Raw genomic sequence first — 53,680 nt, 5'->3', positions numbered from 1 at the left:
AAAGACGCGCAGGCCGTTGACGTAGTCGGGCGGGAACAGCACGTTGACCCGACCAGAGTCGCCATCTCGCTCCACGATCAAGTACTTGGCGAACAGCTCGCTGTTCTCGACGATGCCGAGGCGCTCCATGATGCGGTATTCGCCGTTGAGCTCGCCCTTGATCACCGCCGGGGTGACGATGGCCTGACCCTCGCCGAAGCGGGTGCCGTCGTTGGCCAGCTTGTGGCGGCCATATTTACTGGTCACCAGGGTGCGCAGACGGCGGATCACGTAGGCGGAGGTGTGCAGGGTCTCGCTATCGAGATAGGAGTTGTCTGCCGCGCCGTACTTGTTGCGCTGGTACATGGTGATCGCCCGTTCGACCATCATCACGCCAGAGCTGGCCGTCTGGGTGGCGATGCCACTGGTCAGCAGCACCTGCCGCTCGGAAATGGTGAAGCGCTTGCCGGTCGGTGCCGGCAGCAAGCCGTTGAGCTCGCCGGTCTGAGTCGGTCGCGCCGGGTCGATGCGGATAAACACCGCATTGCGGGCACAGCTGGCAGCTGCCACTTCGTAAGGCGAGGCAGCCGTCAGCGGCTCGACGCCGATCGTGGTGACGTGCTGGCCGTTGCGGGTTCTGCCGAAGGCAGAAAGCTCTGCCATGGTGCCGCGCTTGGCGCTGTAGAGATGGCCGTAGATTTGACGCAGCCAAGACCAGCGGCCGGTGGCGTCGTTCATCTCTGCCTCCAGCACATCCAGCGAGCCGCTGTCGTGCCACGGGGTGGCTATAAAGTCGAACGGCTCATCACCCATGGCGGCGATGGCCGCAGTCAGGTCTGGAGATCCTGCACCACCGCTCAGGCATGACTGGGCAGGCAGTGCCACGTTGATGCCGTTCGGCAGGGATTCGCCACCCATCACGCCGCGATAGTTGAGTGCGAGGTTGATGTCGTTGCCGGTCAACCCCTTCCATTTCGCGGTGAGGGTCACCACGCCCGCCGAGACGGAAGCGGTCACCGGCAGGCTGGCGTCCTTATCAATAGCGGCCTTGATACTGGCTGCCACTGCAGTAGGCGTATCAGCTGCAGAGACACCGGCCTGAACGCGCTTACCCGCGATGTAGAGCGAGACGACACCGGAGGAGATGGCGGTACCGGTTACCGTGATGGTGGCGGTCGCGGCGGCGCCTGCGCTGGGTTCTGGTACGTCGATCAGCCACAGTTCGCCGAACGAATCGACATTGCGATAGGCGGCGACCATGGCGGCCAGCTGGCTGCCGGCACCGACCAGACCTGCCGCCTGGGCTGGGTTGGTGATCTGCTGCAGCTGGTTCTTGCCGGTGGTGATGGTTGCCAGGCCATGACCCAGCACCAGCGCCCGCAGGGTTTCGCTGGCGCTATTGGCCGCCGAGTTGTCCATCTCCGCATAGAACAGCGGCACCCGCAGATCGGCGCGAACATCATTGAAGCTGACTGGCATTATTTTGCTCCCTTCTTGCTGACCGTGACCTGAGGCACAGCCTCGGCGGTGGTCTCTTGCTCAGACTCCGGCGCTGGTTCCTCCGGAGTTTCGATGACGACATCGCCATCAAGCTGGCGGCGATACCAATACTGGTTGGCGCTCACCTCCCGCCCTTCTGCAGGCAGCAGGTCGCCGCGGTCAGGATCGGGGACCGATCGACCGTCGTTGGGTTTGACGAACATTTATTGCTCCGGATTTATCTGGAATTGGAACTCGATAACACCGTCAGGCCCGCTGCCCGGGGCTATCAAATCGATGCCAAACCCTTTGGATGGGTTATTGGCATCAACGCCATCGAACGATGGCAACTCTTCAAGGTCAGTCCATTGGCGGGTATCTTCCGGGCCGATCTCGAACTCGGCCGAGAATTCAAACTGGTAGTAGAGGTGTGCTCTATTCATATCGAGCAGGTTGCCGCCTTGGTAGACAATGCCGTCGTACTTCTTCTCGTCCGGCGACCAGCCGAGCAGAGCCTTCCAGAGCGCCTCTCGCGCCTCCTCTATGACATCAACCGAGGCTTGCCCGCGAGCGTCCTGGGTGTTGTTGACCACCACTACCACGGCGAAGGCGTCGGTGATCTGCTGCCAGTAGTCGTTCTGGCTGCGGTTCTCTTCTGCGTTGTCATCGAGGGGGATGACGTAGGCGGCTGGCAGGGCCAGCTTGTTGTTCTCGGCCAGCGGCTTGAACTCGGACGCACCGGCGACCCTGCCGCCAAACATAGGGCAGTGCTGGCGAATGGCCGCAATCAGCGGGCTTATCTTCATGTCGGTTTCTCCGGCCTGACCGAGGAGCGCAGCGCAGTAAACAGGGTTCGCTGGATTTCGTAGCTGCGGTATTTGAGGGTTTTGGCAAAGTAGTTCTGGCGGGGGGCGATGCGCCACGGCGAGCCGCCGCTGGCCCCATTGCGGTGGCTCTTGACCCGCTTGGCGCCACGCCTGACCCCGTAAAAGAGGTATGCCGGGTAAAAGCCGTCGCTCGGGATATCTTTCGATGCCCCTTCGCCCTTGTTGTGGCTGACCTTGACCATAAAGCCCGGGCGGTTGGCGGTCGCTCGCGGCACGAAGTAGCCGATCGACTTGGCCAGATCGCCTGACTGGTAGCCTGGGGCCTGCCCGGCTCCTGATATGGCTCGCCGCGCCACTGCTCGCCGGTTGTCGCGCAGCAGGGTGCGGCCGATATCGACAAATGCCCGCCTGACACGGGCCTTGTTGAAGCGGATCTCCTGCGCGTCAGGGAAATCAACGTGGAGGTAGATGCCGGAGTTTGAGTTCTCAAACGACATGGCAGCCTCTCTTGTTATGTCGGAAGGTCAAGCTGCTCCAGTTCGACCAGCGCCCAGACGGTTTCGCCGTTGAGCGGCTCGCAGCGCTTCACCCGATAGACGGTCCCCCTGTGCACCATTTGGTGGTCACAGGTGAGCTGGCGCCAGCGGATCAGGCATTTGTGCGTCACCTTCTCGTCAATCTGTACCCCGGCCATGTAGATGCCGCCGGTGACAGGCATAAGCTTGCCCCAGACGTTGAGATGGTCGTGGTACTCCTGCCGGGTGGAAAAGTCCTCGTCGGGTACCTCGGTAACGCGCTGGATCTGCAGGCGGTGCTTGAGCTCGCCTGCACTTGGCGGGCGCATCGAGTTAACGACCGATGACTGTCTGATCTTCATATTGGCATCCTGGTGTAGGGGCCAATCAGGTAGCGAAAGGCAAAGGGCACCTCGACTTTCTCGAAGTCTGAGACTGCCTCGCGGTTGTTGAACCAGTGCGCCACCATCAGCAGACCAGCGGCCTTGAGGTCATCGCCGATAACCAGCTGGCGATCCGTCATCTCGGCCTGCGGCGCATCGAGCAGCTCCCGATCGGTGTGCTGCTCGATAGCCCGGCGGGCGGCCCCGATGTAGAGGTTAAGCAGCAGATCCTGGCTGGCGTCATCCTCTTCGAGGCGGCACTGGTGCTTCACCTCTTCCAGCGTGATCCACGACATAACTACTCCTCGGCTTGTTCCGGCTCGGCTTGTGCCAGTGCTTTCTTGAACACCAGTTCGGCTTCAGCCGGTGACAGGCGGGTGATATCGTCGCGGCTGTAGCTCTTCCACGGGCCGGTGAAGCGCACCAGCACCCGCTCATCAGGGATGGGCGCGGGCTCATCGCCGCTCTGCTGATCGTTATCGGCGTCAGTGGCACCAGCGGACTGATCACCGGTCAGCGGCGCGGTGCCAGCTCCGGCTGCATCGCTTGGCGCTTGACCTGCTGCTGGGTGGTCAGAATCTGATTCATCGCCTTCACCAGTTCCGGCGAGGGGATCTTGCCCAGCGCCTGCGTCGGCATCGGGTTTGGGGGTGTTAGTTGCATTGCTGGTCGGCTCCTGCGGCAGTTCGCCGCTCTGCTGATCGTTATCGGCGTCAGTGGCAGATGCCTGCCCTGCGCGGGGGCCTTTCGGTGGCTTGGCCATGTCGGCTCCTTGTTACAAGGGGATGAGAGAGGGCGCCAGTGCGGCGCCCTGCTGCGGCCTTACCAGGTAACCTTGGTACCCAGCGCCAGGCCCTCCGGATGACGGAAGCCCACATCGTGGTTGCCGACCAGGCGGATCAGAGACTGGTTGCGGGAGAAGGCACTGACCAGATCGCCGTTGGTGTCCTTGTAGGTGGCTTCGGTGGAGAAGTCGATGGTCATGTTGTCCTGCTCGCCGATCACCACGTCGTTCCAGTCGGCGAAGTAGATCTCCGACTCGTTGGTACCGGTGCCGAGGTTGGCCGGGATGGTGTTGGTATGCGCAATGGGGTAACCCTTGAGCAGACCTTGCGCCATCTCCGGATAGACCTTGTTGCCGTTGCCATCGCGCAGGCCGAACAGCTTCATCCAGGTGCGCGGGCTCATGCCCCAGCCCGGGTTGACCATCAGGCTGTTGGAGTTCATCAGCATCAGGATGAGCTTGTCGAGGTAAGTGTCGATGGTCGGCAGGTCGGCGGTACCGGCCCACTCGACGGTGCGGCCAGCATCAGTCGCGACCTTCTTGAAGCCGGTCGGGGTATTGCCAGTGCCATCATCGCGCAGGAAGGCTTTATCCTCGCGCACCGCCATGGCGGCGATCATGTCGCTCAGCACCAGCTGCTCGACGTTGTAGCCAGCGCGGCCGATCAGCTGGTTGCTGATGGGAACCAGGGTGATCATGGTTTTTGCAGACAGCTTCACATCATTGAACTGGCTGGCGCTGCTGTTGGCATCAGTGCCCTCGCCAACGTAGCTGGACTGGGCGCCGCCACTCATACGCGGAAGAGAGAGGTTGCCGTTTGGAAGCGGCAGTACGCGGGCGCCCAGCTTGCGCACAATGGTCTTCGGGCGCAGCAGCTCGATCACTTCGGAGTGCAGGTTCTCGGGGATCAGGGCGCCACCGGAACCGGCTGCGGTGCTGATGGCCATGGCCACCTGCTGATCGCCGATCTCTTTGGCGGCGAACTGCTCGGCCAACTGCAGGTCACCCTTGCCGGCGGCAACTGCCATCGCCATACGGGCAAAGCCTGCTCCGGCATACTGTTGGGCTTCCGCCTTCACATGGACAGCAGGGGACTGGCTGGCGGTGACTGGGGCCGCCTGCTGGGCCATCAAGCGCTCGGCGCTCTCCATGCGAGTGATCTTGGCGCTGATGTCGCCGATCTTGGTTTCCAGCTCGGTAAATTGCTGGAGCTGCTCGGCGCTGAGTTCAGTACCGCTGGCTTCAATATCTGCCAGCTTCTTCACTTCGGCGGTCAGTTCGCCACGCTCGCGGCGGAGGGCTTCGATAGTTTTCATCGATTGGTTTCCTTTGAACATAAAAAAGCCCCTTTCGGGGCTTGTTGGATGGGTTCCGCCGCTGGGCTAGAACTGGTTCTGCAATTCGATGGCACGGGCCCGCAGGCCGATGCTTTGCGCCGGTTTGGTCGGCTTGGCCACGCTGGCGGCCAGGCCGTTGAGATAATCCTGCGGGTTGGCCAGTTCGTCGGCCAGACCGTTGTTGACCGCCTCTGCACCGCTGTAGAGGGTGGCCTCGGTGGCTTTCACCTGCTCGACGGACAGGCCGCGATAGCGGGCCACTGAGCTGATAAACAGGTCGTAGGCCTGATCCATGCGGTGGTTGATGGCCGCCATGGCGCCATCGCTGAGGGGCTCGTGGGGGGTGCCGTCCTTTTTGCGGTCACCGCGGTAGAAGGTGGTGAACTTGAGCCCCACCTCCTCCTCCCACTTGCTCACCTCCATGTGCTCCATGATGACGCCAATGGAGCCGCAGCCGCCGGTTTCACTGACCACCACCTTGCTGCAGGCTGAGGCGATGAAGTAGGCCGCCGAGTAGGCAGAGAAGTTGACCAGCGCAGTGATCGGCTTGACGCTGCGCTTGGCATAGATGTAGTCGGCCAGCTCCTTGCAGCCGACCGCATGGCCGCCGCCGGAGTTGATGTCGAGCACGATCTCTTTGACCCGCTCGTCGGCGAGCGCCGTGGCGATCTGCGCCCGCGACCACTCGTAGCTGGTCAGCTCGGTGCAGGCGTTATCGATTTGACCGCGCCGCGCCACCAGAATGCCGTGCAGCGGGATCACCGCCAGCCCTTCCACGCGGTATTGCGATTCGCTGCGGGCCTCGAGCTGCTTGGGTTCCAGCCCATCCGGCAGGTCATCGGCGGCCATCACCTCGATCTGGTTGCCCAGCATGCGGGGCATCAGCAGGCTCTTGACCCCTGCCAGCACCTCCTGGGTGACGTAGAGCGGACACCCGAACACCTGGCTGGCCAGGTGCGGGTAGTTGATCATCAGCTTCGGCATAGGATGGCCTCGATTTCCGTGATTTGTTCCGAGGTCGCCTGGCTGATGCCTTGCGGCAGCTTGCCAGTAGAGACCATGTTGAGCGGGGTCAGGTAGATATCACCACCCTGGATCGGGGGCAGGTTTTCCAACCGGCGGATATCGTTGACGCTGAGCCAGCCCCACTGGCGACCGAGCGCATATGACTCGTAACGGGACTTCTGGTCTGCCCGCAGCAGGCCGGAGAGGTTGAACTCGATATAGAGGTCTTTGCGCTCACTCGGCAGCAGCAGGTCACGCATCATGGCGGCCTCGATGCGCTTGACCCAAGGCAGCAGGGTGTAGATGACAAACTGCAGCCCCTGATGCTCGATGTTGTTGTTGGTTGCCCGATCCAGCTCGCCGATCATGTGCGGCGGCACTTTGTAGAGGCGGCAGATTTCGATGGCGCCATATTTGCGCGACTCGAGCAGTTGGCTCTGCTCGTTGGTCATCGCCATCTGCTTGTAGCTCAAGCCGTCCTGCAGGATGGCCACGCCGAAAGAGTTGCGAGCCCCTGCGTAGCTATCAATAAATTTGCCCTTGAAGATTTCTAGTGACTCCTGCGTGGTGAACGGCTTTTGCGATGTTTCAATTACCCCAGACAGCGTGGTTCCGTTGGCAAATACCGAACCGGCATGTTCATCCACCGCCATGGCCAACCCGATTGCATCCGGGTTGCTCTGGATCGGCGAGACGCCGAGGTAACCATCAAGACTGAAGGCCTTGACGTGGTGCACCATCCGCATCGGCAGGATCTGGTTGCTGCCATCGAGCAACTGGTAGTAGGGCAGCCCGTCAGGCCCCTTGAGCACCATGATCTTGTCAGGGTTGACCGGGATCAGCTCGGTGATGTAGCCGTCACCACTGCGCTCGATCAGGCTGTAGCTGTTGCCGCGCAGGCCGAGGTGGCCCATGCGCTGCTCGTTGAATTCAAAGCTGGTGTCTTTCTGGTTGGGGCAGGCGTGGATAATGTCGTACAACGGGTGGTCGGTCGCCCGGGTGCGGCTGTCGTCGCTGCGCTGGTAGAGCTCACACGGCAGCTGCGCAATGGATTCGGCCAGCAGGGTGACGCAGGCGCGAACCGTGCCTTGCGCCAGCGCAGATTCCGGCGTGACCATGACGCCAGCCTTGCTGCGCCGCGCCCCTACGCTCGAGATCCACTGACTGAAGTTGCCGCCGCCACCCCTGCGCTCAAACAGGAATGGAAAGAACATCAGTCACCCCCTCGCTGTTTGTTGTACTGGTGCCAGGCGATGGCGCGGCTCAACCAGGCAGACCAGCCCAGCGCCAGCAGGCCACCGACCACCCAACCGAGCGGGGCAGACCAGAGCCAGGCGCCATAGGTCAGCGCGGCGGCACCCAGCAGGCCCACCAGAAAGGCGATGATGTTCATCAGCATAGGACGTCCGTGGTTTCGTAAATGGATTTGGTATTGCCGCGACCCGCGACCATGGCGCGGCCGATGGCCATCATGAGCGCGACAGCGCCGTCAATTTTCTGATCGGCAGACTCTTTGACCGGGCGCACCACATCATCGTTACCGGGCAAGTTCTTGCCGATCACGTTGCCGATACACCAGGTCATCAGGCTGTTGCCATCGTGATGGAAACGACCTGACTGAATGGCGGCCTCCAGCTCTCGCATCGGGTCGCTCATGTTGGTGTAGTTCTGGGTGATGGAGATGGGGGTCAATCCCTCATCTGCCAGATCGTGAGCCAGCGCGGTTGCGCCTGCCGGGTCAAGCGGGACCTCCAGCACGTTGCCACTGGCTGCGGCCTCTTTGGCTACGGCTAGGATTTCGCGATAGTCGATCTCGGCACCCTCTGTGGTGCTGAGCTCGCCAAGGTTCATCCACTTCTGGTAACGCTCTGCCAGCCTCCGGTTGTCGGTGTTGAATGCCGTATCTTCCGGCACCCAGAACTCGGGGGCGATCGAGTAGTAGTGGCGTTTGCCGTCAATATCTCGCCAGAACAGGCGAGCCATGGAGTTCATGTCGAGCTTGCGGGCAAGGTCGAACGAGAGAATTAGCTCTTGCCCTTCGAACTGCTCCAGCGTCAGGCTGCGATCTTCGCAGGCCTTCCACGCCTCCATGTTGTAGTAGGCGGTTTTTGCCGACACCCAGACGTTGAGGTGCTTTGTTTTGAAGATGTTGGCGAAGCGGGCCGACTTGATGGCCTTGGCCTGCTGCGCCAACAGGTATTCGGCGTAGACGGAGACGCCCATGTTCGGGTTGGCCTTGGCCAGCACCTTGGGGTCCGTCCAGTCATCCCCCTCGTCAATGGTGTAGATGATGCCGAACAGCTCATCATCCGGCACCGTGCTAGCCAGCATCTCGATCACCTCCCGCCGCTTGTCGTAGCAGGGACCGTCGATATTGTAGCCGGCGGTGGTGATGACCCACATCAGCGGTTGGCGGCGGGCGCCCATACCGGTGATCATGGTGGTGTAGAGGTCATCCGTGTCGTGTTCGTGGTATTCGTCCACGATGGCGCAGGATGGCGACTGACCATCACCCGGGTTGCCGATCAGCGGCTCGAAGCGGGCGCCGTCAGACGGGATATTCAAGTTGCTGGCGTTCACCTCGATACCGAAGTGGTCGATCAGTGCCTGGGTGCGCTTGGCCATCAGGCGGGCGGGGCGAAACACCTCCCACGCCTGTTTTTCTGTGGTGGCGCCGGAGTAAACCTCGGCGCCGAATTCGTTGTCTGCCGCGAAGCAGTAGAGGCCGACCGGGGCAGAGAGCGCCGACTTGCCGTTTTTACGCGGGATCTCGTTGTAGACCTCGCGAAAGCGGCGCAGGCCGCTGCCCTTGCGCACCCAGCCAAACACGCAGCAGATGATGAACATCTGCCACGGCTCTAGGTTCAGGGTCTGGCGCTTGAAGGCCCACTCCCCCTTGGTATGGGGCATGAGCTGAACAAAGGTGGCGGCTCGCTCGGCCTTGTCCTTGTCGAACCGAAACCGAAACTTGGCAGACTTCTCTTTGGCCAGATCATCGAGGTGGCGCTGGCAGGCCTGGATGACGTAGCGGCAGGCGGGGATCTTGCCGCGCACCACATCGCGGGCGTAGCCGTTAGCCACGTTGACATAGGGATAACTTTTGCGTGTTGCCATCGGTCATCCCTACAAAGCTGCGAACGGGTTCCCCCCTCCCTGTTTCTTGTTGCCTCCGATCAGGCGTGAGCGGCTGGATGGGTCCAGCCCCAGCAGCGAACCGTAGGTGGTCATCTGCTTGAGTGATTCGTTGGCCACCGTACAGGCGGGGTTTTTGACCGGCCCGCCGGTTGCCCCTTCGACAACCAGGCCGCGCTTGGTGATCTCGATCTCGGCTCTGCGCCAGCGCGAGTAGGCGGCGCAGAAGGCCTCGAGGTTGTGCAGGTCGGTGACGCAGAGCACCTCGGCACCGCAGAGCTCACGGATCACCATGTCCCACATGGTCGGGGCCCACTGGTCTTCTGCCAGCCATTCAGGGCACTCGACATAGAGCAGCGGGGTGAAGGTGGGCTCAGCGTTGTTCAGCGAGCGCTTGCCGGGGTTGCCAGCCAGCCGCTTCAGCGCCGTCGGTTTGGGCCTGCGACCTTGACCAGGCGCTCTTGGTGCCCCTGCCATCGCGCCCTCCATTTAAATTTTTAATTTCGCGGGTATAAAAATTTGACCGGGCTGGCAGTCACGGAGGCGAAAAGGCGGAAGGATTTGATCCCCCCCTCCCCCTCAGGATTGCCCGTGGCGGCCAGCGGAGGCCTCCTGCTGCGTCTTCTGCTTGTGACAGCACCGGCAGATAGCCTCGAGGTTGGTATCGTCATCAGTGCCGCCTGCGGCCTTTGGCACGATGTGGTCAACGGCATAGGCTTGGGTGATGATCCCCTTGCGAATGCAGGGCTGACACAGCCCTCGGTCGCGCTGCATGATGCGCTCGCGCCGCTTGCGCCAACTGGCACCATAGCCACGCTCGGCAGATGATTTGGCGGCAACACGCTGCCAGCCGACAGCCTGACACGCATGATCGGCACAATACCCGCCAGGGGCATCAGTCAGGGAATGGCACCCCTTGGCCCGGCAGATCTGCTTAATACGTGGTGGCATGGCTATCGCTTCAAATAGGGCGCCGCACCGGACGCATTTACACGGGACGACCCGTCAGTTTGGAGAGTGACTCGGTGCGGCAATTCGGTTAATCGGGATTGGTCAATGAGAGGTAGGCTCTTTGGCAGGCCACGCCTGATGCTCGAGCTCGGTCATACGCTCTTGCCAACTCTCCCGCTCGCGCATCAGCCCGGCTGAGCAGGTCGGCAAGCACCACGGCGGACTGTCCGGCTGCATCGCCAGACTGGGCAGAGCCGGAATGGCTAGCGCACTGACTGGCGCGCTTGGCCAATCGCCCGGCTTGCTCGCGCAGCCCGACAGCAACAGCATCAGCGGCAACAGCGTCGCGCTCAGCATTGGCAATCTGTTTTTCTGCATCTTGCCTCACCCTCTCGATATCTGCCTGACGGCGCTGCTCGGCCTCGCGGGCGGCCTGCTCGGCATCAGCCCTCACCGTCGCCAGTTCGGCCGCCTGCTCATCCCACTTCGCAGACCACTCCAACTCCTTATCGTGAGCACCGCTCGAGTAGCCTTGCTGATAAAGAAGCCACACCAGAAAAAACAACACCGCCTGGCGAAGCACAAACCACAGCACTGGGTGCGCATTGAGGAACAACCTGATCGGATTCATGCTGCGGCAACCCCAAATTTGATGGAGTCAATGCCACTCATGCCATTAAACAGCCCCATCTCCGCATGGCGGCGACGGGTCAGCCCACGCATCGGCTTACCATCGTTCTTGTCCCATCTCAGGAACTCAAGAGCGGCACCAACGTAGTCACCAGCATTCAGTTTGCGTAGAAGCGTTGAATCGCCAAGACCGTTGGCAATAGTGTCTCCGTCGATATCCAGGCCAACGTTATAGGCAAAACTGACTAAGGCATCGAACTGCCCCTGAGTCAGCGGCACTTTGACCAAAGAATCCACGCCGCGCTCAACATAGCGAAGGTCAGCAATAAAGGCATCGTCCGCTTGCTGCTGAGTCCACACCAACCCGGGTTTTACTTCAGGGCCGGTGTGTCCCCATCCGATGGTCCATGGCTCTCCGTTTTTACTACCAGGGTCAGGGTACGCTTTCAGCTTGCAGCTCTCGAAGTGATGCATCAGCATCACTCCATCATCTGAAGTGCGATTAATTCGCGCCATCTCCAAACCTCCGCTCAAGCATTCGACCAGCAAACTCCCGGATCTTCTCTACGCCGAGAAAGCCGATGGAGCCACCAACGAAGCCGGATGCTGTCGCCGGAATGCCGAGCATATCCATCCCGGACATCACCGAGAGGGAGATAGCACCGCACAGCAGCGACTCAAGCAGCCGTTGGCGCATGCCGCCACCGGAGTAGGTGACTCGCAACCAGCTAATCACCAGAGAGAGGATAAAGCCGTACAGGGTGGGCCAGTGGGCATCTACCCAGGCCAGCAGCCAGGCCCACAGGCCAAGGTCTTTTTCAGGCATCTTCATACCCACCACCCCGCAGGGCCCAGAAACGAAAAAACCCCGGCATCGACCGAGGTTTTGAAGCGGAAAATAAAAAAGACCGCAGCCGTTAGGTTGCAGTCTTCCATCATTGGCATTTACTGTACACAAAATTGCTTTTGACTGTCAATGGCCACTCGCTGGTAAGTTATTCCACCACACGTCGAATGACGCCACATTAGTCATACGTTCTGGCGCACTATCCATCACAGCCTTATGGATCATGCTTAGGTCATAACGGCTAATCTGGAAGCCACCGATAAGAACATCACCGCCAGCAGTCCGCTTCACAAATTTCTCTGGATTAGTAAACAGCATTGAACATTGTTCAGCCTCCCTGTCTGGTAAACTCCCTTCCCACCCTTGTGCACACAACCCAGCTTGGTTCTGCAAAATGTAGTAACTAGCTACTAGATATACGCCGTATCCAACGGCCAGAGTCACCATCAAAACGCCAACTACCCATAACTTTTCCAGATTCATTTCTCCTCCTCGGGCCAAATGCCCCTGTCAATATAAACACCTCGCCGAGCCCGCTCATGCCGGTGGCTTGTTGCAGCGCAGCCAGCTCTGCCCAGCACGCCCCCATATCGCGGCCGGCAAGCTCGTGAGCCAGGAGCATCATCCTGATCGCAGAGTTTCCAGCTCCAAGCAAATGAGAAACCTTGAACTCCATAAAATCATCCCCATTAACCTGGGATGTAAAAACCCCTCTCTCCTGCCAATATTGGAGAGGATAATCTGTCATCAACATAATAGCGAGCCTCCGGCATAATCTGCTCGGATGAAAATTGAGTGCATGTGTTATTTGGCATGAGCTGCCAGTGCAGATAATTTACAGACCTGTAATTCATCCTGTCAATGGGATTTGATAAAAAAACATCTGTTCAAGGTTACGCCTTGAATATTTGTTCGTTCGGTACAGATTTACTGACTGTCGCATCTTTCCATCTACGTGCTACAGACTGTAGATTGAAGTTTAGTTCCCACTCAACTGAGGTTTAATTTTATGGATAATAATTGGTAGTTTTTTGCACAATGCCCTGTCAGGCATTAACACCAATAAAAAATTAGCTAATTAAAATATATTGAACGTGCCGTATTATATTTTATCGCAACATGCCAGCATCACCAGTTTGGCTCGCATGAGGCCATCAGTCACCACCACAAGATAAAACCCACTTGCTCGGCGCCGAACCGCATCCTATGGGTATAGTCGCCTATGATGGCTGGATTAGAGTTCAAAATTGCAATGTTGATAAACCGACAACAAGAAACAAACTGCCTCCATTGAATCCATTCATCTAGCACCACACTCAACTAGCCCGTATGTAGCCTGATGTTGTCATGGTATCTGATTCTGTGATGCTCATTGAAAATATAATCACACACTTAAATAATGATGGGTGGAAATCCAGTATCAACATTTCAATAGTGATTGTTAGGATGTTCACGTTTGGAGATAAATAGGCTATTCCTGACGCCTTGAAATCATTTTAAGGATTACACAATGGTGCTTAAAATCATTTAAAGTGACAACCATCAAATCATGCCCACTAAAACTATCGATTTGCACATATAAGCAAACGAAAGTTATTGATAATTGCACCGCTAATACATAGTCCGGCGCCGTGAAATGAACAATGTCTTACCGCGACATTTTAGCCGCTAAAATGATTTTAATTGACAGAGCTGGCGCCAGAGTCAACTGAAGTACATCCCAACTGGCACCTGATGCAACGCACCAAAGCTGTCGTTATACTGTATGTACATACAGATAAAGGTCACCAACATGTTTGCCACACCACACCCATCACCAGACAGTCTCGAGCTTCCCCTGTTCCTCTCGCCTGCGACCTGTGGCTTCCCCAGCCCAGCACAGGACTACATAGAGCAGACCATCGACCTAAACCAGATCTGTATCGAGCATCCTGCCGCCACCTTCTATGTGCGGGCCAGCGGACACAGCATGGTGAATGCTGGTATCAATGACGGGGACCTGCTGATCGTGGATAGAGCAATCAAGGCCAGTCACGGCGCCATCGTGCTGGCCTGCCTCGATGGGGAGTTCACCGTCAAGCGGCTACAAGAGCGCCCATTCCCAGCCCTGCTCCCTGCCAACCCAGATTTCCCACCGATCACCCTGCTGGAAGGCCAGGAGCTGGAGATATTCGGCGACTGATTCTCTACTTCTACTTGTAAATCATGTTCATGCGAAGAACCTGTTACTAGTAACGCCGACCCATAGTTCTTTCAGCACTATCTCGATTTTCATACCTCACGCCGCCGTCACTCGCTTGTAGAAGGCTTCCACCTCACTCTCCTGCACATGGCACCAGGCCAGCACCGCCAGATAGAGCGGGTACCACTGCCGTTCCCACTCACCACGGCTCAGGGTGCCCAGCAGCGGCTCGATGGCACGGCGAATCTGAATGCCCGGGATTGGGCGCAGGCCGGTACCGTTGCAGCGAGGGCATGTCTTGTCTATCGCCTTGCCGTGCAGGCGGCTCAACTCCAGATCGCGGATCACTCCGCGCCCACGGCAGAACTGCGGATGACAGGCCGCACCGGGGGTATCTACGGTGCGGCAAAAGTGTTGCACGGCGAGGGCAGCCAGCGCCTTAAGCGCCATGCCGTGCCCCCGCGTCTTGTTGGCTCCCACATACTTTGGCGCTACATTGCTGCAGTGGGCCATCACGCCGATCACCGCTTGCTTGTGGCTTTCTCTGTCCTTGGTGTAGCGGGCCATAATCAGCGCCAGGCCAACGGCCTCATATTTCTGCACCAGCCCCAGCGCCCCCAGCACATCTGCCTTGGTCAAATGACTTGCTCCTGTCGAGCGGGATTGAATGGCCTGGATCATCACCGAACGTGGGGCACCGATCGAGATTGCATATTCGAGCCGCATCAGAATGCCTCCAGTGACCAGTTGGCGCCTTTGCGCATCACACCGACAAAGGTGAACATCCAGTGCTGCTTGGCGGCCACCTTGATCTTGACCCGGGCGTCATCCTCCCAGAACCCCTTCACCTCGTGCAGCTCGATCAAGCCATCCTTGCCCACCACCATGAAGTCAGGGGTGTAGAAGGTCTTGTCGGCCAGCTTCAGCTTGAGCGGCTCAAACTCATAAGAGAGGATCTCCCCTGCAAGCATCAACAGGCGCAGGTGATCGGCATAGGCCTGCTCTGTCTGGTTCATCTTGCCGGGCACCGGACGTGGCCGTGCCCTGCCCTTTACCTGCTTGTTCCCACTGTAAGGCGTCATCCAAACACTCCCAGGCCAGCGGCCTTGTTTAACGTCATCGCGACGTGATCCAGCTGACTGCCGTAGGTACGCTCCCACTGCTGCCAGCCTTTGTTGTGCAATTCCATGTGCGCATCGTGGCTGAGCGGAAAGGTCATCAGGTCGTTCGCCTTGCTGCCCATCACGCTTAGGCCGTGCCCGATCGCATGGTGCGCCTCGACCCCCTCGGTCTGGCCTGTCACCACGCAGGGCAGCTGGCGCACGAACGCCAGATAGTTGGCAGACTCCCAGCGCTTCATCTTTGGGCGGGGGATGTGCAGCATCGGGGGATCCGGGTCGATGGCCTTTACCGCCTGCTTGGCGCGGATCTTGGGCCGCAGTTCAGCCAGAGGGTCCTGCTCCAGCAGCGCCTCCTGGTTCACCCGATAGCGGGCATCGGTCTCACGATAACCGCGCCCGGGCACCAGCACCCGCTCAGGCTCCAGTGGCGGCAAACGGCATGCGTGGCGCACCACGGCGATAGGCAGATGCCCCTGAACCTTGTAAACGCTGGCCCACCAACAGAGATCCCGGGCCTGCAACTGTACAAGCTGCACCCCGCACCACCCGGCAACCCGAGTCAGCAGCGCCCGCGCAATGGCAGTGGCATGCTTGGCTGGGTTGAATGGTAACTGACCATCCCGATACTCGTTATCGTGGTGCCAGCACAGAGGAAGCGGCAGCCCACCCATCTCGGTGGTGACTGTCTCGCCAACACACCCCTCGCCGATCAGGCACTGGCCCACGCTGCGCAAGGCCAGTTCGCCACCGGCAGCTTTGACGATATCGGGGTGAAGCAGCGAGTTGGCCAGATCGGGGAACTGATCCAGCAAATCTCCCCCCTCTGTGGCGGGTACCAGCATTGCCGGACGATTGCCAAGGGATGAGCGCAGCTTGGCCAACCCATCCCCTACAGCCAGCAACACCATCCCCATCTCAGGTACAAAGACCGGATGGGTCGGGGTCATCCCAGCTTCTCCACCATCTCAAGCTTGTCGAGCAACGGGCCAAGGCGAGCGAGCAGCTGATAGCTGGCGCTACGGCGCAGGGCGGATGATTCGGAGGCGATAACGCGGCGGGCGGCCTCGGCGGCGGTCAGGCCAGGACTGGCAGTGTTGATAGAGCGGAACAGCTCGGCACTGGTATTGAGTTCGGCACCAATTGGATTGGCGGCTTGACGCTGTAAGTGCTGCGTTCTGGCAGCACTGCGGCTACTAAACTTGCTCATGTGACCCCTTTACCTCACGGTAGTGGTTCAGCCGATCGCGAAAATACTCCTGGTACTCCGCTGGCTGTTGAGTGATGGCCTTGGCTACATCTGCACGACTCGCCAGACCGAGGCGACACGGCCAAACAAGGTAGGCCGCCTGCTTATCCAATTGTACCCTCTGACGGTCCCCTTCAGGAAGCCTCGCCAGATTGAATGTCATGGCCGGATACCTCGCTTTTGATCCTGTGCGCGGCACTGGAGGCATGATCAGCAGCAAAGGCCAACGCCTCCGGCGTTATCCCACTGCTGGCCGCATGGCGCATCACCTCGGCGGTTCGCTCCAACTCATACAAAGCCTTGGCCAGCTGCACCTCCAGCACGGTGGCATTGCGCACCACCTCACCATTGCTATCCACCACGAAATGAAGCGAACCGGCAAACGGCCCGCTGTAGGGCCGCAGTGATAACCCGCAGGGCAGGCTCATCATGCCTCACCCCCAGCAAGCTGCTGCCTGAACGCCTTCAGAATGGCGATCAGATAGGCCGCCTCATGGCGAGCGTCGTGCAGGGCGTGGTGACGAACACCCTCGAATGGCAGCTGATACTTGGGATCGATGTCCAGCAGCTGGCGGCCCATCCAGACCACAGTGCGAAGGCTCTGGTTCCCACGAAACCACCAAGGCTGTTCCACACCCCATTGCCGGTAGGCATCTGCCAGTAGCACGTTGTCGAACTCGCTACCATTACCCATCAGCTCAACCGCGGCCACCTTGTCAAAATGACGGCCCAAGAAGTTGGATAGGGCATTGAGGGCATCGACCAGAAACAAGCGGCCAGCGTTGCCAAACATCTCCTCCCACGCGACAGGACTCTCGGCTTTCTGTCTTTCCCAGAATGCCATCGTGTCATCGTCCCGCTGGCGGCCCTGCGCCAAATCAACCCGGCAGTAGAACTCATCTACGACATGCAGCATCGCCACATCGACAATCACCACTCCGATCGAGCCGATAACTGCATCAGTCCCCTTGCCAAGGGTCTCGATATCCACGACAGCGACCAAGCTCCGGTTACTCATATCTCATGCCCTTCTGGTAAATTGCTTGTCTCATGCCGCTACCTTCCCCAGTCCGACCTTTGCCAGCAGATCGGCAAACCGGCTCTGATACCAGTGCGGGGCAGTCTCTCGCTGGCAGCGCGGATCCACGATGTTTTTGCCATAGCGCAGCCCAGCCTGGGTGATCGACCAGAACTCCTTCTGCTTATCCGGTGTATTGGAAGAGGGGCGAGTCATCTTGACGAGCAACCCTTTCGACTCCAGCAGGGCGTTGAAGTAGCGGGCCGCCATGGTCACACCGTGCTGCTTCAACCCCTCAGTGGCGGAGAATGTCGGCCGCGAACTTCCATCTGTGGCATCACTCGGCGCATCAATGGCGTAACTCGGCAGCAGATTGAGCAGGCCGTGCTGGCGCTGGATGGTCTGCAGCATCCCCAGCTTGCCGGAGTTGCTGACGTTCAGCATACGGGCAGCAGTCTCAGCAAACAGCAACTCCACCTGCACCGCCTCCACATTGACCGCGGGACTGGGCGCCATCTGGTAGTGGCCTACCTTGCGCAAAGAGGGCAACACTTCATTCATCACCCAGCGCTTGAACACCTTAGCGGCGGGCAGAGTGCTGGACATAATCGCCTGATACAGGCCAGCCTCAGTTATAAGTGACTGATTTACATAGTTTACTCCATTTTGGAGCACCCTCTTGCGCTTGTCCTCTTCATCAATCAGCTTGTTCATACTATTGGTTTTCTCATAACCAAGCGCCCGCGCCACATCAGACGCCACGAACCACAGCTGATCCCCTTCCTGCTCGATCCTGATAGAACCAAACTGCTCACTGCTGAACATCACAACTGCACTACTATCTCCGGCCATGTCACTCTCCCGATTGTCATGTATGGGGTCAGACCCAAATATTACTGTTTATTTATACAGCCAACAATCACCGTTTGTTAGGTGATCAAGGTGGTATATGACCTACACCAGCAATGGCAGATGTTGGCAGACCATCTTCTCGCAAGCCAGGGCCGCAAAATCCAATTGCAGCAGCTCCAGCCCGAATGCGTGAGCCCTGGTGAACTCCTGCCTCGCCCCCTTGCTCTGCTGCCAACCCGGCAAAAACGCAACTGCCTCACACTCCATCATCATGGGGATGGCGATCCGCATATAGGCGTCATGACTGAACCCGTCAGGCAAGATCGCCGGGTTCATTACCACTGCCCCCTGTGCCTGGAGATACGCCTCGGCGGCGAAAAAGGCTGGCCGGTTGAACATCGGCAAACCGGTCATCGGCCCAGCGATATAGACCTTCACTCCAGTCAGGTCGATCAACCCCTGCTCGTTCAGCTCTTTCGGTTTAACGGTCATGATGGGCCTCCTCGGCCCCATCCCACACCAGGTAATACCAGGCACAGGTCTTCGCATCCGTAGTGCCCAGCGTCTCCAGCGAGTTCGACACCTCGAGATGGACCTGCTCCCCAATCCAGCCGCGCACCGGCGGATAGATGGCAACCCGGCAGAACTGCGCCTCACGCACATCGCGTTCTGCAGTGGCATTGAATTGACTGACCATCACGAAATCCTCCCTGTCACTGTGACGCCACGCTGACGCAGCGATTCCTGTAAGCTGGCGAGCTCGGCGGCCACCCGTTCAGCCGGGACCGCGCCTTCACGCTTCAGCACACTGACCTCAGCGATCATCTCGCAGGCCCGAATCGAAATGGTTTGCCCGGTTTGGGCGATAGGCTGGGCGGCCAGCATCATGCTCGCCATCAGCGCCTTCACCTCGGCAGGGCGCGGGGCGTACTGCCGATCGGCATCATCAGCCAGCTTAAGCACCGCTTCACGCACCAAGCCGACAGGGAACCCCTTGATGGTCAGAGCCCAAGCCTTCGCAGTACCGGTGGCATTGCTGTCCAGCTGGTTGGCACTGGCAGGCCAGTAAGCGATCATCATCGGGAACAGCTCGTTCGCCAGAAACAGGGTTAACGGATCTGCAGCAACGTGCTCGGCCTGCAGGGCACCGCGACGCAGCACCGCGACGTCAGAGGATGGTGTTATCGTCATAGCCGACTCCTGAGTTCGCCATGATGGCTTGGGCCTGTTTCTGGGCATTGACTAGGTTTGACATGGGGCGCTTGCGCTCGTAGCCCTCCCACTCGCCGTTCACGCAGCGCGGGCGGCCGATGGAGTTCCAGCGCTTGGCAGCTGCCAGATAGCTCTCGAACTTCTGCGGGGCAAACACAGTCATCGGGCGAAGGTACTCGCTCATTTTCAGGTCAGCCGCCCAGTGAGCAGTCTTGAAGTCCACTACGAGCTGCAGGTCTGCGACCGAGTAGCCATCAGCCAGGCGGGCATTGATGTTCTGCAGGGCGGTAGGCTTGGCCTGATAGCGGCGATCGGCTATTGCGTTGAAGTGCGCCAGAACCTCCTTCGCCTCAGAGCTCACCACCAGAGTGACCTTGCGCTTCTGGTCTCGTTCGGTTTCGTCAGAAACCGGACAAGAGATCTGTTTAAGATCCTCTGTACTATCTAATTCTTTTACTTCTTGTTCTGTTGTCGTGACGGTCGGGGCCCCGATGGGCGCGACAGTCGGCGCGACAGCATCACCACTCAAGGCCGCATCAGCAAAGGCTTTGGGCGGGACGGTCGGCACCCCGATGTGTACCCCTATGGGCGCCCCATTTGTCGCGCCCTCAAACTGCTCTGTTGCGAATGGCTCGCAATTAGAGGTAACCGGCTGCAGGGCTGCCTGATAGTCGTCGTAGTTGCAGATCTCGATGATGGTGCCCCAAGGGGTACCACGCAGTTCAAGCATCCCCTCTTTGGCGAACCAGCCAAGCAGGCGCTCGGTAGCCTTCTTGTCGAGACCACGCCCGCGCTCGTCACACAGCTGCTGTCCCAGCTCGGTGGCACTGATCACCAGCTGTCCGCGCGTCAAGTACCAGTCACGGCCCTTGTAGCGCACACAGCCCGCCTCGTAGGAGGCCAAACCAATCAACCGCATCCAGGCCGCCAGCTTGGTGGCATTGCGGGCCCAGTCTGCTTGCAGCAACGAACGCCAGCACACCACATAACCACTGCGACGGTTGTCACTCATGTTGTTGCTCGCCTTCCTGTTGATAGGAGCGGCCACCGGGGCCGCCAGTCTGATCACCTCACCCATGGCGAACCTCCTGCAGGTGCTGGATCAGGCATTGCAGATGGCGCTTGGCCTGCTCGGGGGTAACCGGGATCTTGAGTCCGCTTTTCAGGCCGCCATAGACCAGATAGGTGCCACTGATGCCATCAACCAGGCGTGGCAGCACCTCGGGGATTACATTGCGCCGGGTTGTGCCACTGCAGCTCCCGCACGATTTGACAGGGGGGTGAGCGCGAGACCACGCATTGATCTCTTCCAGCTCTGCCTCATCCCAGACTTGCCCAATGGGCTTGATATCCGTATGATTTTCCATGTTCACATCCTCGTTCGATGCTTGAACCATGGCCCCGACTGTTAGCGCAGTGCGGGGCCGCCTTGTTTCTATTTGCCAGCAGCTGCCGGCAGATTCCGCACGTTGGCGGCGGTAGTGCTGATCAGGCCAAGCACATGCTCTGCTGCTTGGGTACCAATCCGCTCAATCTGGCTGTGCTCAACCCTGTCGATAACGCCGTCAGCGCGGGCATCGTGAATGGCCTGCATCAACTTGCCGAACACCGACTGGGCCAGCAGCACCTGCTCCACCAGATCATCGTCGCTGACGACACCGGCAGGCAGGTCAACCAGCACCTTGCCGAGGCTGGCTGCCCAGGATTCCACAATGCGGTGGTCGCCAGTGAGCTCAGTGATTGCCACAGCTTCACCAAGGTTCAGGTGGTGACTGTCGCAATCCGGGTTGAGCTTGTTGGCCAGCACGGTCTCACCCTTGCCCATAAGGCGGGCGATCTCGCTGATGTTGTGGTCCTTGCCGAGCAAATAGGCAGCCACTAAAACGTTCGGACGTGAAACCGAAGGTTTACTTAACGTGGAAGTTTCGGTTGGCTGTGTCATGATCTGCTCCAAGGTCGGTCTTCTGGTTCAAAGCTGACAAAATGTCAGCGGCTCGGCCGGCAAGGGGAAGTGCTGAAATTTCTTCTTGGCTCAACCCTTGCTTCAGTAATTTCGGCACCCAGGTGGCCGGTACAACATTCCGTTTGAATGCTCTCACCACCGCCTGAGGGGTCACATCAAGCGCCGTAGCCAGCGCGGTTTTGGTCTTGAATCGCTCAAGCAGCGCGTTCATCTGGGCGTCCTGTTCATTTATCACGGGATTAAGTGTAACCAATAGTTTCTTTTACTAGCAACTGAAAGTTTGCAGTGAGATGGGGACAATAGAGGGAACAAAAAGATGCGACAGAGAAGCGAAGAGATGGCTCGTTACGAAGGCGACAAAATAGCTTTTGCCAAACGCCTGAACGAAGCCCTAGAAGAAAAGGGATTAGTGGAGCGAGGCCGAGCAGGCAAATTGCAAAGCATGTTGCGAGATCCCCCGTCCCGCGTTGCAATTAGCAAATGGCTTTCTGGTGAAAGCCTCCCGGAAGTGAAGCGCCTTGGCGAGATATCCAGGCTCATCGGCAGGTCAGTTCAGTGGATGCTGACAGGCCAGGATGAAGAGCAAGAATGGACACCAAGCTCCGAGGGCGTTATTCCGATCATTGCATGGGATGATGTGTCGGAGTTCTGCAACGAAGACACCGAATTCGACAATAGCGAGATCATCTGTCGCATCCCAAGTCCGGTGCGGGTTGGCAAGCGCGCATTTGGCGTGAGGGTAAAGGGTGACTCAATGATCTCCAGAGATGGCGGGCGCTCATATCCGGAAGGTACCGTGCTGATTGTGGACCCTGATGTGGAACCAGCTGTCGGCAAAAAAGTGGTGGCAATTGTTGGTGGAGAGACCACCTTCAAAGATCTGGTGAGTGATGCCGGCAAGTGGTATCTCAAACCCCTCAACCCACAATACAAGATGCTGCTTGTCTCTGAGGGCGTGGTCTGCTGCGGCGTGGTTCGCTGCGCAATTCTGGAAGAGTAAGGGCGCTATCTGCGCCCTTACTTGTTAGCCTAATCCCTGTAAATGGTGACGAACATACCGCCATCACTGGTCGGGCTTGATGTAATGCGATATCCATTCACAAAGCCAGCCATTTTCCCTGAAATTTTGCCGCTTTCCAGCTGACCAATCACCTCTCCGCTGCCGGTAATCGCCTCAATAGCTTTGGCAAACATCTGGCCCACCTTGGCATTATTTTCCTTCTGCTCAGGATCATCTTTGAGCTGCAGCAGGGTCAGATTGATGCGAGATAACGGCTTTCCTCGATACTCCACACTGAAGCGAGGCCCAGACTCTGGGTCCATCTTTTCCTCATCCCAAATGTCCCTTCCTGGAGTGGCAAAGTACCACCCATACCCATCGTCTACGGTGTAGCTCTTGGTTGGCTGCTGGCCGATCTCCCCGAACAGCGTCTCTGGCGAGATAACCTGCTCTCCTGGTGCAGCCATCACGACCTGTGACAACAGCAATGCAAGCGCCCCAACAAACCACATTCCATATCTACTGGTCATCCTGATCCCCACCTCAGAAACAAAGGTTCCATTTTACCCCTTTTTGTGGAGAGCGAAAAAAACACAAAAAAACGGAAACCGATAGTTGATCTTTCTGAAACCAATAGTTACTATTTTCCCCATAAACAGAAACCGAAAAATACTGAATGCGAAAGACAACCCCAGCCGGAGGGCCAGCAAAACACTGGCAGCGGTGGCAACAGACCGCTTGGGGATATAACACCGGCAACCGGGCTGACTCACCTCCCCGCTCTCCCTTGGCAAGGCTTGAATGCGTGCCGACCAAGGTGACCGGAAAATCATGGTCAGTGACCGGCTGGCAACTGGAAAGACAGTGAAGTGCGAACGAAGCGAGTGGCGGGTCTGACTCCCCAGCCACCCACCCGGTGAAAGGCCGGGACACAACTCAGTTGGTTTTGCAGGGGACTTACGAGGCTACGCGCCCACAGACGAGCGAACCGGAGACCAGAGCCAACTGAGTTGTGGTGAATGCGAAGGCTGATTCGATATCTAGGAAGCTGCAATAAACCGGTAAGGCGCAGGCGCACGGTGTAAACCAGACGAGCCGGGTTCAGCTCCGGCCACCACGACAACCACCCCTTAGGTTTGAGATAGGGCCGTTGGCACCGGTTACCGCCCGTCTGGCCCGCGTCAAGGGTTCAAGCGGAGATTCGGCAAGCGGTATGCCACCTCATTTGGGATGAGGGCTTCACAGGTTCGATCCCTGTATCTCCGACCAATTATTGGCGTCGTAACTGGGTAACCAGGCCGTCAATGGGAGTGTAACTACGACACAAGCTCCCCAGCCATGGCAGTAACAGCGGTGAGGACACCGACCGCGGTAGGCCCCATGGGGTACGAAAACCCATCCGCTCTGGCGATGTAAAAGGCCAGAACACAACTGCATTGGCACTGCGCGACCAGCCGCGAAACTGGCACGGAGTGATCTAGGCGAAAGGCTGCTCAAATCCGAGGCACTCCCCAGCAATGGATGCGCCCTGAGGAATATCGGAGCCTGCAGCTCAATCAGTGCCAATGACAGTTGTGGTGAAACTCCTGCTGAGGTTTGGCTTGGCCAGTAATGGACCTCTCTAATGGTCTTGGAGACAGAGGGAAAAAATAGAGGACGTTGTTGCCCCTCCACCACAACGAACCCGTCATTCCGCTGGCAGCCTTTAACTGAAGCGAGAGACGCCGGATAGGGTAACCGGCAACCAACCCACCGCAGGGTTACGCGGTCGCCTGGTCCCGCTGTGAAGCGCCACCAAGGCCCTCGCCGAGAGGCGACAGTTTCGAAATGGTAGGTCTGCCCGTGAGGGCGCACCGGTGCCGACAACAAGAACGGCTGACTCGCTGTGAAGCGCTCAGCCTCACCACAGGTGCAACGCATGTGGTTACTACTCCTGATGTTGATCTGGCTGCTCGGGCTGGCAGCTGACCAACAAGCAACACCAACCGTCACCTCCATGGCGGCGCCATCAAGGGCATTTCCACCGCTCACGATGGCACAGGGCTCCAGGCCCTGACAAATCAGCCCGACATGTTCTCTCCTGGCCCCGGCAACGGGGCCCTTATCCCACAAGCGATAGCGGCCCAACAGCGGGTCACGGCCTCCTTTTGCCTGTCGCTTATGTGATGAGTAGCTGATGAGACCAATTTCAGAGATAGCGGAGGCAGCCATGCACCCAAGCGAGTTCATTGCCAAGCACATCAAGGAAACGCTGGAGAAAGAGCAATTCCCCCCCCATGCGATCTCGCTGGGCGTGGCTGAAGCCAAGCGCTATTTCGACCGGACACCCAGCTTTGCCAAAGGGAAGGTGTTCGATGAGTGCCTCAAGGCGGCCCGCGCAGTAGCAAGGATCGCGAAGAAGGCGGAATCGGCCAAGCAGGCCAAGCCCTGATCCGGGGGACGAGTCGCAACGAGTGAGGAAAGACCATGACCAACGAAATCCAGCAAGCTGATTTACCAACATCACTTGCTCACGGCGCACCACTTAGCAGCGCCTCATGGGCAGACTTCGTGGCAAGACTACGCCACGACTGTGTGGGTGAAGGCGTACATGACCACTGCACAGCCGACGCCATCTTCAGAGTTGAATCACGCCAGCTCATCTATGGGATAGACAAAGACTACACCGACAAAGTGGCCGTGATTTGCGACGACTCGGTATGGTTTAGCCCGCAAGAATATTGGGATGACTGCGACGATGAACAGCAAGATAACCTGAACAAATTGGCGCAAGAGCTTGAAGGAAAAGACTTTCTCGAATTGAAAGGATTCCGAGCTCAGTGGTACATCCTTGGCGAACTTGATGATCACACGGTTACCGGTTGGGATGACAAGTGGGTTCATGTAAATAGCCACTTCACCAATGATGCGGCCGAAGCGTTTATCAAGCGCAAGCGACATGATCACCAAAAAGGCATCCGGGTATATGTCGACGCCCAGACCCATTGCTGGGAGTACAACACCATCAAGGAAGCCATTCTTAATGGCCGGATCGGCCTGACCGATGAACTGCAACGGGTAAAGGAAGAGCAGGCAGCCCTCATCGAATTCATCAAAGAGACAGCTGATGTTCTTGATGAGCTGAGCAATGAAACGCTGACCTCAAGCCTCAAGGGTGGAGCTGCCGGCGCGGCCTCCGGTCTGCGCAAGGCGGTGGCTCGCCTTTCAGAAGCGTTTTGCGTGGAGAGTGCAGTATGAGCGGCTTCTACCTGCGCGATACCAGAACCAATGTAGGCAGCACCTGCATGTTCTGGGCGCTTAATGGCAATGGCTACACCTCAAACTTGGACAAAGCCCACGTCTACACGCTGGAGGAGGCCCAGCGCCACTTCAATGGGCGCCACACCGATGTTCCGCTCAGCAAAGCGCTGGTCGATGAGCTCGTTACCGTGCGGGTGGATCACCAGTATCTGGATGACAGCATGGCTGGTCTGGCGACAGGCTGCGACCAGTATGTGATTCACTGCTGTATCGGTGATTTCGACGGGAACGACGTCTACTGGAAGGCCCAGAAGGGTTCGACAGTCTGCCTGTCAGATGCGCTGATCCTGACGGCAGAGGAGGTAAGGCATGCTCTGTGGAACGACGCGGTCGCCTTTTACCCGCTTGAGTACGTGAAGTCCATCAGCCGCCGCACATTCCAGGCTCGTAACGTCAACGAGCGCTGCATGATCACCGTTGCCGGGATCCGCAAGCCAAAGCGCCGCCGCGAGCGACCGACAACAGGCCGCACCCGCGGCAACTGCCCTGACTGCGGAAAGGTCACATGGGGACTTAACCCATACGAGGCATACACCTGTGCAGAGGCTGCCAGAGAGAAGTATGGCGCCAGCCACATTGATGACTGCGATGACGCTGCCAGATACAACAAAGCAAGAAAGGAGTTGGCATGAACCACTACGCCAAAGCACTGGCAGAGCTCCAGCTCCAGCCTGACCACGAACTCAAGCAGATCGGCGACCAGTGGCAAACCCCCAAGGCGCTGGCATGGGGCCTGTTCCACCAGTTCGCCCCCACCTTGGGGCCCGTGGTGCTCGATATGTTCGCCGATAACTGCAACGCCTTGGTGCCGAACTACTACGACGCCGAAGACAATGCCCTCTCTCAGGATCTGGCTGCCGACCTGCGCCGCCTCGGGGGCGCGGCCTACGGAAACCCGCCCTACTCCCGCCCCTGCATCGATGGTGAGGGCAACCATATCACCGGGATGGAGCCCATTCTCAACTTCTGCCGCGAGCAGCGGGCACAGGGCGCCAAGATCATGCTGCTCATCAAGGCCGCAACCAGCGAAACATGGTGGCCAGAGGATGCCGACTTCATCCAGTTCATCAGCGGACGCATAGGCTTTGAGGTGCCGAGCTGGTACGTCCCTCGGGATCCGAAGAAGGACAAGCCAAGCTCCAGCGGTTTCGCCTCCGCCGTGGTGATCTTCGATGCCAGCTGGCAGGACGAGCGCCGCCCAGAAGCACGCCTGCGCCGTGACGACCTGATCACCACAGGCCAGATCATCCTCGACATGATCCATCGCCAAGCTGTCGCGCTTAACGAAGAGGCAAGCCGGACTATTGCCAAGCCGATTACCGCTGAGTCCACCATGCTGCAAGACCAGCCGGGCGCCGCCAAGCCGGATGAGTGGGACCGAGCATCCGAGGGTGGTGACCAGACCATCGTGGCCGACGTTTCTCTCACTCCGATGGGTTTTGCGGTGAGCAGACCAATTGACCAGGCACAGATTGAACGCTGCCTGACAGTTGGGTCACATCACCCTGACTATGCCGAGCCTGGCCTATATCTGGTTCGATATGTCGATGAAGTCGCCGAGCTCTCAGATGCAGACCAGAACACTCTGCGCAGCTATCTGAAAGGGTGGTTTGACGAAGGCGAGTCACCGTCCGAGATCTGCTATCGCCTGACACTGGCGGCTGCAAACCTCAAAGCAGGCAAGCAGGTCCATGACGGCTTTGTGTTGCGAGGCCGTACACCGACCCTGCCCCACTGGCAGCGACACCCTGCTGTCAAGGCGGTGATCTACCAGATTGACGATGCCGACATCCTGACACCGGCCAAGACGTCCGAACTGGCAGGCTGGGTCATAGACAACCTGACAACCAGCTTTGATCTGGTGGAGCTTGCAACCGCCAAGGCCGCAGACCTTCTTAGAGCCAATGAAGACCAGTTGTTGCTCTCGCTGGGTACTGGGGAGGCAGCATGATCAAATCAGGTCGCCGTTCAAAAGCAGTAAAGGCCAAAGTGACAGGGGCCCCTCTCAACTTGGAACACGCCATCAACGTAGACCTTTTCGCCGGTGGCGGCGGGGCAAGCACAGGGATCGAGCGAGGTCTTGGCAAACCGGTTCACATCGCGATCAACCACAATCCAAAAGCGCTATCCATGCACCAGGCTAACCACCCTGAGGCTCTGCACCTGCAGGAGGATATATGGGCTGTTGATCCGGTATCCGTTCTGGATGGGCGTTCCATTGGATGGCTGCACGCCAGCCCGGATTGCACCCATCACTCACAAGCAGCAGGCGGACAGCCGCGCAAGCAGGAGATCCGCAGCTTGGCATGGGTTATCACCAAGTGGCTTGCTCTTGGAAAACCTGCCGTACTCTCCATGGAGAACGTAAAGCAGATGCGTAGCTGGGGTCCTCTCATTGCCAAGCGCGATAAGGCAACTGGCCGCGTTATCAAGCTTGTTCAGGTTCAGAACGGGAAGAAAACCAGGATTGAGCAGCAGGTGGCCGAACCCGGTGAGCGCGTTCCGCGCCAACAGCAGTACTTGGTGCCGGATCCCAAGAGGGCTGGCAAAACATGGCGACGCTTTCTGGCCAGCATCGAGCGCATGGGGTATGAGCTTGACCATACCGTCAAGAATGCAGCCGACTACGGTGCGGCGACCAGCCGCCAGCGACTGTACCTGGTTGCCCGCCGAGACGGGGAGTCCGTTTGCTGGCCTGCCCCTACCCATTGCAAGAACCCGGCACCAGGCAGCAACCTCAAGCCGTATCGGGTAACGGCGGATCACATCGACTGGTCTATCCAATGCCCCAGTATCTTCCTCACAAAGGAAGAAGCGAGGGCACAGGGTCTGAACGTCAAACGCCCGCTGGCTGATGCCACGCTGGAGCGCGTGGCGATCGGGGTTATCCGTGAGGTTTTGACCAATCCCAAGCCATTCATCATCGAACTGGCCAACTGGTCAGGGCGTGGCATTGATTCGGTTGATACCCCGCTGCGCACCATCACCGGCTGGCCCAAGGGTGGTTCATTTGCCGTCTGCAATCCGAGTCTGGCCCCTTTGGTGGTTCGCCAATTCGGTAAAGGAGGCGAGCACGGGGTGGATGAGCCTGCTGCGGCCATCATGGCAGGCGGTGGTGGTAAGTCCATGCTGGCTGCGCCTTTGATGGTGCAGGCCAATGGCGGATTCAACACTGTGCCAGCCAGATCAGTGGCTGACCCGTGCAGCACCATCACCTCAAGCGGTAGCCAGCAGCAGCTCGCCTCTGCCTTCATGGTTCACCTGCGCAAGAACCTGCCTCCGAGCACTCCGGAGAGTCAGCTCCCAACCATCGTCTCAGCTGGCCAGCACCATGCCATGGTGCAGACCGTGATGGCGAACCCGGGTGAGTATGGCCTGACACCTGAGCAAGAGGCTGGGGCCCTTCGAGTCAGCGCGTTCTTGATGCGCTACTACTCAAGCGGCGGGCAGTGGGGCTCTGTCACCGAACCGATGCACACAATCACTACCAAGGATCGGCTGGCACTGGTGACCGTGACATGGTGTGGCAACACCTGGGTGATCGTGGATATCGGCCTGCGCATGCTGGTGCCGAAGGAGCTTTATGGTTGCCAGGGAATGCCACGCCACTACATCCATGACCGCGGCCACGACGGCACTCCGCTCTCCATCACCGATCAGGTGCTGATGGTCGGCAACAGCGTCAGCCCGCCACCGATGGCAGCCATTGCGAGAGCAAACAATCCGTACAAACACCTCCAAGTCAGGAGGGCAGCATGACGACCTCCAACAGCCAGAAGCTGATCTGCAGCAAAGGTCTCAAGAAAGACCAAGCCGCAATTGAGGCGCTCAAGCGCCGCCAGCAGAAGCGAGCTGAAATCGAACTCCGCCAGCTGGCCAGCCAGTATGGCATTGACCACAAGGAGATACAGTGATGAGCATCGTGCAGGACGTCGCAGAGTGGATTCACGGCATAGAGGGAGGGGCAATCAGTGCCGATGTGGCCGCCGAGTTCTCCCTCACTGTCACCGAGGCCAGCATTGTGATGGGGCAGGTCCTCAGAGAGTCCCGCTTCACTACCCGGGTTGAGCACTTCTGCATGGTTGGGGATAACGGCCGGGGCCGCCACACTCGCCGCCTCTATGTTGACGTGGTGAAGCCGCCGCAGTGGCGAAAGACCCCAGTGATAGGTACTTGCGGGGATCTGGTGGTCCGGTTCGACAGCGTCACCGACGCAGAGACCAAGGGCGGTTTTGTCAGAGTTGGTATCACCCGCTGCCTTGCCGGCCAGCAGGAGAAACACGGCGGGTACAGCTGGGAAATAGCCACACAAGAAAAGCAAGGGGGTGTTAATGGGTAATCGAATAGGAAAGTTTGCAGTGAGCGGGCACAACTTCAGAACACAGAATTATGAGCTGATACGCGCCATTCAGAGAGATATGGTTGTTTTGGATATTGAGCACAATGTGTTCAAAGATGTGTCGGTATTCACTGCTGAGCATCCTGAATTTCATGAGATAGGTGAAGGCGTAATTCCGCCTACATATGGGGTCGTAGTTGAAGTGGATGGCGATGACAACATGGTCGTTAAATTCACGCGAGGTCCTGATGATGCATAAGTATAGCTACACCCTGAGCGCCGCGACCGAACTTGGCTCTGCACCGGATCGCCTGACCGGTACCATCGAGGCACACCACCCGATGACCCACCAACAGATCAGGCTGGCCGCCATTGATAAGGCCCCAGCCCAGTATCTCAACTTCAACGAGCTGGAGTACCAGGAGATTGAAACGATCACAGATTGAAGGGCTGGCAATTCTGGCTGGCACAGCACTGATACTGGCCACCCTGGCCGTGATGTAACAGATAACAACTGTCCGGGAGGACACGATGAGCACCAAACTCCACCAACGCAATTACCGCGATGATATGGCCCAGGCCATCCTGCAAGAGCAGTCAGGCAACTTTGCCGACGCCGCGCTCTCATACAAGAAGGCCCAGCACCACGCCGCCAGCGCCAATATGCTGAGCAAGGCCAAGTTCGCCATGGCCCGCCGCATTCGCTGCCTCAAGAGCGCCAAAGATCCAGAGTGGCGCCAGGTAAATGATAAGTTCCTGCAACTCCACCAGACTCTGGAGGCTCGCTAATGGCCAGCCGAGGTATCAACAAAGTCATCCTGATCGGCAATCTCGGTCAGGATCCGGAAGTGCGCTACATGCCGAGCGGCGGCGCTGTCACCAACATCACCCTAGCCACCTCTGAAACGTGGCGTGACAAGCAGACAGGGGAGCAGAAGGAGCGCACCGAGTGGCACCGGGTTGTCTTTATGGGCAAGCTGGCAGAAGTCGCTGGCGAGTACCTGAAGAAGGGATCTCAGGTCTATGTGGAAGGCAAGCTGCAGACCCGCAAATGGAAAGACCAGAGCGGCCAGGAGCGCTACACCACCGAGGTGCTGGTCGATAGCTTCACCGGCGTGATGCAGATGCTTGGTGGTAAACCTCAGCAGGGACAGCCGCAACAACCACCAGCATCACAGCCACAGGGTGGATATAGCCGCCCAGCACAGCAGCCGGCACCGCCCGTTTACAACGAGCCGCCGATAGATTTTGACGACAACGATATCCCGTTCTGACGGAGGCATTATGATTGAGCCAATCGAGAAAATTGAACAGAAAGAGCTGCTGGTGATGCTTGGCAAGGGACGGACCGCGCTCTATCACCTGCGTAATAAAGACACCACATTTCCCAAGCCGATCGACCACCAGCCGCTGCGCTGGATCAAGTCACACGTCATGGCGTGGATTGATAGCCACAACCGGAGTGCCACCCACTCCTAACTCGCGCTGGAGGACTGACCACCAAAGCTCATATGCAGCACGTTGGTCCTCCAGCCAGTCATGCTTGTTGTACACCGCCATCACCCCAAGCAATGCATGCCCAAGCATGGTTTCAGTAACGTGCGGGGATACGCCAAGCTCTGACAACCGGGTTGACAGGGTGCGCCTGGCATCATGAATGCGCCAATGGGGGATTCCGAGGTTGCTTCTCAGGCGACTCACCAGCCTGTTGCAAGAATGGATCTCAAGCACGCCTCCATTTTGCCCTGGGAACAAATAATCAGTATCACTCGATGCCATGCTGGCTCGCTCAAAGAGTTGGCGGCCAATGGTGGTTATCGGTCTGCGAATTTCACGCCCAGTTTTACTGATCTCTGCCGGAACGGTCCACACCATCGAGTCAAAATCCAGATCGCCACGCCTGATGTTTCTCGCCTCGGAAAGCCGGCACCCATAAACCAGACATAGCAGGTGGATCACCTTGTTGGCTGTACCGGCGCGGCTGGCCTCAATGGCTCGCCATATCTTGACAACTTCCAACACCGTCAGCACTCTGCTGCCAGTTTTTGGCATTGCCCCTACGTCCCTGGCTCGCAGACTCATCATACAGGGTGGCTTGATTGAACCGCGGCGAATATGCCAGTTGAAGCAGGCCTTCAGCGCGGTGATCACGGCGCGAGTAACACCAGGTGCGCGTTCACTGATGGCGTCAAAGTAAGTCAGCCACATATCCATGGTGATCTGGTTGAGCGGCTTGTCTGGAAGGCGGTTCTTCACCGATGAGAAGGTATACCGATAGTTTTTCTGGGTGCTCTCACGACACTCCCGCATCACGTACTTCTCAAACCACTCATCGAGCAGTTGCACTGGCGTTGGTTCATAACTGACATTGTTACTTTGCGAGGGGCCCGCCTTAAGCTCTGAGGCTTTAATCCTGGCATCCCTGAGCGTTATGGCAGGGTAGCGGCCGATCGTTGTCCTTACCTGCTTTCCGTCTCGCATATGCCGCACCTGAAAGGTGATCAGCCCCTTCGGCGACACCCTCACCCCCAGCCCATCACCGTCAGTGACTTCGCTCTGGCCGGAGTATGGTTTACCATTGACGCCTCGCAGCCAGCTGTCTGTAATTGCCATAGCTCACCCAATAAAATTTTGTACTAACAAAATACCATATTTTGTACTTTGATTTGTACTAATTGGCTAGTGAACATAGGCAGACAGAGACGAACAGCAAAGAATTTATTGGGTGCTCAGATAATGCTGAACACATCATTAAGAACCACATAATCAAAAGCTTAGGCGATAAAATAAGAACACATGAGCACACCCAAGAACCAAGCAACACAGCCAACCTTCTACTTCCACGACTACGAAACCTTCGGCATCAGCCCCGCCAAGGACAGGCCGTCGCAGTTTGCCGGTATTCGTACCGATGCGGATTTCAACATCATTGGCGAGCCGCTGGTCATCTACTGCAAGCCTCCGGCAGACTACCTGCCGGATCCGGAGGCGTGTCTGATTACCGGTATCACGCCGCAAAAGGCGATGAAGGATGGGCTGTGCGAGGCGGATTTCATTCGCCAGATCCACGAGCAGTTCGCCACGCCGAATACCTGTGTGCTTGGCTACAACAGCATCCGCTTCGATGATGAAGTGACCCGTTACACCCTCTATCGCAACTTCTATGACCCCTATGCCTACAGCTGGCAGAACGGTAACTCCCGCTGGGATATCCTCGACATGCTGCGGGCCTGCTACGCCCTGCGCCCGGAGGGAATCGAGTGGGCCTTTGACGATGAGGGCAAACCGAGCTTCCGGCTGGAGAAGCTGACAGTCGCCAATGGCGTGGCCCACGCCAATGCACACGATGCACTCTCCGACGTGCTGGCCACCATCGAGATGGCCAAGCTGGTGAAAAAAGCCCAACCCAAGCTGTTTGGTTATCTCTTTGATCTGCGCAACAAAAACAAGGTGAAGGCGCTGATTGACGTGGTGACCATGAAGCCGCTGGTGCACGTCTCCGGCATGTTCTCCCCCTGGCAGGGTTGTGCAAGCTGGGTCTCGCCACTTGCCTGGCACCCCACCAACCAGAACGCGGTGATCATGGTGGATCTGACCCGTGACCCCACCCCGCTCATTGAACTCTCCAGCGAGGAGATCCGCGAGCGCCTCTACACCAAGAAAGAGGAGCTGGGGGATCTGGCGGGCATTCCGGTGAAACTGGTGCACATCAACAAGTGCCCGGTGCTGGCGCCGGCCGCCACCCTGACGGCGGAACGGGCCGACGAGCTCGGCATCAATCGGGAGCAGTGCCGCAAGAGCCTGGATCTGCTGCGCGCCCACCCCGAGGTGCGGGAAAAACTGGTGGAAGTGTTCAATCAGGAGTTCGCCGGCAGCAATGAGAGCGACCCCGATACCCAGCTCTACGCAGGATTCTTTGGCCATGGCGACAAGTCCACCATGGATCTGGTGCGTGCCACCCCCGCGGATCTGCTGGGTGAGCGGGAGTTCGCCTTTACCGACTCCCGGCTGCCGGAGATGCTGTTCCGCTACCGCGCCCGCAACTGGCCACACACCTTGAGCGAAGCAGAGCAGAAACGCTGGCGCCTGCACTGCAGCGACTACTTCAGCCGCCGTCTGCCGGACTACGTGCCCCGTCTCGAGGCGCTGGCAGAGCAGAACCAGAGTAACGAACGGAACTTTGCGATTCTAAAGAGTCTCTATCACTATCTGGAAGATTTATGAGTTGTGAGTAGTTTCACAATAAATCCTTCCCGTCCATCCCCTTCTTCAGGTCATAATGACGAAGGGGATTTCCCCAAAAACCAATATCTTGCAACATCCTGAGCGGATGTCTCCCAAGCAAGAGATCTCTTTGGCCGAACGGAAGCCATTTGCTGATGCCTCGTCACCACGCACTGCTCGGATTACTGGCACTGCTGCCGCTGGCAGCCAACGCCGCATACCGGTTCGATGTGCCGGACTATCTTGCTCGCCTGCCCGAGCAGACCTATCGCATCGTAGAACAGAACTTCAACACCCTTTATCAGCAGACTGATTTCACACCCCTGATCACCAACAGCTACTTCAACGGCTCCCATCTCTACAAGTTTGTCGGGGTACCGCTGGCCATCAGCGCCCAATCAGGTTTCCAGCTGGAGGTGTTTGGTCAGGTCTATAACCGAGCTTCGCAAGCCTATATGCACCTGAGCGAGGATATGTCCCTCTATCGGGTGATGCGGGTCGATCTGATGGGGAACCCCAATGATCAACTGGCCATCGGTTTTGGTCTGGGGGTGCCCATCACCCCGTTGCTGACCCTCAAGGCGATCGCCTCCGGCAGTGATATCCCGGGCTATGGCTCCGCCAAATACGCCGTCGGTTTTGAGTGGCGTTACTGAAAAACGTGGCTGATAACCGCTGATTGAAACAATTCAGGCTCCGTGATGGAGCCTGAATTGTTTATGGTGACGCTGTGATCAGGTGTAGTGGATCACCCGCCCTTCGCCCCCTTGCAGGGTCACAGCCGTACCGACTGCCTGCCCATGCCAAAAATCGGTTCCCCCTTCCGGCAGCAGAAACTCCTGTGGTTGCCCCTCCCAGTTGAAGAGGCAGAGCAGAGTGCCGCCCTCGGGCAGGCTTACTTCGCCACAGGCAAAGTCCATCGACTCGAAACGGGCAGAGGGCGCCCGGGCAGCGCAAAGCGCCAGCAGCTTGAGCAATTGCGCCGCCAGCTCCTCATCGAGATCTTGCAGTCGATCACCAGCCAGCATCATGCCACCGCTTGCCACCAGCGCTGCCAGATGGAAGCTGTAATCCGTCTTGCTTGCCTGCTGGCTTGGCAGATCCCGCAGGCAAATGCAGTCGGGGTCGAGGGCCCAGAGTTTGTCGTTCTGCCAAGCGCGGCAGAAGGCCTCGCGGGCGATCTGGCGATAGCGGTGGCCATTGCGCTCCACGTCATCGCTCACCCGCATGCCGTGAACCAGACCAAGGCTTGGCCAGATGGGGGCGTTGCAACCGAGCAGGAAAGCCCCTTCACCAGCACCACGCAGGATGGCCGCCATACCGCGTCGATAGGCTTCAACCCGGGTGGCGGCCGGATCGTGGAAACGACCACCGTGGATGGCGCCCCAGAAATTGGCATCTAGCTTGAAGTAGTGGATGCCCCACTGCTCGCGCAGGGTTCGGAACACCTGCTCAAGGTGCGCCTGCACCTCGGGGTGGGTGCCGTCCAGCACATACCAGGGAGTACAACGCCAACCGCCATAGGTGACCCGCTCGGAGGGGAGCGGCAGGCCGTCATCCCCCTTCACAAACCAGTCGGGGTGATCCTGAAACACCTGTGAACCGGGCTCTGCAATAAAGGGAGCGACCCAGAGAGCGGGCTCGCAGCCAGCCTGTTTGATCTCCGCAGCCAATGACGCCACGCCCTGCTCGAACTTGGCCGAAGGAGTGAGCCAGTCGCCCATCTTGGCCTGATAGCCGTCGTCGATCTGCACATAGCGCAGGGCCGGGAAGCGCTCGGCACGCACCTGCAGGTTCTCGCGAATATCGGCAGCGCTCACCTCGGCGTAGTAGTGATACCAGGAGCACCAGCCGCTCGGGCGCTCACTTACCTTGCCGATCAGCGAGCCGTGCTCGACCTCGATCAGTTGTGCCAGCTCGGCCAGCAGATCCTCGCGCTCCGCCCCTTCGAGGCAGATCAGCGCCTCGCTCTGCCAGTGCTCACCGGCGGCAAGTTTTCGCCCTTCGCAGTTCATCAGGATCTGCAAGCGACCATCGGGATAGAGGCGAAACTCCCCGCCAAAACGGTGGCAGCTGGCAAAGGCGAGCAGCAGCCACCCCTTGCCATGCTCCACCAGCAACAGGTTGTGAATGGTGTGGTAGCCATTGTCATCGGTGATGCGATAGACGCTGGCATCGGGGCAACGGCCGACATGTTGTGGTGATTGCCAACTGCCCATAGTCTGGGCCAGCATCTGGAATCCTTCGCCATAGATGGCGCTCTCCACCGGCAGGCCAAGCTTGCCGTCAAACAGCACCCAGCGGTCAACTGATGTGGCATCAGAACCGGTGTTGTCGAGTCGCACCCGGCACAGGGGCCCTTCCCACTGACGGGTTTGCAGCAGATGGGGTGGCAACGCAGTATCGTTCGCCAGCTGGCGAACTCGGGACAAGAGGGATGTCATCACTACTCCTTGTAGTTCGAAAAGGGTTCTATCAGGCACTTTTCAAAAAATGCCAATCAAATCAGCTTCAAACGAACTGATTTCAGTTGTTATTGTTTTAATGCCGCGACCCGGCCTCTCTGGTAAACTGCGATTTTTCTTCCCAGTCGATGAGGTTCACGTGATCGCGCAACGCGCCTTGCTGTACTTTCGTGACTTTATGGTCATCGTCGCCTGCCTGCTGGCAGGCAAATCCGTGGCAGCCATCCTGCCTTTCGCCTTTCCCGGCAGCATCATCGGCATGCTGCTGCTGTTTGTGCTGCTCTCCCTGCAACTGATCAAGCTGCACTGGGTCGAGCTGGGGGCAGGCTTGCTGCTGCGCCACATGGGCGTTTTGTTCGTGCCGGTTGCGGTCGGACTTGTGGCCTGGCTTGAGCCCCTGCGCCAGTCCTTCGGCGTCATCATGCTCTGCATCGTGCTCGGGATCGTGCTGATCCTCGCCACCGTCGGTCGGCTCTACCAGAGGATGAACAAATGATCTTCTGGCTCGCAATTCCCCTGACCCTGGCGCTCTATTTCGCCACCCGCGCCCTCTATCGACGCCTGCCCTGGCCCATCATCAATCCGGTGCTGGTGCCGACCGCGGTGATCATTGGCCTGCTGCTCTGGCTCGATCTGCCCCTTGAGCAGTACGAGCGCGGCAGCAGCCCCATTACCATGCTGCTGGAGCCCGCCGTGGTGGCGCTGGCGCTGCCGCTCTATCAGCAGGCGCGCCAGATCCAGGCCAAGCTCAAGCCCATCCTAATCTGTACCCTCGCCTCCGTCTTGATCTCGGTGTGCACAACCCTGCTGATCGGTCATTTTATGGGCACAGATCCGGCGCTGCTTGCCTCATTGGCGACCAAATCCATCACCACCCCGCTCGCCATGAGCGTCAGCCAGTCCATCGGCGGCATTCCCGCCATTGCGGCCGCAGTGGTGGTGGTGGTAGGGATTGTCGGTGCCCTGATCGGCTACCCGCTGCTCAAACTGTTCAAAGTGACCGACCCGGAAGCGCAAGGGCTCGCCATGGGGGCCTGTGCCCACGCCATCGGCACCGCCACCTCCGCCGAGAAGGGGATCACCCAGGGCGCCTTTGCATCGCTCGCCATGGTGGTGTGCGGGATCCTCACCGCTGCCGTCGCTCCCCTCCTTTTTGCCATCTATCACTGGCTGATCTGATCACCCCATGACCACCTGTTGACCATTCCGGGGGGCCTGCTGGCCTCTCGGGGTGCGACCTGCCGCACAATTTGCACAAGACAAACGTTTCCATTACCATCCCCCTCCGTTTGCCCATCAGGGCGTGAGCCGGCTCACACATTTACCCGAGCTTGCTCCCTACAATGGCCGCCCAATTGGCCTTTGAGGACACACTATGCATCCCCGTTTTGCCAAGCCATTCGATACCCTCTCTGCCCCGCTCAAAGCAGCCGTGCAGCCCATGCTGGATAGTGCCGACTTCAACGCCCGCTTCACGCCGGAGCAAGTCGCCACCCTGAAAGCCGCCACAGGTCTCGATGATCGCGCCCTGCGCCTCGCCCTGTTGCCGCTGGCCGCCGCCTGCTCGGTAGCGCCCATCTCCAAATTTTACGTCGGTGCCATCGCCTGCGGCCTGAGTGGCACCTGGTACTTCGGTGCCAACATGGAGTTTGCTGGGCAAGGTCTGTTCCACTCGGTCCACGCCGAGCAGTCCGCCATCTCCAACGCCTGGCTGGGTGGTGAGACCGGGATCTCTGAAATCACCGTCAACTACACCCCATGCGGCCACTGCCGTCAGTTCATGAACGAGCTGAGCACCGCCAAGATCCTGAAAGTCTCTCTGCCCGATGACCTGAGCGCCCTGCAATCCTTCCTGCCACACTCGTTTGGCCCGGCGGATCTCGACATCACTGATGCGCTGATGAGCCCACAGGATCACGCAGAGCTTGAACTTCAAAGCGAAGACCCGCTGTGGCAGGCCGCGCTGGCCGCCGCCCGTCAAAGCTACGCCCCCTACAGCCAGGGCTATGCCGCGGTGGCGCTGCAATTTGCCGATGGCCGCATCTTCTCTGGCCGCTACGCCGAGAACGCCGCCTTCAACCCCAGTCTGCCACCGATGCAGATGGCCTGCGCCCATGCGGTGCTTAACGGTGAAGATCTCGCCACCATCCGCCGCGCCGTACTGCTGGAGAACAAAAACGGCCAGATCAGCCAGCGTGACTCCGCCCAGTCCACCCTCAAGGCACTGGGCTCGGTCGAGCTGGAGTATCAGGCGGTCTGACCCCGGCTTTGCGCCGATAAACGAAAGCCCCCGCACCTTGGTGCGGGGGCTTTTTACTTGGCCGTTTAATCGGGGGCAGCCCTTGATCTCACTGCTTGGCGCGGTTGATCACCACATCTAACCGGTTGCTGATTAGACCGGTTTTAGCCGCGCCGTGAAGTGGCGAAGCAGCGGCGGCTCGTAGTCAAAGGTGAGCCCGCGAATGTCGCTGGCCCGCGCCTTCATCGCGATCAGGCAGTCGGCCACATAGTCCATGTGATCCCGGGTGTAGACCCGCCGTGGAATGGTGAGCCGCAGCAACTCAAAGTCCGCAGCCTCCTGCTTGCCGGTGGCGGGATCGCGCCCGAGCAGCAGGGAGCCAATCTCCACCCCGCGCACGCCCCCTTCCAGATAGAGCTCGCAGGCGAGCGCATGGGCAGGGAACTGCTCGGCCGGAATATGGGGCAGCAGTTTCTTGGCATCGACAAACACCGCATGACCGCCGGTGGGGGTCTGGATGGGAATGCCCGCCTCGGCCAGCCGCTCGCCGAGATAGGCCACCTGACTGATGCGGTAGGTGAGATACTCCTCATCCATCCCCTCGCGCAGGCCGATGGCGAGCGCCGCCATGTCCCGCCCGGCAAGGCCCCCGTATGTGACAAACCCCTCCATCGCCACGCAGCGCACCTGCACCGCGCGGAACAGGTCGAGATCCTCTTTAAAGCAGCAGAGCCCGCCGATATTGACCAGCCCATCCTTCTTGGCCGACATGGTGAAGATGTCCCCCAGCGCAAACATCTGGCGCACTATCTCCCCGATGCCTGTCTTGGCGTAAGCCGGGTCGCGCGCCTTGATAAACCAGGCGTTCTCGGCGAAGCGGGCGGCGTCGATCACCACCGGAATCTGGTGGCGACGGGCCAGTTCGGAAACCGCCTTCATATTGGCCATGGAGACCGGCTGGCCGCCGGCGCTGTTGCAGGTCACCGTGATGATGATGCCAGCCACGTTATCGGCCCCCAGGGTTTCGATGGTGTCGGTCAGGCGAGGGAGATCAAAATCCCCTTTCCAGGCGTAGGGGGCGGTGGTGTCGAGAGCTTTCGGGGTGAGCAGGTTGATGGCCCGCGCGCCAGCCAACTCCACGTGGGCCTTGGTGGTATCGAAGTGATAGTTGGAGATAAAGACCGGCGCCTTGCCCTTGCAGCGCTTGACCAGCTCGGGGAAGAGGATCTGCTCCGCCCCGCGCCCCTGGTGGGTCGGCATCACATGCTGATAGCCAAAAATCTCGCGCACCGTGCGCTCCAGCTCGACGAAGTTGCGGCTGCCCGCATAGGCCTCATCCCCCATCATGATGCCAGCCCACTGACGGTCGGACATGGCACCGGTGCCGCTGTCGGTCAGCAGGTCGATATAGACATCCTCGGCCAGCAGCAGGAAGGGGTTCCAGCCAGCGGCCTCGAGGGCGGCACGGCGCTCGGCACCAGTGGTCTGTTTGATGGGCTCGACCATCTTGATACGAAACGGCTCGGGTATACGACGCATAAAAGACTCCTCACCGGCGCAAGGCCAGTGTGTTTGAAATCGGAATTGGCAAAGAGGCCGGGGCGATCAGGGTCGTCCGGCTGACAAATTCAAACGGCGGGTGCCGCCAATCAGCGGTGAGGAAAGTCGAAGGTGAGAATGGGATCCCGGGTATACCAGTGGGCGAGCAGGCAAGCAGCCCGGGGCGTAGCTGTCATGATTGGCATCACTCCCCTCCATATCGGTTGTAGACAGTCGGTGGCCAACAAGATCCATTGATGGGTGCTGCCAGCGGGCAGCCTCGCCACGTTAACGGCTGGTTAATTGGCAAACAAGGGGCGCACCGACGGGCTGTGCGCCCGCTCACAAAGTGGGCATCTGCGCGGCAAACTGGCAGTGAGGTTGATCCGCCCGCGCCCCCGGTTCGTTATTCTCCCTACCCACACGCCACATCCCCCATCAGCCAAGGCCGGAAGCCATCATGCATCGCAAACCCCATCTGCCCGAGAAGATCTGCCCCGTCTGCCTGCGCCCCTTCAGCTGGCGCCGCAAGTGGGCACGCAGTTGGGAGGAGGTTCGCTACTGCAGCGAGCGTTGTCGCCACGCTCGTCACAGCAGCCAGCAACCTGAGGGGGAGCGAGTCTGATGGAGCTGCGTCTTGTTCTCGGCGATCAGCTGAATGCCGCTCACAGCTGGTTTCGCACCCCGGATCCGGCGGTTTGCTACCTGATGGCAGAGCTGCGCCAAGAGACCGACTACTGCCACCACCATCGTCAGAAGGTGTTGGCCTTCTTTGCCGCCATGCGCGCCTTCGCGGCGGCACTCAGGAAAGCAGGCCACCGCGTCTGTTACCTGACTCTCGATGAGAGCGCCCACTGGCCCGACTTGCCCAGCCTGCTGGCAGCCCAAATCGCGGCGCATCAGGCCGATAGCTTTGCCTGGCAGAGCCCGGACGAGTGGCGCCTCGCCAGCCAGTTGAAAAGCTGGGCGGCGGGCCTTGCCATCCCTGCTACCGAGGTGGAGAGCGAACATTTTCTCACCCCCCGCGATGGCTGGCAGCGGTATCCTCACAGCCGGATGGAGTTCTTCTACCGCGCCCTGCGAAAGCAATATCAAGTGCTGCTCGATGAGCGCGGCCAACCCCTCGGCGGGCGCTGGAACTTTGATGACGAGAACCGCGCCAAACTGCCGGCGAGCCAGCCGATCCCGGCACCCCTCACCTTTGCCAACGAGGTGAGCGAGATTGATGCCATGCTGACCCGTCACGGGGTCAGTACCATAGGCGAGGCGGATGCCAGCCAACTGCCGTGGCCTATCACAAGACGCCAGAGTCGCGAGCTGCTGGCCCATTTTCTGGCGCACTGCCTGCCGCACTTTGGCCGCTATCAGGATGCCCTGAGCGAGCGGGGCTGGAGCCTGTTTCACAGCCGTCTGTCGTTTTCACTCAACAGCAAGATGCTTCATCCGCTTGAGGTGATCCGCGCCGCCGAATCCCACTGGCAGGCCAATCAGGCCACCATCACGTTGGCGCAGGTGGAGGGGTTTATCCGCCAGATCCTCGGCTGGCGCGAGTTTGTCCGCGCCCTCTACTGGGAGAAGATGCCCGACTACCAGCAGACCAATTTTCTCGGGGCCAACCGGCCGCTGCCCGGTTTCTTCTGGAGTGGCGAAACCAGGATGGCCTGCGTGCGTCACGCCATTCGCCAGTCTCTTGAGCATGGCTACGCCCACCATATCCAGCGGCTGATGGTGACCGGCAACTTTGCCCTGCTGGCAGGGCTTGATCCTGACGAGGTGGATCAGTGGTATCTCGGCATCTATGTGGATGCCATCGAATGGGTGGAGCTGCCCAACACCCGCGGCATGAGCCAGTTTGCCGATGGCGGCCTGATGGGCAGCAAGCCCTACGCCAGTAGCGGCGCCTATCTCGAGCGAATGGGCTACTACTGCAAGGGGTGCCACTATCAGGTCAAAGCCCGCCACGGCGACGGGAGTTGCCCCTTTAACAGCCTCTACTGGCACTTTCTTTGGCGCAACCGGGACAAACTGGGCGGCAATCCCCGCCTCGCCCTCCCCTATGCCAACTGGGATGGCCAAGCCGCCGAACAGCAGCAGGCCATTCTGGCGACGGCGGAGCACTACCTGATCCAGCTGGAGCAGTTGTAAGCGGGCCATGCCCCCTGACACATACCCCTGACAGCAGCACAGCGATTTACGCTGGCAATCAGGCTCACCATCGCACCAAACACCAGCATGTGACAGACAAGCAGACGGAGATCCCAATCCTGCTTAGAGCGGTTGAATATCCTGTGGCGGCTGATTATGGTGGTGGCCACATCAGGAGATCAGTCAAGGAAAGACGATATGGAGATAGTGGTTCTCGGTGGCGGCGTGATTGGGGTAACCAGCGCCTGGTATCTGGCCAAAGCGGGTCACAAAGTAACCCTGCTGGAGCGACAAGGTGGCGTCGCCCTTGAAACCAGCCATGCCAACGCCGGGCAGATATCCCCGGGTTATGCGGCCCCCTGGGCGGCCCCCGGCATTCCCCTCAAGGCCGCCAAGTGGATGCTGCAAAAGCATGCCCCCTTCACCGTGCGCCCCACTGCCGACCCCTTCCAGCTACGCTGGATGCTCAGAATGCTCGCCAACTGCACCCCGACCGCCTATGCCACCAACAAGGGGCGCATGGTGCGTCTGGCCGAATACAGCCGCGACTGCATGAAGCAGCTGCGCGACGAGTTGAGCATCGATTACGAAGGGCGCCAGCTCGGCACACTGCAACTGTTTCGCAGCCAATCCCAACTCGATGCCAGTCAGCGCGATATCGAGGTGCTGGAGGAGTATGGCGTCCCTTACCAGTCGCTGGATGCCAGCGGCTGCGAGGCGGCAGAGCCTGCGCTGGCGCGGGTGCGCGGCAAAATCGTCGGCGGCCTGCGCCTGCCCGGCGACGAGACCGGCGACTGCTTCCGCTTCACCAAGGCCCTTGCCCTTGAAGCCGAGAAGCTCGGGGTCAAGTTCGTCTTCAACTGCGACATCGACGAGATTGAGCAAGCCCGCGGCCGCGCCGTGGCGGTGCGGGCGGGCGAGCAGCGTTATCGCGCCGATGCCATCGTCTGTGCGCTCGGCAGCTATGCCACCGGTTTTTTGCGGCCGCTGCTGCGCCCGCTCGGGCTGGAGCTGCCGGTCTATCCGGTCAAGGGCTACTCCCTCACCCTGCCGATGATCAACGCCGAGGCCGCGCCGCGCAGCACCGTGCTCGACGAGACCTACAAGGTGGCCATCACCCGTTTTGACGAGCGGATCCGGGTCGGCGGCATGGCGGAGCTGTCGGGCTACAACCTCGCCTTGAATCCGAGGCGCCACGACACATTGGCGATGGTGGTCGGCGATCTCTTCCCCGAGGGGGGCGATATCAGCCAAGCCGAGTTTTGGACCGGCCTGCGCCCCATGACACCGGACGGCACCCCGCTGGTGGGGCCGAGCCCCATTCCCAGTCTCTGGCTCAATACCGGCCACGGCACCCTGGGCTGGACCATGGCAGCCGGTTCGGGTCAGCTTCTGTGCGATCTTATCAACGGCAGCGAGCCCGCCATCAGCGATGAGGGGCTCACTCTGGCTCGTTACGGCTAAGCACCTAAGCCGTCGGGCTGTTTCACTCGCCAACTACGCCCAGCAGAGGACGTTCTCAACCGCTTTATTGACAGGCCACCGCCAAAAACGGTGGCCTTTTCGTCTGATGTTGACCTTCTCCCTCCCCGTCTGCCTGAGCGGTGCTCTGGCTGCCGGTTAATGCAGCAAACGGCACAGAATATTGCGCAATTCGACTTGCGCAAGCCGCCACAATCCGTAATGTGGATAGACGCATTTTTCGCAGCGCATATTTTTTAAATGGCCTGTAAACCGCTTGTAAACAGGCGTCGCCAGACAAGCGGTTACGGGTGTCATCCCAAGTTTCTTTAGCAGCAATCCAGGGTAGGACATTATGAAAAAAGTAGGTTTGGTCGGTTGGCGTGGCATGGTGGGATCGGTTCTGATGAGCCGGATGCAGGAAGAGCAGGATTTCGCCCATATTCAACCCACATTCTTCACCACCTCCCAGGCCGGTGAGGCCGCTCCCAACTTCGGCGTCGATGCCGGTACTCTGCAGGACGCCTTCGATATCGAGGCGCTGGCCAGGCAGGATATCATCATCACAGCGCAAGGCGGCGACTACACCAAGGATGTCTATCCGCGCCTGAAAGCCGCCGGCTGGCAGGGTTACTGGATTGACGCCGCCTCCTCCCTGCGGATGGAGAAAGATGCCGTCATCATTCTGGATCCGGTCAACGGCGATGTCATCGAGCAGGCCCTGAACGATGGCATCAAGACCTTCGTCGGCGGCAACTGCACCGTCAGCCTGATGCTGCTGGCCCTCGGTGGCCTGTTCAAGGCCGATCTGGTGGAGTGGGTGAGCGTGGCTACCTATCAGGCTGCCTCCGGTGGCGGTGCCCGCCATATGCGCGAGCTGGTTACCCAGATGGGGATGCTGCGGGATGAAGTGGCGGTCGAGCTGGCCGACCCCGCCTCCGCCATCCTCGACATCGAGCGCAAGATCACCGAGAAGACCCGCTCCGGCACCCTGCCGGTAGACAACTTCGGCGTGCCGCTGGCCGGTGGCCTTATCCCCTGGATCGACACCAAGCTCGACAACGGCCAGAGCCGTGAAGAGTGGAAGGGTCAGGCAGAGACCAACAAGATTTTGGGTATCGAAAACGCCGTTATTCCGGTGGATGGTCTGTGCGTGCGGATCGGCGCCCTGCGCTGCCACAGCCAGGCCTTCACCATCAAGCTGAAAAAAGATGTGCCGCTGGCGGAGATCGAAGCGCTGCTGGCTGCCCACAACGACTGGGTAAAAGTGATCCCCAACGATCGCGATATCACCGCTCGAGAGCTGACTCCGGCTGCCGTTACCGGCACCCTCAGCATTCCGGTGGGTCGTCTGCGCAAACTCAATATGGGCCCTGAGTATCTGGCTGCCTTTACCGTGGGTGACCAGCTGCTGTGGGGTGCCGCCGAGCCGCTGCGCCGCATGCTGCGTATCCTGCTGGCGCGCTAATCCGCCACAGCAGCAGATACAACAAGGGCGGGGAGTCACACTCCCCGCCCTTTTTATTGCCAGTTTTTATAAGCCCTTTAGCAGGCTCTCACTCTTGCAGTCACTTAAAGCAGAATGCGCTGACAGCCGCTGTAGATCTCGGCCCGCCCGGGGCGGCAAAAACCCACCAGGGTGAGCCCGGTCTGCTCGGCCCGCTCGACCGCCAGTTCGGTGGCGGCGGAGATGGCGAGCAAGATCTCCACCCCGGCGCTGGCGCACTTTTGCACCATCTCGAAGCTGGCGCGGCTGGTCACCAGAATGGCGCCATCCCGCCGACCGCTGCGTTGCAGATGACCCACCAGCTTGTCCAGCGCAATATGGCGCCCCACATCCTCGCGAATGGCGAGAATGTTGCCTTCCCCGTCCAGATGCACCGCCGCATGGGTGGCGCCGGTGCGCTGGCCCAGCAGCTGGAGCGGGCGCAGCGCGCTCAGCACCTTGTCGATATGCCCTACCGCCAGACGCTGGCTGTCGGGCAAGCTTGGTTGGGTGCGGATCACCTGCTCCAGACTCTCGCTGCCACAGATGCCGCAACCGGTGCGCCCCGCCATGGTGCGCCGCTTCTCTTTGAGGCGATGGACGCAGCGATTGGCCAACGTGATATGCAGCTCAATCCCCTGACAGCCGTCGATCTGCTCGATATCGTGGATATCGAGCAGGCTGTCGATGATCCCCTCGGATAGCGAAAACCCGATGGCGAAATCCTCCAGATCGGAGGCCGAGCACATCATCACGCTGTGGGCGATGCCGTTGTAGACCAGCGCCACCGGCGTCTCGGAGGGGAGCGCCATTTCGCTGTCGCAGGTCAGCGCATCGGCGCGGTAGTGCACCACCTCGCGATGGATGGCGCAGCGGGCCAGTTCGTTCTGTTCGCTCTGTTCTCTCTGCTCGCTAAGCTCGCTCCGCGCCTCAAGCTCTATGGCCTCTCTCATGGTGCGACCCCGTCAATGATCTCGGGATCTCGGGCTGAAATACCGAGCCGCTTCATTTTCGAAAGCAAGGTGGTGCGCTTCATACCGAGGCGGTTGGCTGCCCCCCGCTCGCCAGCCACGATGCCGTTGCAGTCGCGCAGGGCCGCGATGATCGCCTCGCGCTCATCGGTCGGCCCCTCCTCGGCAAAGAGCGGCGTGGCGGGCTCGTCATACACCAGGGTCTCAATCTTGTGATAACCCTTGAGTGGCATCAGCTCATCGGGCGAGAGGTTGAGCACATGGCCGCGGGTCATCACCACGGCGCGCTCGATGACGTTCTCCAGCTCGCGGATATTGCCGTACCATGGGAGTGACACCAGCATTTTCATGGCATCGGCGGGGATCGAGGTGATGGTGCGGCGCATCCGCTTGGCAATCTTCTTGATGAAGAAGTTGACCAGCAGCGGAATATCCTCGCGCAGCGGCGGCAGCTCGATGGGAAAGACATTGAGGCGGTAGTAGAGATCGCTTCGAAAGCGCTTGTTCTTGACCATGGAGAGCAGATCGCAGTTGGTGGCGGCCACCAGCCGCACATCCACCGCTATTGGGTTGCTGTTGCCGACCCGCTCCAGCTCGTGCTCCTGCAATACCCGCAAGAGTTTGGGCTGCAAGTCCAGCGGCATATCCCCCACTTCGTCGAGGAACAGGGTGCCCTTGTGGGCCCGCTCGAAGCGGCCGATACGCTGGGTCAGGGCACCGGTAAAGGCCCCCTTCTCGTGGCCAAACAGATCGCTCTCGATAAGGCCGGTGGGGATGGCGGCGCAGTTCACCTTTACCATCTCGTGGTCGTGGCGGGCACTCAGGGCGTGAATGGCCTGGGCGATCAGCTCCTTGCCGGTACCGGTCTCGCCGAGGATCAGCACCGTGCTGTCGCTCTCGGCCACCAGCCGCACCTTCTCCAGCACGCTCTCCATCACCGCGCTCTGGTAGATGATGTGGGGGAACTCCCCCTGCATCTGCGGCTCGTTGATGCGAATGGTCTTCTCGCGGGCCCCCGTGGTGTTGGAGATCTCCTGCTGGGCCTGCACGTTGTTCATGGCAATGGCGGTGCGTGCCGCCACCTGCTCCAGCAGAGAGATATCGATATCGGCAAAGAAGTCGGCGTTGGGGTGCGAGAGGATCAACACCCCCAGCAGGTTGCCCCGATAGCGCAGCGGCAAAATGCAGGAGCTGTCGGCCTCGGGCGGCAGGATCTGGGAGGTAAAGCGGCAGCGATTGCTGCAACCGTGACCATGTTCGCGATAGACAAAAAACGGCTCGCTGTGGCCAAGGGCCCCCTGCAGGCACTTCTTTTCGAAACAGGAGTGATCGATGATGCCCGGCTGCTCGCTCTGGTGCTGATTGACCAGATAGCTTTTGAAGCTGTCGGAGGTGGCGTTGTACTCCGCCAGACACAAGCTGCTGATGCCGAAGTGGTGGTGCAGGATGGCAAACAGACTCTTGGGCAGCTCGGCGATGCGCACCAGTTTGATCACCGCGTTGGTCACATCCACCAGAATTTTGCAGCTGTCGCGCTCAAGGCGCAGGGAGTTGGCCTGCTCCAGGGTGCGCTCCTTGTCGAGCACGTTCTCCAGCGCAATGGCGATAATGGCCGCCAGCTGGGTCAGTTTGGCAAGGGTCTCCATGGTGAAGCTGTCGAGCTGGGTGTTGATAAACTCGACTCCACCCAAGTGGCTGCGGGCGGTGGTGATGGGGAGCTGGCAGTAGGAGCGCAGCCCCCCGTAGACCCCTTCGTCGTCCAGAGCCGGGCAGCGATTCTCAAAGCGGGCGGCAGCGAGAATGATGGCCTGTTCCGAGGTCTCTTTGGTAGGACGGGGGGAGAGGTGCAGCTCTGCCTTGGGGCAGACCAGATGCTTTGGGCCGGAATGTCCCATGAAGTAGAAAATGGCCTCCTCGTCCGCACCCATGTTGAGGATCAGGTTGACCCGGGTCACGCCGCCGAAGCTGGCATCTATCTTGTTGAGTTTGTGGATAAAATCATCGAGCGTCACGGCCGACAGGAGGGATTTGGAGAGCAGGAGGAAACCGTCGTCCCAGATGGGAGAGATCTCGTCCAGGGGGATGGCACTCACATTTAGCATTGCGGCCTCACGTTATATCGATTTAGTCACCAGTCAGGCTGTCCATGCCATCGCATCACGACAAGCATCCGTCACCAAAATAAATAGCCGCAGCCCGTAAAAGCGGCTGCCAATAAGAAAAGCGATGACGAAAATTGTCGCATGTTGCAATTCCAGAGTTGTTATTAACGAACGACAACAAAAAGTAACATCGTTATCGGGGGATATATTGGAATGGCGACTCATCATAGATGAGCTCAAATTTCATTACAATCCGATTTAATATATCTGATGGCCATATTTAACCGGTTATTTCATCAGTTCTTGATCTCAATTAAGGCGCCCGAAAAGTGGGCCGCCGTCAACTGTCAGATCTGCCTCTCCTCTTCGCTGACTGCGGAATTCGAGATGGCGTTTGCAACCCATCCATCGGCAGTTTATGAGGTGATGATCCGGCTATGGCAGCACTTCAGGCCACCGAAGATAAAGAGGGCCGACAAGCTCTGGAAGGCCATCAGCAGCCAGCTGGCGTTGTCGGCAAGCTCGGCGGTGACGCTCTGGTGCGTGAGGTAGATCAGCAGGGTGATCACCCCCAGCAGCAGGCCGTTGATCAAGGTGGTGGAGATAAACCCGATCAGCCAGGCACTGGAAATGCTCAAGGCAGAAAATACGCTGCTCATGGCAAGCCGTGCCGCCATAAAACAGCCGAAAAAACCGAAGCCAAGCAGAAATATCATCTCGTCGCGCCAAATATAGCAACCTATTCCCAGCAATATCGCCGCCAGATAGGTGCCAATATAGAAAAGTCCGAATAAGCGACCAATTTCATGTTGCATCATTTACTCCCCTTTTTTTGGGTAATAAAAGGGTGCCCGACTCGATAAATCCGAGTCGGGTTCCCTTATTTGTGCAGAACCTCTTTTTTAGGGCGATCAGCCCTTGGCTGCGCTGCGCAATTTCGCCTTGAGCGCGCTGTATTCAGTCTGGACGTACACTTCCGCCTCAGGCTGATTGTCGATGCGCTCGATCTTCACCGCGCAGTACTTGTACTCCGGCGTGTGGGAGACGGGATCGACGTGCTCGATGGTGAGCTCGTTGCAGGCCCCGATCCACCACTGGTAGGTCATGTAGACCACCCCGGCGTTGACCCGGTCGTTGTAGTTGGCCCGGGTGATCACCTTGCCACGGCGCGACGAGATCCAGACCAGCGCCTGATCCTTCACCCCAAGCTTTTTGGCATCGCTCGGGTGGATCTGCACATAGCCCGGCTCATCGGCCAGGGTCTGCAGCGCCGAGCAGTTGCCGGTCATGGAGCGGCAGGAGTAGTGACCCACCTCGCGCACGGTGGAGAGCACCAGCGGGTACTCGGCACAGGGCTGCTCCAGCGGCGGCCGCCACTCGGAAGCGATCAGCTGGCCCTTGCCGCTCGGGGTGGTGAACACGTTCCCCTCGAACAGGGTGCTGGTGCCCGGGTGATCCTCGGTCGGGCAAGGCCACTGCACGCTCTTGAGATCGGCCATCTTGTCGTAGCTGACCCCGGCATAGAGCGGGCAGAGCGCACGCATCTCGTCCCAGATCTCTTCGGTGTTGTGGTACTCCATGGGATAACCCATGGCTGTCGCCATCAAGGAGAAGATGGCCCAGTCCGGCTTCACGTTCTCGGGGGGCGTCACCGCCTTGTAGAAGCGCTGGAAGCCGCGATCTGCCGAGCTGTAGACCCCTTCGTGCTCGCCCCAACTGGTGGCGGGCAGAATGACGTCGGCCATCTCGGCGGTCTGGGTCATGAAGATATCCTGCACGATCACCAGCTCCATCCCCGCCAAAGTGCGGCGGAACTGAGCCAAGTCAGCTTCGGTCTGAGCCGGATCTTCACCGAAGATGTAGAAGGCCTTGCACTTGCCCTCCTCCACCTTGTGGCCAAGCTCCGTCAGGCGATAGCCGGGCTTTTGGGAGAGCGACTCCACGCCCCACGCCTTGGCAAACTTGGCGCTGATGGCGGGATCGGCCACCGACTGATAACCCGGGAACTGGTGCGGCAGCATCCCCATGTCACAGGTGCCCTGCACGTTGTTCTGACCACGTACCGGCCCGCAACCGGTACCGCGGCGACCAAAGTTGCCGGTCAGCAGCGCCAGACCCGCGAGCCCCTTGACCACGTCCACCGCCTGACCGTACTGGGTCACCCCCATGCCCCACAGGATCATGGAAGCAGGCGACTCGGCGTAGGTGCGAATGGCGGCGCGGATATCGGCGGCTTTCAGACCAGTGATCCCCTCCACATATTCCGGGGTGTACTTGGCCACCGTCGCCTTGAAGGTCTCGAACCCTTCGGTGTAGTTGGCGACAAATGCCTTGTTGTAGAGCCCTTCATTGATCAACACGTTGGCGAAAGCGTTAACCAGCGCCATGTTGGAACCGTTTTTGAGCGGCAGCCACTGATCGGCGATGCGGGCGGTCTCCACCATACGGGGATCACACACAATCACCTTGGCCCCGTTTGCCTTCGCCTTGAGGATATGGCGGGCGACGATGGGGTGAGAGTCAGCAGCGTTGTAACCAAACACCAGCAGGCACTTGGTCTCTTGAATTTCGGGAATGGCGTTGCTCATGGCGCCGTTACCTACAGTTGTCTCCAGACCGGAGACTGAGGGTGCGTGTCACACCCTCGCGCAGTGGTCGACGTTGTTCGTCCCAATCACCGCACGGGCAAATTTCTGCATCACATAGTTGGCTTCATTGCCGGGGCCACGGGCAGAGCCGGTGGTCATGATGGCGTCCGGGCCATATTTCGCCTTGATGGCAGAGAGACGGCTGCTGGCGAACTCGATCGCCTCATCCCAGGAGACAGCCTCGAATTTGCCACCGCGCTCGCGGCGGATCATCGGGCTCTTGAGACGGGGGGTCAGCAGGTTGGTGTCGTTCAAAAAATCCCAACCGTAATAGCCCTTGAGGCAGAGCTGCCCCTCGTTGGTCCGGCCGTTGGCGCCTTCGGCCCCCACCACCTTGTCGTTTTCAACCAGCAGGTTGATTTTGCAACCGGTGCCGCAATAGGGGCACACGGTAATGACTTTTTTCATGACTCACACTCTTGTTTGTTAACGAAAAACGGCTCGGCAAGCCCGCTCACACCCGCGCCGGCATCGCCAGCAGTGCCTCGGCACTGGCCAGCTGTTTCTGCCGGTTCAGGTTTTCAAGATGCTCCGGCGTGACCAGCCGCAGCGCCTGGGTCGGACACACCTCGACACAGGCCGGGCCCGCCTCGCGGTGACGGCAGAGATCGCACTTGAGCGCCTGCGCCTTGGTCTGCGGACGCTTGAAGAGCGAATCCACAGCCGGGGGCACCTCTTTGAGCACCACCGCCATGGCGCCGTAAGGACAGGCCACCACGCAGGACTTGCAGCCGATGCAGCGCTCCTGCAACACCTTGACGCAGCCATCCTCGCTGACGATGGCATTGTTCGGGCAGGCCATGGCGCACGGCTTGTCTTCACACTGGCGGCAGAGCACCGGCGTGGTCACCTTGCTGCCCACGATCACCTTCAGGCGCGGCTGAAAGTAGCTGTCCCTGGAGACCAGATGTCCATCCTCGATGGCAAGATGCAGGCCGCCCTCCCGCTCAAGGGTCCCGCTGCAAGACCCTGACTGGTGTGAAACGGCGCAGGCCACCTCACAGGTACGACACCCAATACAGAGACTGGGATCTGCAATCACGAAGCTGTTCATAGAGAGGGATCCTAAATGGTTCGTTACACCGGGCCGCCCGCCGACAGGCAAAGAGGCGGCCAGCCCCCCACAAAGCATTTATCAGACCAAAACGGGAGAATGGCGCGATAAAAATTCACAACCAACTGAAAATAAAGGAGTAATCAGCAAGAAGAACGTGCTGATTGCCACCTCTGACGAGGGTGACGACGGGGTGGGAAGTGTGATCGACACGACAAAAGTGACGAGCTCGACACCGGCTGACTAAGGTATTTCACCCTACCCTTTCAACTTAATTGCTCAAGCAACACCCAATCAATGACTAATTTGTTGATCCTGAACAGATTATGCGCCGATTGCCCTTTTTACCCCCTACCCGATTGGATAGCATGCTTCAGTTGGCAACCAGCTTCGTTGGGGGGATCATTTCATGCAGATACGCAACACAATCTCATGGATTCAAAAATAGACTGATGACTGAAACTTGGGGAGATTGAGGGATGGCTACGAAAACAATTTTTATAATACCAAGTTACAGTATTGGTACTCTCCATTTAAATAATTGTTAGCTTAAAATAGGAATCTGTATGACTAAAGAACAAGATTTAAATAGTCGAAATATACCTCTTCCAATTCAACGAGAAGTTAGACAGCGTTGTGGCTTCGGTTGTGTTATCTGCGGAATGCCATTGTATGAATATGAGCACATGGAGGAATGGGCTAACGTCAAACGCCATGTAGCTGAAGAGATAACTTTATTGTGTGATCAACACCACAGAGAAAAAACAGGTGGCCTACTCCCAAAACAAGTAGTACGTGATGCAAATCAAAATCCATTTAATCTTCGTAAGGGTGTATCTAAACCCTACAGCTTACATTTTTCCGGAAAAACAGCTGAAATTGAAATAGGTGGAAACAGCTTTACATGTAATGACCAAGGGTATGGAACCGCAATGGTACCTATTAGTGTTGATGGTACTCCCTTGATTGGCCTTATCATGGCGGATGGTCATCTACTTCTAAATCTAGTTATTTTCGATGAATTTAATGCACCAGTTCTTCATATAAAAAACAATCAACTATATTACTCAACAACCCCTTGGGACATACAGTTAATAGGTACAAAACTATCGATTCGTGAGGCGCACCGAAAGATACTGATTGAAATAGACTTCAAACCTCCGAACAAAGTAATTGTTAATCGTGGAAGATTTTTAAAAAATGGTGTAGAGATATTGGTTAGACCTCAAAACATATTAATCACA

66 protein-coding genes and 1 tRNA gene (2 of these 67 only partly in view) are annotated in these 53,680 nt (G+C 58.8%); 25 read left to right on the top strand and 42 right to left on the bottom strand.

All coding sequences use genetic code 11. From position 1 onward, the window contains the following. The 18 genes from OKB77_RS07185 to OKB77_RS07100 all read right to left on the bottom strand — a co-directional run. Window positions 1–1,458 carry the 5' portion of a phage tail sheath subtilisin-like domain-containing protein gene (locus OKB77_RS07185; RefSeq protein WP_270817292.1) on the bottom strand. The gene continues 42 nt to the left of window position 1, outside the view, so 1,458 of the gene's 1,500 nt are visible here — the first part of the coding sequence; the start codon lies at window positions 1,456–1,458; the stop codon falls past the left edge of the window. After that, a complete protein-coding gene (locus tag OKB77_RS07180) occupies window positions 1,458–1,682 on the bottom strand; it encodes a DUF2635 domain-containing protein (protein WP_270817291.1) in 225 nt (74 codons plus the stop codon). The genes OKB77_RS07185 and OKB77_RS07180 overlap by 1 nt, the downstream gene beginning before the upstream one ends. Further along, window positions 1,683–2,264: a phage tail terminator protein gene (locus tag OKB77_RS07175; protein WP_270817290.1), complete on the bottom strand. Its 582-nt coding sequence runs from the start codon at window positions 2,262–2,264 to the stop codon at window positions 1,683–1,685. It lies immediately after the preceding gene. Further along, on the bottom strand, window positions 2,261–2,782 hold the full coding sequence (locus OKB77_RS07170; RefSeq protein WP_270817289.1) for a hypothetical protein: 522 nt from the start codon (window positions 2,780–2,782) through the stop codon (window positions 2,261–2,263). Before OKB77_RS07170 ends, OKB77_RS07175 begins: the two co-directional genes overlap by 4 nt. A gap of 14 nt (window positions 2,783–2,796) precedes the next feature. Beyond that, on the bottom strand, window positions 2,797–3,162 hold the full coding sequence (locus OKB77_RS07165; protein WP_270817288.1) for a head-tail adaptor protein: 366 nt from the start codon (window positions 3,160–3,162) through the stop codon (window positions 2,797–2,799). After that, window positions 3,159–3,479, bottom strand: a complete 321-nt coding sequence (locus tag OKB77_RS07160) for a head-tail connector protein (protein WP_270817287.1) — start codon at window positions 3,477–3,479, stop codon at window positions 3,159–3,161. The genes OKB77_RS07165 and OKB77_RS07160 overlap by 4 nt, the downstream gene beginning before the upstream one ends. 2 nt (window positions 3,480–3,481) lie before the next feature. Further along, the gene (locus OKB77_RS07155; RefSeq protein ID WP_270817286.1) at window positions 3,482–3,946 is read right to left on the bottom strand and encodes a hypothetical protein; all 465 of its coding nucleotides are present in this window, start codon (window positions 3,944–3,946) and stop codon (window positions 3,482–3,484) included. Between the two features lie 59 nt (window positions 3,947–4,005). Continuing rightward, the gene (locus OKB77_RS07150) at window positions 4,006–5,283 is read right to left on the bottom strand and encodes a phage major capsid protein (protein WP_270817285.1); all 1,278 of its coding nucleotides are present in this window, start codon (window positions 5,281–5,283) and stop codon (window positions 4,006–4,008) included. 66 nt (window positions 5,284–5,349) lie between these two features. Further along, window positions 5,350–6,288, bottom strand: a complete 939-nt coding sequence (locus OKB77_RS07145; protein ID WP_270817284.1) for a S49 family peptidase — start codon at window positions 6,286–6,288, stop codon at window positions 5,350–5,352. After that, the gene (locus OKB77_RS07140) at window positions 6,276–7,523 is read right to left on the bottom strand and encodes a phage portal protein (RefSeq protein ID WP_270817282.1); all 1,248 of its coding nucleotides are present in this window, start codon (window positions 7,521–7,523) and stop codon (window positions 6,276–6,278) included. The genes OKB77_RS07145 and OKB77_RS07140 overlap by 13 nt, the downstream gene beginning before the upstream one ends. Further along, window positions 7,523–7,708 carry a hypothetical protein gene (locus tag OKB77_RS07135; protein WP_215807213.1) on the bottom strand — a complete coding sequence of 62 codons (186 nt, stop codon included), beginning with the start codon at window positions 7,706–7,708 and terminating at the stop codon, window positions 7,523–7,525. Before OKB77_RS07135 ends, OKB77_RS07140 begins: the two co-directional genes overlap by 1 nt. Beyond that, window positions 7,702–9,423 (bottom strand): terminase large subunit, encoded by a 1,722-nt coding sequence (locus tag OKB77_RS07130; protein WP_270817281.1) that lies wholly within the window; start codon window positions 9,421–9,423, stop codon window positions 7,702–7,704. The genes OKB77_RS07135 and OKB77_RS07130 overlap by 7 nt, the downstream gene beginning before the upstream one ends. A gap of 9 nt (window positions 9,424–9,432) precedes the next feature. Continuing rightward, the gene (locus OKB77_RS07125; protein WP_270817280.1) at window positions 9,433–9,918 is read right to left on the bottom strand and encodes a phage terminase small subunit P27 family; all 486 of its coding nucleotides are present in this window, start codon (window positions 9,916–9,918) and stop codon (window positions 9,433–9,435) included. A 102-nt stretch (window positions 9,919–10,020) separates the two neighbouring features. Next, window positions 10,021–10,392, bottom strand: a complete 372-nt coding sequence (locus tag OKB77_RS07120) for an HNH endonuclease (RefSeq protein ID WP_270817279.1) — start codon at window positions 10,390–10,392, stop codon at window positions 10,021–10,023. A gap of 88 nt (window positions 10,393–10,480) precedes the next feature. Beyond that, a complete protein-coding gene (locus tag OKB77_RS07115; protein ID WP_270817278.1) occupies window positions 10,481–11,023 on the bottom strand; it encodes a DUF2514 family protein in 543 nt (180 codons plus the stop codon). Then, on the bottom strand, window positions 11,020–11,538 hold the full coding sequence (locus OKB77_RS07110) for a lysozyme (RefSeq protein ID WP_270817277.1): 519 nt from the start codon (window positions 11,536–11,538) through the stop codon (window positions 11,020–11,022). Before OKB77_RS07110 ends, OKB77_RS07115 begins: the two co-directional genes overlap by 4 nt. Further along, complete coding sequence (locus OKB77_RS07105) at window positions 11,525–11,854, bottom strand: phage holin, lambda family (RefSeq protein ID WP_270817276.1); 330 nt, start codon at window positions 11,852–11,854, stop codon at window positions 11,525–11,527. The genes OKB77_RS07110 and OKB77_RS07105 overlap by 14 nt, the downstream gene beginning before the upstream one ends. Window positions 11,855–11,995: 141 nt before the next feature. After that, window positions 11,996–12,352 (bottom strand): hypothetical protein, encoded by a 357-nt coding sequence (locus OKB77_RS07100; RefSeq protein ID WP_270817275.1) that lies wholly within the window; start codon window positions 12,350–12,352, stop codon window positions 11,996–11,998. 1,309 nt (window positions 12,353–13,661) lie between these two features. Between OKB77_RS07100 and umuD the strand changes: the two genes are divergently transcribed. Next, the gene (umuD, locus tag OKB77_RS07095; protein ID WP_270817273.1) at window positions 13,662–14,051 is read left to right on the top strand and encodes a translesion error-prone DNA polymerase V autoproteolytic subunit; all 390 of its coding nucleotides are present in this window, start codon (window positions 13,662–13,664) and stop codon (window positions 14,049–14,051) included. A gap of 96 nt (window positions 14,052–14,147) precedes the next feature. Here the strand turns inward: umuD and OKB77_RS07090 are convergent, their stop codons facing one another. From OKB77_RS07090 to OKB77_RS07025, 15 genes are all read right to left on the bottom strand, one after another. Further along, a complete protein-coding gene (locus OKB77_RS07090) occupies window positions 14,148–14,690 on the bottom strand; it encodes an antitermination protein Q (protein ID WP_270817271.1) in 543 nt (180 codons plus the stop codon). 86 nt (window positions 14,691–14,776) lie between these two features. Continuing rightward, the gene (locus tag OKB77_RS07085) at window positions 14,777–15,133 is read right to left on the bottom strand and encodes a DUF1064 domain-containing protein (protein WP_270817270.1); all 357 of its coding nucleotides are present in this window, start codon (window positions 15,131–15,133) and stop codon (window positions 14,777–14,779) included. Beyond that, window positions 15,130–16,119: a DUF968 domain-containing protein gene (locus tag OKB77_RS07080; protein WP_270817269.1), complete on the bottom strand. Its 990-nt coding sequence runs from the start codon at window positions 16,117–16,119 to the stop codon at window positions 15,130–15,132. The genes OKB77_RS07085 and OKB77_RS07080 overlap by 4 nt, the downstream gene beginning before the upstream one ends. Further along, window positions 16,116–16,379 (bottom strand): hypothetical protein, encoded by a 264-nt coding sequence (locus OKB77_RS07075; protein WP_064336391.1) that lies wholly within the window; start codon window positions 16,377–16,379, stop codon window positions 16,116–16,118. Before OKB77_RS07075 ends, OKB77_RS07080 begins: the two co-directional genes overlap by 4 nt. After that, window positions 16,366–16,581 carry a DUF3283 family protein gene (locus tag OKB77_RS24060; protein ID WP_443111791.1) on the bottom strand — a complete coding sequence of 72 codons (216 nt, stop codon included), beginning with the start codon at window positions 16,579–16,581 and terminating at the stop codon, window positions 16,366–16,368. Before OKB77_RS24060 ends, OKB77_RS07075 begins: the two co-directional genes overlap by 14 nt. Further along, entirely contained in the window at window positions 16,553–16,849 is a 297-nt protein-coding gene (locus OKB77_RS07070) for a hypothetical protein (RefSeq protein ID WP_270817268.1), read from the bottom strand. Before OKB77_RS07070 ends, OKB77_RS24060 begins: the two co-directional genes overlap by 29 nt. Next, window positions 16,846–17,436: a 3'-5' exonuclease gene (locus tag OKB77_RS07065; protein WP_270817267.1), complete on the bottom strand. Its 591-nt coding sequence runs from the start codon at window positions 17,434–17,436 to the stop codon at window positions 16,846–16,848. The genes OKB77_RS07070 and OKB77_RS07065 overlap by 4 nt, the downstream gene beginning before the upstream one ends. A gap of 30 nt (window positions 17,437–17,466) precedes the next feature. Further along, window positions 17,467–18,288 carry a BRO-N domain-containing protein gene (locus OKB77_RS07060; protein WP_270817266.1) on the bottom strand — a complete coding sequence of 274 codons (822 nt, stop codon included), beginning with the start codon at window positions 18,286–18,288 and terminating at the stop codon, window positions 17,467–17,469. Between the two features lie 102 nt (window positions 18,289–18,390). After that, window positions 18,391–18,780, bottom strand: a complete 390-nt coding sequence (locus tag OKB77_RS07055) for a DUF4406 domain-containing protein (protein ID WP_236317006.1) — start codon at window positions 18,778–18,780, stop codon at window positions 18,391–18,393. After that, window positions 18,770–18,985: a hypothetical protein gene (locus tag OKB77_RS07050; protein ID WP_270817357.1), complete on the bottom strand. Its 216-nt coding sequence runs from the start codon at window positions 18,983–18,985 to the stop codon at window positions 18,770–18,772. The genes OKB77_RS07055 and OKB77_RS07050 overlap by 11 nt, the downstream gene beginning before the upstream one ends. Then, entirely contained in the window at window positions 18,985–19,479 is a 495-nt protein-coding gene (locus tag OKB77_RS07045) for a hypothetical protein (RefSeq protein ID WP_270817265.1), read from the bottom strand. The genes OKB77_RS07050 and OKB77_RS07045 overlap by 1 nt, the downstream gene beginning before the upstream one ends. After that, on the bottom strand, window positions 19,457–20,578 hold the full coding sequence (locus tag OKB77_RS07040; protein ID WP_270817264.1) for a conserved phage C-terminal domain-containing protein: 1,122 nt from the start codon (window positions 20,576–20,578) through the stop codon (window positions 19,457–19,459). Before OKB77_RS07040 ends, OKB77_RS07045 begins: the two co-directional genes overlap by 23 nt. After that, window positions 20,571–20,867 carry a hypothetical protein gene (locus tag OKB77_RS07035; RefSeq protein WP_270817263.1) on the bottom strand — a complete coding sequence of 99 codons (297 nt, stop codon included), beginning with the start codon at window positions 20,865–20,867 and terminating at the stop codon, window positions 20,571–20,573. Before OKB77_RS07035 ends, OKB77_RS07040 begins: the two co-directional genes overlap by 8 nt. A 68-nt stretch (window positions 20,868–20,935) precedes the next feature. After that, the gene (locus OKB77_RS07030; RefSeq protein WP_270817262.1) at window positions 20,936–21,379 is read right to left on the bottom strand and encodes a phage regulatory CII family protein; all 444 of its coding nucleotides are present in this window, start codon (window positions 21,377–21,379) and stop codon (window positions 20,936–20,938) included. A 28-nt stretch (window positions 21,380–21,407) separates the two neighbouring features. Then, complete coding sequence (locus tag OKB77_RS07025; protein WP_270817261.1) at window positions 21,408–21,674, bottom strand: hypothetical protein; 267 nt, start codon at window positions 21,672–21,674, stop codon at window positions 21,408–21,410. 105 nt (window positions 21,675–21,779) lie between these two features. Here OKB77_RS07025 and OKB77_RS07020 point away from each other — a divergent pair, with 105 nt between their 5' ends. Next, window positions 21,780–22,463, top strand: coding sequence for a LexA family protein (locus tag OKB77_RS07020; RefSeq protein ID WP_270817260.1), 684 nt, complete (start codon window positions 21,780–21,782; stop codon window positions 22,461–22,463). Window positions 22,464–22,492: 29 nt separating this feature from the next. Here OKB77_RS07020 and OKB77_RS07015 read toward each other — a convergent pair whose 3' ends face one another. After that, complete coding sequence (locus tag OKB77_RS07015; RefSeq protein ID WP_270817259.1) at window positions 22,493–22,993, bottom strand: hypothetical protein; 501 nt, start codon at window positions 22,991–22,993, stop codon at window positions 22,493–22,495. 664 nt (window positions 22,994–23,657) lie between these two features. On the opposite strand from OKB77_RS07015, the gene OKB77_RS07010 reads away from it, so the two are divergent. The 13 genes from OKB77_RS07010 to OKB77_RS06950 all read left to right on the top strand — a co-directional run bounded on the left by OKB77_RS07010 (window position 23,658) and on the right by OKB77_RS06950 (window position 31,581). Then, window positions 23,658–23,732: transfer RNA gene (locus OKB77_RS07010), tRNA-Pro, on the top strand. 907 nt (window positions 23,733–24,639) lie between these two features. Beyond that, window positions 24,640–24,894 (top strand): hypothetical protein, encoded by a 255-nt coding sequence (locus tag OKB77_RS07005; RefSeq protein ID WP_270817258.1) that lies wholly within the window; start codon window positions 24,640–24,642, stop codon window positions 24,892–24,894. 35 nt (window positions 24,895–24,929) lie between these two features. Then, window positions 24,930–25,700 (top strand): hypothetical protein, encoded by a 771-nt coding sequence (locus OKB77_RS07000; protein WP_270817257.1) that lies wholly within the window; start codon window positions 24,930–24,932, stop codon window positions 25,698–25,700. After that, a complete protein-coding gene (locus OKB77_RS06995) occupies window positions 25,697–26,395 on the top strand; it encodes a hypothetical protein (RefSeq protein ID WP_270817256.1) in 699 nt (232 codons plus the stop codon). Before OKB77_RS07000 ends, OKB77_RS06995 begins: the two co-directional genes overlap by 4 nt. After that, window positions 26,392–27,714 carry a phage N-6-adenine-methyltransferase gene (locus tag OKB77_RS06990; RefSeq protein WP_270817255.1) on the top strand — a complete coding sequence of 441 codons (1,323 nt, stop codon included), beginning with the start codon at window positions 26,392–26,394 and terminating at the stop codon, window positions 27,712–27,714. Before OKB77_RS06995 ends, OKB77_RS06990 begins: the two co-directional genes overlap by 4 nt. Continuing rightward, entirely contained in the window at window positions 27,711–29,522 is a 1,812-nt protein-coding gene (locus OKB77_RS06985) for a DNA cytosine methyltransferase (RefSeq protein WP_270817254.1), read from the top strand. The genes OKB77_RS06990 and OKB77_RS06985 overlap by 4 nt, the downstream gene beginning before the upstream one ends. Then, a complete protein-coding gene (locus OKB77_RS06980) occupies window positions 29,519–29,677 on the top strand; it encodes a hypothetical protein (RefSeq protein WP_270817253.1) in 159 nt (52 codons plus the stop codon). The genes OKB77_RS06985 and OKB77_RS06980 overlap by 4 nt, the downstream gene beginning before the upstream one ends. Further along, entirely contained in the window at window positions 29,677–30,102 is a 426-nt protein-coding gene (locus OKB77_RS06975) for a hypothetical protein (protein ID WP_270817252.1), read from the top strand. The genes OKB77_RS06980 and OKB77_RS06975 overlap by 1 nt, the downstream gene beginning before the upstream one ends. After that, window positions 30,095–30,361: a hypothetical protein gene (locus OKB77_RS06970; RefSeq protein ID WP_270817251.1), complete on the top strand. Its 267-nt coding sequence runs from the start codon at window positions 30,095–30,097 to the stop codon at window positions 30,359–30,361. Before OKB77_RS06975 ends, OKB77_RS06970 begins: the two co-directional genes overlap by 8 nt. Next, on the top strand, window positions 30,351–30,548 hold the full coding sequence (locus tag OKB77_RS06965) for a hypothetical protein (RefSeq protein ID WP_270817250.1): 198 nt from the start codon (window positions 30,351–30,353) through the stop codon (window positions 30,546–30,548). The genes OKB77_RS06970 and OKB77_RS06965 overlap by 11 nt, the downstream gene beginning before the upstream one ends. 85 nt (window positions 30,549–30,633) lie before the next feature. Next, window positions 30,634–30,891 (top strand): hypothetical protein, encoded by a 258-nt coding sequence (locus OKB77_RS06960; protein ID WP_270817249.1) that lies wholly within the window; start codon window positions 30,634–30,636, stop codon window positions 30,889–30,891. After that, window positions 30,891–31,376 (top strand): single-stranded DNA-binding protein, encoded by a 486-nt coding sequence (gene ssb / locus OKB77_RS06955; protein ID WP_270817248.1) that lies wholly within the window; start codon window positions 30,891–30,893, stop codon window positions 31,374–31,376. The genes OKB77_RS06960 and ssb overlap by 1 nt, the downstream gene beginning before the upstream one ends. Before the next feature lie 10 nt (window positions 31,377–31,386). Then, on the top strand, window positions 31,387–31,581 hold the full coding sequence (locus OKB77_RS06950) for a helix-turn-helix transcriptional regulator (protein ID WP_270817247.1): 195 nt from the start codon (window positions 31,387–31,389) through the stop codon (window positions 31,579–31,581). Here OKB77_RS06950 and OKB77_RS06945 read toward each other — a convergent pair. Next, the gene (locus OKB77_RS06945; protein WP_270817246.1) at window positions 31,528–32,715 is read right to left on the bottom strand and encodes a tyrosine-type recombinase/integrase; all 1,188 of its coding nucleotides are present in this window, start codon (window positions 32,713–32,715) and stop codon (window positions 31,528–31,530) included. The two genes, OKB77_RS06950 and OKB77_RS06945, sit on opposite strands and share 54 nt — an antisense overlap. Window positions 32,716–32,898: 183 nt before the next feature. Here OKB77_RS06945 and sbcB point away from each other — a divergent pair, with 183 nt between their 5' ends. Both sbcB and OKB77_RS06935 read left to right on the top strand, forming a co-directional pair. Then, window positions 32,899–34,326: an exodeoxyribonuclease I gene (sbcB, locus tag OKB77_RS06940; protein ID WP_270817245.1), complete on the top strand. Its 1,428-nt coding sequence runs from the start codon at window positions 32,899–32,901 to the stop codon at window positions 34,324–34,326. Between the two features lie 155 nt (window positions 34,327–34,481). Continuing rightward, the gene (locus tag OKB77_RS06935; protein ID WP_005360277.1) at window positions 34,482–34,982 is read left to right on the top strand and encodes a hypothetical protein; all 501 of its coding nucleotides are present in this window, start codon (window positions 34,482–34,484) and stop codon (window positions 34,980–34,982) included. A gap of 78 nt (window positions 34,983–35,060) precedes the next feature. Here OKB77_RS06935 and OKB77_RS06930 read toward each other — a convergent pair whose 3' ends face one another. Beyond that, window positions 35,061–36,770, bottom strand: coding sequence for a glycoside hydrolase family 36 protein (locus OKB77_RS06930; RefSeq protein WP_270817243.1), 1,710 nt, complete (start codon window positions 36,768–36,770; stop codon window positions 35,061–35,063). A 160-nt stretch (window positions 36,771–36,930) separates the two neighbouring features. Between OKB77_RS06930 and OKB77_RS06925 the strand changes: the two genes are divergently transcribed. The 3 genes from OKB77_RS06925 to cdd all read left to right on the top strand — a co-directional run bounded on the left by OKB77_RS06925 (window position 36,931) and on the right by cdd (window position 39,051). Further along, window positions 36,931–37,287: a CidA/LrgA family protein gene (locus OKB77_RS06925; protein ID WP_005333279.1), complete on the top strand. Its 357-nt coding sequence runs from the start codon at window positions 36,931–36,933 to the stop codon at window positions 37,285–37,287. Continuing rightward, window positions 37,284–37,970: an LrgB family protein gene (locus OKB77_RS06920; RefSeq protein ID WP_123172994.1), complete on the top strand. Its 687-nt coding sequence runs from the start codon at window positions 37,284–37,286 to the stop codon at window positions 37,968–37,970. The genes OKB77_RS06925 and OKB77_RS06920 overlap by 4 nt, the downstream gene beginning before the upstream one ends. 196 nt (window positions 37,971–38,166) lie before the next feature. Then, on the top strand, window positions 38,167–39,051 hold the full coding sequence (gene cdd / locus OKB77_RS06915) for a cytidine deaminase (RefSeq protein WP_005333283.1): 885 nt from the start codon (window positions 38,167–38,169) through the stop codon (window positions 39,049–39,051). Between the two features lie 132 nt (window positions 39,052–39,183). Here the strand turns inward: cdd and OKB77_RS06910 are convergent, their stop codons facing one another. After that, entirely contained in the window at window positions 39,184–40,569 is a 1,386-nt protein-coding gene (locus tag OKB77_RS06910) for a tryptophanase (protein WP_270817242.1), read from the bottom strand. A 460-nt stretch (window positions 40,570–41,029) separates the two neighbouring features. Between OKB77_RS06910 and OKB77_RS06905 the strand changes: the two genes are divergently transcribed. The 4 genes from OKB77_RS06905 (at window position 41,030) to asd (ending at window position 45,643) form a co-directional block, all read left to right on the top strand. Then, complete coding sequence (locus OKB77_RS06905; RefSeq protein WP_139462686.1) at window positions 41,030–41,194, top strand: DUF2256 domain-containing protein; 165 nt, start codon at window positions 41,030–41,032, stop codon at window positions 41,192–41,194. Beyond that, a complete protein-coding gene (locus tag OKB77_RS06900) occupies window positions 41,194–42,714 on the top strand; it encodes a cryptochrome/photolyase family protein (protein ID WP_270817241.1) in 1,521 nt (506 codons plus the stop codon). The genes OKB77_RS06905 and OKB77_RS06900 overlap by 1 nt, the downstream gene beginning before the upstream one ends. 156 nt (window positions 42,715–42,870) lie before the next feature. Next, window positions 42,871–44,178, top strand: coding sequence for a D-amino acid dehydrogenase (locus OKB77_RS06895; RefSeq protein ID WP_333563155.1), 1,308 nt, complete (start codon window positions 42,871–42,873; stop codon window positions 44,176–44,178). A gap of 352 nt (window positions 44,179–44,530) precedes the next feature. Then, window positions 44,531–45,643, top strand: a complete 1,113-nt coding sequence (gene asd / locus OKB77_RS06890) for an aspartate-semialdehyde dehydrogenase (protein WP_040065702.1) — start codon at window positions 44,531–44,533, stop codon at window positions 45,641–45,643. Window positions 45,644–45,747: 104 nt separating this feature from the next. On the opposite strand, the gene fdhD is transcribed toward asd, so the two are convergent. From fdhD to OKB77_RS06865, 5 genes are all read right to left on the bottom strand, one after another. Further along, complete coding sequence (gene fdhD, locus OKB77_RS06885) at window positions 45,748–46,614, bottom strand: formate dehydrogenase accessory sulfurtransferase FdhD (protein ID WP_254127540.1); 867 nt, start codon at window positions 46,612–46,614, stop codon at window positions 45,748–45,750. Then, a complete protein-coding gene (locus OKB77_RS06880; RefSeq protein ID WP_270817239.1) occupies window positions 46,611–48,734 on the bottom strand; it encodes a sigma 54-interacting transcriptional regulator in 2,124 nt (707 codons plus the stop codon). Before OKB77_RS06880 ends, fdhD begins: the two co-directional genes overlap by 4 nt. A 416-nt stretch (window positions 48,735–49,150) precedes the next feature. After that, window positions 49,151–49,549, bottom strand: coding sequence for a hypothetical protein (locus tag OKB77_RS06875; protein WP_064337654.1), 399 nt, complete (start codon window positions 49,547–49,549; stop codon window positions 49,151–49,153). 96 nt (window positions 49,550–49,645) lie between these two features. After that, window positions 49,646–51,790, bottom strand: a complete 2,145-nt coding sequence (fdhF, locus tag OKB77_RS06870; protein ID WP_270817237.1) for a formate dehydrogenase subunit alpha — start codon at window positions 51,788–51,790, stop codon at window positions 49,646–49,648. Between the two features lie 46 nt (window positions 51,791–51,836). Further along, window positions 51,837–52,436 (bottom strand): 4Fe-4S dicluster domain-containing protein, encoded by a 600-nt coding sequence (locus tag OKB77_RS06865; protein ID WP_236279996.1) that lies wholly within the window; start codon window positions 52,434–52,436, stop codon window positions 51,837–51,839. A gap of 566 nt (window positions 52,437–53,002) precedes the next feature. On the opposite strand from OKB77_RS06865, the gene OKB77_RS06860 reads away from it, so the two are divergent. Further along, window positions 53,003–53,680: the 5' portion of a hypothetical protein gene (locus OKB77_RS06860; protein ID WP_270817235.1), read on the top strand. It continues 222 nt past the right edge of the window; only the first 678 of its 900 coding nucleotides appear in the window; its start codon is at window positions 53,003–53,005; its stop codon lies beyond the right edge, outside the window.

It is taken from the genome of Aeromonas sp. Y318-3, assembly GCF_027706185.1.
GTDB classification, from domain to species: Bacteria; Pseudomonadota; Gammaproteobacteria; order Enterobacterales; family Aeromonadaceae; genus Aeromonas; species Aeromonas veronii.
The sequence above is the reverse complement of the archived record's forward strand: the minus strand, read 5'-3'. Positions and strand labels throughout refer to the sequence as shown.

Coding starts and splice junctions, on each gene's coding strand:
- OKB77_RS24060 (WP_443111791.1), bottom strand. CDS start 16,581: ATGACATTCAATCTGGCGAGGCTTCCTGAAGGGGACCGTCAGAGGGTA.
- OKB77_RS07115 (WP_270817278.1), bottom strand. CDS start 11,023: ATGAATCCGATCAGGTTGTTCCTCAATGCGCACCCAGTGCTGTGGTTT.
- OKB77_RS07105 (WP_270817276.1), bottom strand. CDS start 11,854: ATGAAGATGCCTGAAAAAGACCTTGGCCTGTGGGCCTGGCTGCTGGCC.
- OKB77_RS06965 (WP_270817250.1), top strand. CDS start 30,351: ATGATGCATAAGTATAGCTACACCCTGAGCGCCGCGACCGAACTTGGC.
- OKB77_RS07065 (WP_270817267.1), bottom strand. CDS start 17,436: ATGAGTAACCGGAGCTTGGTCGCTGTCGTGGATATCGAGACCCTTGGC.
- OKB77_RS07165 (WP_270817288.1), bottom strand. CDS start 3,162: ATGAAGATCAGACAGTCATCGGTCGTTAACTCGATGCGCCCGCCAAGT.
- OKB77_RS06985 (WP_270817254.1), top strand. CDS start 27,711: ATGATCAAATCAGGTCGCCGTTCAAAAGCAGTAAAGGCCAAAGTGACA.
- OKB77_RS07045 (WP_270817265.1), bottom strand. CDS start 19,479: ATGACGATAACACCATCCTCTGACGTCGCGGTGCTGCGTCGCGGTGCC.
- OKB77_RS06935 (WP_005360277.1), top strand. CDS start 34,482: ATGCCTCGTCACCACGCACTGCTCGGATTACTGGCACTGCTGCCGCTG.
- OKB77_RS06920 (WP_123172994.1), top strand. CDS start 37,284: ATGATCTTCTGGCTCGCAATTCCCCTGACCCTGGCGCTCTATTTCGCC.
- OKB77_RS06875 (WP_064337654.1), bottom strand. CDS start 49,549: ATGCAACATGAAATTGGTCGCTTATTCGGACTTTTCTATATTGGCACC.
- OKB77_RS07035 (WP_270817263.1), bottom strand. CDS start 20,867: ATGGAAAATCATACGGATATCAAGCCCATTGGGCAAGTCTGGGATGAG.
- OKB77_RS06905 (WP_139462686.1), top strand. CDS start 41,030: ATGCATCGCAAACCCCATCTGCCCGAGAAGATCTGCCCCGTCTGCCTG.
- OKB77_RS06980 (WP_270817253.1), top strand. CDS start 29,519: ATGACGACCTCCAACAGCCAGAAGCTGATCTGCAGCAAAGGTCTCAAG.
- OKB77_RS07005 (WP_270817258.1), top strand. CDS start 24,640: ATGAGACCAATTTCAGAGATAGCGGAGGCAGCCATGCACCCAAGCGAG.
- OKB77_RS07155 (WP_270817286.1), bottom strand. CDS start 3,946: ATGGCCAAGCCACCGAAAGGCCCCCGCGCAGGGCAGGCATCTGCCACT.
- OKB77_RS06950 (WP_270817247.1), top strand. CDS start 31,387: ATGATTGAGCCAATCGAGAAAATTGAACAGAAAGAGCTGCTGGTGATG.
- OKB77_RS07020 (WP_270817260.1), top strand. CDS start 21,780: ATGCGACAGAGAAGCGAAGAGATGGCTCGTTACGAAGGCGACAAAATA.
- OKB77_RS06970 (WP_270817251.1), top strand. CDS start 30,095: ATGGGTAATCGAATAGGAAAGTTTGCAGTGAGCGGGCACAACTTCAGA.
- sbcB (WP_270817245.1), top strand. CDS start 32,899: ATGAGCACACCCAAGAACCAAGCAACACAGCCAACCTTCTACTTCCAC.
- OKB77_RS06900 (WP_270817241.1), top strand. CDS start 41,194: ATGGAGCTGCGTCTTGTTCTCGGCGATCAGCTGAATGCCGCTCACAGC.
- OKB77_RS07145 (WP_270817284.1), bottom strand. CDS start 6,288: ATGCCGAAGCTGATGATCAACTACCCGCACCTGGCCAGCCAGGTGTTC.
- OKB77_RS06995 (WP_270817256.1), top strand. CDS start 25,697: ATGAGCGGCTTCTACCTGCGCGATACCAGAACCAATGTAGGCAGCACC.
- OKB77_RS06945 (WP_270817246.1), bottom strand. CDS start 32,715: ATGGCAATTACAGACAGCTGGCTGCGAGGCGTCAATGGTAAACCATAC.
- OKB77_RS07025 (WP_270817261.1), bottom strand. CDS start 21,674: ATGAACGCGCTGCTTGAGCGATTCAAGACCAAAACCGCGCTGGCTACG.
- OKB77_RS06880 (WP_270817239.1), bottom strand. CDS start 48,734: ATGCTAAATGTGAGTGCCATCCCCCTGGACGAGATCTCTCCCATCTGG.
- asd (WP_040065702.1), top strand. CDS start 44,531: ATGAAAAAAGTAGGTTTGGTCGGTTGGCGTGGCATGGTGGGATCGGTT.
- OKB77_RS07060 (WP_270817266.1), bottom strand. CDS start 18,288: ATGGCCGGAGATAGTAGTGCAGTTGTGATGTTCAGCAGTGAGCAGTTT.
- OKB77_RS06910 (WP_270817242.1), bottom strand. CDS start 40,569: ATGCGTCGTATACCCGAGCCGTTTCGTATCAAGATGGTCGAGCCCATC.
- OKB77_RS07160 (WP_270817287.1), bottom strand. CDS start 3,479: ATGTCGTGGATCACGCTGGAAGAGGTGAAGCACCAGTGCCGCCTCGAA.
- OKB77_RS07050 (WP_270817357.1), bottom strand. CDS start 18,985: ATGGTCAGTCAATTCAATGCCACTGCAGAACGCGATGTGCGTGAGGCG.
- OKB77_RS07125 (WP_270817280.1), bottom strand. CDS start 9,918: ATGGCAGGGGCACCAAGAGCGCCTGGTCAAGGTCGCAGGCCCAAACCG.
- OKB77_RS07040 (WP_270817264.1), bottom strand. CDS start 20,578: ATGGGTGAGGTGATCAGACTGGCGGCCCCGGTGGCCGCTCCTATCAAC.
- OKB77_RS07135 (WP_215807213.1), bottom strand. CDS start 7,708: ATGCTGATGAACATCATCGCCTTTCTGGTGGGCCTGCTGGGTGCCGCC.
- OKB77_RS07100 (WP_270817275.1), bottom strand. CDS start 12,352: ATGAATCTGGAAAAGTTATGGGTAGTTGGCGTTTTGATGGTGACTCTG.
- OKB77_RS06930 (WP_270817243.1), bottom strand. CDS start 36,770: ATGACATCCCTCTTGTCCCGAGTTCGCCAGCTGGCGAACGATACTGCG.
- OKB77_RS07120 (WP_270817279.1), bottom strand. CDS start 10,392: ATGCCACCACGTATTAAGCAGATCTGCCGGGCCAAGGGGTGCCATTCC.
- OKB77_RS06990 (WP_270817255.1), top strand. CDS start 26,392: ATGAACCACTACGCCAAAGCACTGGCAGAGCTCCAGCTCCAGCCTGAC.
- OKB77_RS07080 (WP_270817269.1), bottom strand. CDS start 16,119: ATGACCCCGACCCATCCGGTCTTTGTACCTGAGATGGGGATGGTGTTG.
- OKB77_RS06975 (WP_270817252.1), top strand. CDS start 29,677: ATGAGCATCGTGCAGGACGTCGCAGAGTGGATTCACGGCATAGAGGGA.
- OKB77_RS07180 (WP_270817291.1), bottom strand. CDS start 1,682: ATGTTCGTCAAACCCAACGACGGTCGATCGGTCCCCGATCCTGACCGC.
- OKB77_RS06895 (WP_333563155.1), top strand. CDS start 42,871: ATGGTGGTGGCCACATCAGGAGATCAGTCAAGGAAAGACGATATGGAG.
- OKB77_RS07085 (WP_270817270.1), bottom strand. CDS start 15,133: ATGACGCCTTACAGTGGGAACAAGCAGGTAAAGGGCAGGGCACGGCCA.
- ssb (WP_270817248.1), top strand. CDS start 30,891: ATGGCCAGCCGAGGTATCAACAAAGTCATCCTGATCGGCAATCTCGGT.
- OKB77_RS07130 (WP_270817281.1), bottom strand. CDS start 9,423: ATGGCAACACGCAAAAGTTATCCCTATGTCAACGTGGCTAACGGCTAC.
- OKB77_RS07075 (WP_064336391.1), bottom strand. CDS start 16,379: ATGAGCAAGTTTAGTAGCCGCAGTGCTGCCAGAACGCAGCACTTACAG.
- OKB77_RS07070 (WP_270817268.1), bottom strand. CDS start 16,849: ATGATGAGCCTGCCCTGCGGGTTATCACTGCGGCCCTACAGCGGGCCG.
- OKB77_RS06865 (WP_236279996.1), bottom strand. CDS start 52,436: ATGAACAGCTTCGTGATTGCAGATCCCAGTCTCTGTATTGGGTGTCGT.
- OKB77_RS07000 (WP_270817257.1), top strand. CDS start 24,930: ATGACCAACGAAATCCAGCAAGCTGATTTACCAACATCACTTGCTCAC.
- fdhD (WP_254127540.1), bottom strand. CDS start 46,614: ATGAGAGAGGCCATAGAGCTTGAGGCGCGGAGCGAGCTTAGCGAGCAG.
- OKB77_RS07150 (WP_270817285.1), bottom strand. CDS start 5,283: ATGAAAACTATCGAAGCCCTCCGCCGCGAGCGTGGCGAACTGACCGCC.
- OKB77_RS07110 (WP_270817277.1), bottom strand. CDS start 11,538: ATGGCGCGAATTAATCGCACTTCAGATGATGGAGTGATGCTGATGCAT.
- OKB77_RS07055 (WP_236317006.1), bottom strand. CDS start 18,780: ATGACCGTTAAACCGAAAGAGCTGAACGAGCAGGGGTTGATCGACCTG.
- OKB77_RS07140 (WP_270817282.1), bottom strand. CDS start 7,523: ATGTTCTTTCCATTCCTGTTTGAGCGCAGGGGTGGCGGCGGCAACTTC.
- OKB77_RS07015 (WP_270817259.1), bottom strand. CDS start 22,993: ATGACCAGTAGATATGGAATGTGGTTTGTTGGGGCGCTTGCATTGCTG.
- OKB77_RS06960 (WP_270817249.1), top strand. CDS start 30,634: ATGAGCACCAAACTCCACCAACGCAATTACCGCGATGATATGGCCCAG.
- OKB77_RS07170 (WP_270817289.1), bottom strand. CDS start 2,782: ATGTCGTTTGAGAACTCAAACTCCGGCATCTACCTCCACGTTGATTTC.
- umuD (WP_270817273.1), top strand. CDS start 13,662: ATGTTTGCCACACCACACCCATCACCAGACAGTCTCGAGCTTCCCCTG.
- OKB77_RS07175 (WP_270817290.1), bottom strand. CDS start 2,264: ATGAAGATAAGCCCGCTGATTGCGGCCATTCGCCAGCACTGCCCTATG.
- cdd (WP_005333283.1), top strand. CDS start 38,167: ATGCATCCCCGTTTTGCCAAGCCATTCGATACCCTCTCTGCCCCGCTC.